General features: G+C 73.4%; 51 protein-coding genes (2 of these 51 cut by a window edge). 36 read left to right on the top strand and 15 right to left on the bottom strand.

All coding sequences use genetic code 11. The annotated features are described in order from the left end of the window. The 4 genes from WN71_RS10130 to WN71_RS10115 all read left to right on the top strand — a co-directional run. Positions 1-470, top strand: partial view of an amidase domain-containing protein gene (locus WN71_RS10130; protein ID WP_079177770.1) — the 3' end only. 844 nt of this gene lie to the left of the window's left edge; 470 of the gene's 1,314 nt are visible here — the last part of the coding sequence; its start codon lies beyond the left edge, outside the window; its stop codon occupies positions 468-470. Between the two features lie 153 nt (positions 471-623). Further along, entirely contained in the window at positions 624-1,694 is a 1,071-nt protein-coding gene (locus WN71_RS10125) for an FAD-dependent oxidoreductase (RefSeq protein WP_046586229.1), read from the top strand. 152 nt (positions 1,695-1,846) lie between these two features. Beyond that, positions 1,847-2,146: a hypothetical protein gene (locus WN71_RS10120; protein ID WP_046586227.1), complete on the top strand. Its 300-nt coding sequence runs from the start codon at positions 1,847-1,849 to the stop codon at positions 2,144-2,146. Between the two features lie 273 nt (positions 2,147-2,419). Continuing rightward, positions 2,420-3,211, top strand: a complete 792-nt coding sequence (locus WN71_RS10115; RefSeq protein WP_046586146.1) for an SAM-dependent methyltransferase — start codon at positions 2,420-2,422, stop codon at positions 3,209-3,211. A 32-nt stretch (positions 3,212-3,243) separates the two neighbouring features. Here WN71_RS10115 and WN71_RS10110 read toward each other — a convergent pair whose 3' ends face one another. Then, a complete protein-coding gene (locus WN71_RS10110; RefSeq protein ID WP_046586144.1) occupies positions 3,244-4,248 on the bottom strand; it encodes an endonuclease/exonuclease/phosphatase family protein in 1,005 nt (334 codons plus the stop codon). Between the two features lie 206 nt (positions 4,249-4,454). Here WN71_RS10110 and WN71_RS10105 point away from each other — a divergent pair, with 206 nt between their 5' ends. Then, on the top strand, positions 4,455-5,195 hold the full coding sequence (locus WN71_RS10105; protein ID WP_046586142.1) for a LamG domain-containing protein: 741 nt from the start codon (positions 4,455-4,457) through the stop codon (positions 5,193-5,195). A gap of 24 nt (positions 5,196-5,219) precedes the next feature. Here the strand turns inward: WN71_RS10105 and WN71_RS10100 are convergent, their stop codons facing one another. Then, complete coding sequence (locus WN71_RS10100) at positions 5,220-5,858, bottom strand: flavin reductase family protein (protein ID WP_046586139.1); 639 nt, start codon at positions 5,856-5,858, stop codon at positions 5,220-5,222. A 209-nt stretch (positions 5,859-6,067) separates the two neighbouring features. On the opposite strand from WN71_RS10100, the gene WN71_RS10095 reads away from it, so the two are divergent. From WN71_RS10095 to WN71_RS10075, 5 genes are all read left to right on the top strand, one after another. Further along, positions 6,068-7,873 (top strand): FAD-binding dehydrogenase, encoded by a 1,806-nt coding sequence (locus WN71_RS10095; RefSeq protein ID WP_046586137.1) that lies wholly within the window; start codon positions 6,068-6,070, stop codon positions 7,871-7,873. Positions 7,874-8,115: 242 nt separating this feature from the next. Further along, complete coding sequence (locus WN71_RS10090) at positions 8,116-8,835, top strand: FAD binding domain-containing protein (RefSeq protein WP_046586135.1); 720 nt, start codon at positions 8,116-8,118, stop codon at positions 8,833-8,835. Between the two features lie 470 nt (positions 8,836-9,305). Then, a complete protein-coding gene (locus WN71_RS10085) occupies positions 9,306-9,527 on the top strand; it encodes a CbtB domain-containing protein (protein ID WP_046586134.1) in 222 nt (73 codons plus the stop codon). Between the two features lie 22 nt (positions 9,528-9,549). After that, on the top strand, positions 9,550-10,302 hold the full coding sequence (locus WN71_RS10080) for a CbtA family protein (protein ID WP_046586132.1): 753 nt from the start codon (positions 9,550-9,552) through the stop codon (positions 10,300-10,302). Positions 10,303-10,500: 198 nt separating this feature from the next. Next, positions 10,501-12,042: an amidohydrolase gene (locus tag WN71_RS10075; protein ID WP_046586130.1), complete on the top strand. Its 1,542-nt coding sequence runs from the start codon at positions 10,501-10,503 to the stop codon at positions 12,040-12,042. 158 nt (positions 12,043-12,200) lie between these two features. On the opposite strand, the gene WN71_RS10070 is transcribed toward WN71_RS10075, so the two are convergent. The 6 genes from WN71_RS10070 to WN71_RS10045 form a co-directional block, all read right to left on the bottom strand. After that, complete coding sequence (locus WN71_RS10070) at positions 12,201-13,682, bottom strand: glutamate-cysteine ligase family protein (RefSeq protein ID WP_046586128.1); 1,482 nt, start codon at positions 13,680-13,682, stop codon at positions 12,201-12,203. A gap of 113 nt (positions 13,683-13,795) precedes the next feature. Then, on the bottom strand, positions 13,796-14,107 hold the full coding sequence (locus WN71_RS10065) for a hypothetical protein (protein WP_046586225.1): 312 nt from the start codon (positions 14,105-14,107) through the stop codon (positions 13,796-13,798). A 231-nt stretch (positions 14,108-14,338) separates the two neighbouring features. Beyond that, positions 14,339-15,337: a type I glyceraldehyde-3-phosphate dehydrogenase gene (gap, locus tag WN71_RS10060; protein WP_046586126.1), complete on the bottom strand. Its 999-nt coding sequence runs from the start codon at positions 15,335-15,337 to the stop codon at positions 14,339-14,341. Between the two features lie 162 nt (positions 15,338-15,499). After that, on the bottom strand, positions 15,500-16,456 hold the full coding sequence (locus WN71_RS10055) for a GlxA family transcriptional regulator (protein ID WP_046586124.1): 957 nt from the start codon (positions 16,454-16,456) through the stop codon (positions 15,500-15,502). Between the two features lie 248 nt (positions 16,457-16,704). Beyond that, on the bottom strand, positions 16,705-17,061 hold the full coding sequence (locus tag WN71_RS10050) for a carboxymuconolactone decarboxylase family protein (RefSeq protein ID WP_046586122.1): 357 nt from the start codon (positions 17,059-17,061) through the stop codon (positions 16,705-16,707). 589 nt (positions 17,062-17,650) lie between these two features. After that, complete coding sequence (locus WN71_RS10045; protein WP_046584617.1) at positions 17,651-19,834, bottom strand: ATP-binding protein; 2,184 nt, start codon at positions 19,832-19,834, stop codon at positions 17,651-17,653. Between the two features lie 231 nt (positions 19,835-20,065). Here WN71_RS10045 and WN71_RS10040 point away from each other — a divergent pair, with 231 nt between their 5' ends. Together WN71_RS10040 and WN71_RS10035 are read left to right on the top strand one after the other, a co-directional pair. Beyond that, positions 20,066-20,635, top strand: coding sequence for a CGNR zinc finger domain-containing protein (locus tag WN71_RS10040; protein ID WP_046584618.1), 570 nt, complete (start codon positions 20,066-20,068; stop codon positions 20,633-20,635). 63 nt (positions 20,636-20,698) lie between these two features. Next, positions 20,699-20,917: a hypothetical protein gene (locus tag WN71_RS10035; RefSeq protein WP_046584641.1), complete on the top strand. Its 219-nt coding sequence runs from the start codon at positions 20,699-20,701 to the stop codon at positions 20,915-20,917. 94 nt (positions 20,918-21,011) lie between these two features. Here WN71_RS10035 and WN71_RS10030 read toward each other — a convergent pair whose 3' ends face one another. Beyond that, positions 21,012-21,980: a LysR family transcriptional regulator gene (locus tag WN71_RS10030; RefSeq protein ID WP_079177782.1), complete on the bottom strand. Its 969-nt coding sequence runs from the start codon at positions 21,978-21,980 to the stop codon at positions 21,012-21,014. A 143-nt stretch (positions 21,981-22,123) separates the two neighbouring features. On the opposite strand from WN71_RS10030, the gene WN71_RS10025 reads away from it, so the two are divergent. Continuing rightward, entirely contained in the window at positions 22,124-22,639 is a 516-nt protein-coding gene (locus WN71_RS10025) for an SRPBCC family protein (RefSeq protein ID WP_046584619.1), read from the top strand. Between the two features lie 197 nt (positions 22,640-22,836). Here WN71_RS10025 and WN71_RS10020 read toward each other — a convergent pair whose 3' ends face one another. Together WN71_RS10020 and WN71_RS10015 are read right to left on the bottom strand one after the other, a co-directional pair. Then, complete coding sequence (locus WN71_RS10020) at positions 22,837-24,408, bottom strand: amidohydrolase (RefSeq protein WP_046584620.1); 1,572 nt, start codon at positions 24,406-24,408, stop codon at positions 22,837-22,839. Between the two features lie 242 nt (positions 24,409-24,650). Then, a complete protein-coding gene (locus WN71_RS10015) occupies positions 24,651-26,144 on the bottom strand; it encodes an APC family permease (protein WP_046584621.1) in 1,494 nt (497 codons plus the stop codon). 175 nt (positions 26,145-26,319) lie between these two features. On the opposite strand from WN71_RS10015, the gene WN71_RS10010 reads away from it, so the two are divergent. The 3 genes from WN71_RS10010 to WN71_RS10000 all read left to right on the top strand — a co-directional run bounded on the left by WN71_RS10010 (position 26,320) and on the right by WN71_RS10000 (position 30,122). Further along, positions 26,320-26,931 (top strand): TetR/AcrR family transcriptional regulator C-terminal domain-containing protein, encoded by a 612-nt coding sequence (locus tag WN71_RS10010; protein WP_046584622.1) that lies wholly within the window; start codon positions 26,320-26,322, stop codon positions 26,929-26,931. Positions 26,932-27,222: 291 nt separating this feature from the next. Continuing rightward, positions 27,223-29,403, top strand: coding sequence for an MMPL family transporter (locus tag WN71_RS10005; protein ID WP_046584623.1), 2,181 nt, complete (start codon positions 27,223-27,225; stop codon positions 29,401-29,403). Positions 29,404-29,606: 203 nt separating this feature from the next. Continuing rightward, positions 29,607-30,122, top strand: a complete 516-nt coding sequence (locus WN71_RS10000; protein ID WP_143074825.1) for a hypothetical protein — start codon at positions 29,607-29,609, stop codon at positions 30,120-30,122. On the opposite strand, the gene WN71_RS09995 is transcribed toward WN71_RS10000, so the two are convergent. Further along, on the bottom strand, positions 30,079-30,585 hold the full coding sequence (locus WN71_RS09995; protein ID WP_046584625.1) for a cupin domain-containing protein: 507 nt from the start codon (positions 30,583-30,585) through the stop codon (positions 30,079-30,081). The two genes, WN71_RS10000 and WN71_RS09995, sit on opposite strands and share 44 nt — an antisense overlap. A gap of 138 nt (positions 30,586-30,723) precedes the next feature. Here WN71_RS09995 and WN71_RS09990 point away from each other — a divergent pair, with 138 nt between their 5' ends. The 11 genes from WN71_RS09990 to ssuE all read left to right on the top strand — a co-directional run bounded on the left by WN71_RS09990 (position 30,724) and on the right by ssuE (position 42,010). Beyond that, positions 30,724-31,158 (top strand): RrF2 family transcriptional regulator, encoded by a 435-nt coding sequence (locus WN71_RS09990; protein ID WP_046584626.1) that lies wholly within the window; start codon positions 30,724-30,726, stop codon positions 31,156-31,158. A gap of 59 nt (positions 31,159-31,217) precedes the next feature. Then, a complete protein-coding gene (locus tag WN71_RS09985; protein ID WP_046584643.1) occupies positions 31,218-32,147 on the top strand; it encodes a DsbA family oxidoreductase in 930 nt (309 codons plus the stop codon). Positions 32,148-32,680: 533 nt separating this feature from the next. Further along, positions 32,681-34,252 (top strand): ABC transporter substrate-binding protein, encoded by a 1,572-nt coding sequence (locus tag WN71_RS09980; protein WP_046584627.1) that lies wholly within the window; start codon positions 32,681-32,683, stop codon positions 34,250-34,252. A gap of 102 nt (positions 34,253-34,354) precedes the next feature. Then, on the top strand, positions 34,355-35,383 hold the full coding sequence (locus WN71_RS09975) for an ABC transporter permease (RefSeq protein ID WP_046584628.1): 1,029 nt from the start codon (positions 34,355-34,357) through the stop codon (positions 35,381-35,383). 3 nt (positions 35,384-35,386) lie between these two features. Continuing rightward, complete coding sequence (locus WN71_RS09970) at positions 35,387-36,274, top strand: ABC transporter permease (RefSeq protein WP_046584629.1); 888 nt, start codon at positions 35,387-35,389, stop codon at positions 36,272-36,274. Next, complete coding sequence (locus tag WN71_RS09965; RefSeq protein WP_079177768.1) at positions 36,274-37,179, top strand: ABC transporter ATP-binding protein; 906 nt, start codon at positions 36,274-36,276, stop codon at positions 37,177-37,179. Before WN71_RS09970 ends, WN71_RS09965 begins: the two co-directional genes overlap by 1 nt. A 155-nt stretch (positions 37,180-37,334) precedes the next feature. Further along, positions 37,335-38,129 (top strand): ABC transporter ATP-binding protein, encoded by a 795-nt coding sequence (locus tag WN71_RS09960; RefSeq protein ID WP_046584645.1) that lies wholly within the window; start codon positions 37,335-37,337, stop codon positions 38,127-38,129. 25 nt (positions 38,130-38,154) lie between these two features. Continuing rightward, the gene (locus tag WN71_RS09955; protein ID WP_046584630.1) at positions 38,155-39,495 is read left to right on the top strand and encodes an NtaA/DmoA family FMN-dependent monooxygenase; all 1,341 of its coding nucleotides are present in this window, start codon (positions 38,155-38,157) and stop codon (positions 39,493-39,495) included. Positions 39,496-39,506: 11 nt separating this feature from the next. Beyond that, positions 39,507-40,550 carry an LLM class flavin-dependent oxidoreductase gene (locus WN71_RS09950; protein ID WP_046584631.1) on the top strand — a complete coding sequence of 348 codons (1,044 nt, stop codon included), beginning with the start codon at positions 39,507-39,509 and terminating at the stop codon, positions 40,548-40,550. 1 nt (position 40,551) lies between these two features. Continuing rightward, positions 40,552-41,367, top strand: a complete 816-nt coding sequence (locus tag WN71_RS09945) for an alpha/beta hydrolase (RefSeq protein ID WP_046584632.1) — start codon at positions 40,552-40,554, stop codon at positions 41,365-41,367. Positions 41,368-41,452: 85 nt separating this feature from the next. Continuing rightward, positions 41,453-42,010 carry an NADPH-dependent FMN reductase gene (gene ssuE / locus WN71_RS09940; RefSeq protein WP_046584633.1) on the top strand — a complete coding sequence of 186 codons (558 nt, stop codon included), beginning with the start codon at positions 41,453-41,455 and terminating at the stop codon, positions 42,008-42,010. Between the two features lie 78 nt (positions 42,011-42,088). On the opposite strand, the gene WN71_RS09935 is transcribed toward ssuE, so the two are convergent. Further along, complete coding sequence (locus WN71_RS09935; RefSeq protein WP_046584634.1) at positions 42,089-43,048, bottom strand: helix-turn-helix domain-containing protein; 960 nt, start codon at positions 43,046-43,048, stop codon at positions 42,089-42,091. Between the two features lie 99 nt (positions 43,049-43,147). Between WN71_RS09935 and WN71_RS09930 the strand changes: the two genes are divergently transcribed. From WN71_RS09930 to WN71_RS09905, 6 genes are all read left to right on the top strand, one after another. Further along, positions 43,148-44,227, top strand: coding sequence for a saccharopine dehydrogenase NADP-binding domain-containing protein (locus WN71_RS09930; protein ID WP_046584635.1), 1,080 nt, complete (start codon positions 43,148-43,150; stop codon positions 44,225-44,227). A 162-nt stretch (positions 44,228-44,389) separates the two neighbouring features. Beyond that, positions 44,390-48,580 (top strand): bifunctional nitrate reductase/sulfite reductase flavoprotein subunit alpha, encoded by a 4,191-nt coding sequence (locus tag WN71_RS09925; protein ID WP_420856482.1) that lies wholly within the window; start codon positions 44,390-44,392, stop codon positions 48,578-48,580. A gap of 149 nt (positions 48,581-48,729) precedes the next feature. Then, entirely contained in the window at positions 48,730-49,548 is an 819-nt protein-coding gene (locus tag WN71_RS09920) for an amidohydrolase family protein (RefSeq protein WP_240529617.1), read from the top strand. A gap of 216 nt (positions 49,549-49,764) precedes the next feature. Then, positions 49,765-51,435 carry a PP2C family protein-serine/threonine phosphatase gene (locus tag WN71_RS09915; protein WP_052742998.1) on the top strand — a complete coding sequence of 557 codons (1,671 nt, stop codon included), beginning with the start codon at positions 49,765-49,767 and terminating at the stop codon, positions 51,433-51,435. Further along, positions 51,432-52,520, top strand: a complete 1,089-nt coding sequence (locus tag WN71_RS09910) for a cobalamin B12-binding domain-containing protein (protein ID WP_046584638.1) — start codon at positions 51,432-51,434, stop codon at positions 52,518-52,520. The genes WN71_RS09915 and WN71_RS09910 overlap by 4 nt, the downstream gene beginning before the upstream one ends. Continuing rightward, positions 52,517-52,939 (top strand): STAS domain-containing protein, encoded by a 423-nt coding sequence (locus WN71_RS09905; RefSeq protein ID WP_046584639.1) that lies wholly within the window; start codon positions 52,517-52,519, stop codon positions 52,937-52,939. Before WN71_RS09910 ends, WN71_RS09905 begins: the two co-directional genes overlap by 4 nt. A 102-nt stretch (positions 52,940-53,041) precedes the next feature. Here the strand turns inward: WN71_RS09905 and WN71_RS09900 are convergent, their stop codons facing one another. Further along, a complete protein-coding gene (locus WN71_RS09900) occupies positions 53,042-53,395 on the bottom strand; it encodes an STAS domain-containing protein (protein WP_079177767.1) in 354 nt (117 codons plus the stop codon). A gap of 304 nt (positions 53,396-53,699) precedes the next feature. Here WN71_RS09900 and WN71_RS09895 point away from each other — a divergent pair, with 304 nt between their 5' ends. The 3 genes from WN71_RS09895 (at position 53,700) to WN71_RS09885 (ending at position 57,104) form a co-directional block, all read left to right on the top strand. Further along, complete coding sequence (locus WN71_RS09895) at positions 53,700-54,605, top strand: YihY/virulence factor BrkB family protein (RefSeq protein ID WP_071369816.1); 906 nt, start codon at positions 53,700-53,702, stop codon at positions 54,603-54,605. Between the two features lie 252 nt (positions 54,606-54,857). After that, complete coding sequence (locus WN71_RS09890) at positions 54,858-56,393, top strand: MFS transporter (RefSeq protein ID WP_046591399.1); 1,536 nt, start codon at positions 54,858-54,860, stop codon at positions 56,391-56,393. Between the two features lie 63 nt (positions 56,394-56,456). Continuing rightward, the gene (locus WN71_RS09885; protein ID WP_052743171.1) at positions 56,457-57,104 is read left to right on the top strand and encodes a DUF3887 domain-containing protein; all 648 of its coding nucleotides are present in this window, start codon (positions 56,457-56,459) and stop codon (positions 57,102-57,104) included. Between the two features lie 22 nt (positions 57,105-57,126). On the opposite strand, the gene WN71_RS09880 is transcribed toward WN71_RS09885, so the two are convergent. Beyond that, positions 57,127-57,671: the 3' portion of a transglutaminase domain-containing protein gene (locus WN71_RS09880; protein WP_046591398.1), read on the bottom strand. The gene runs 247 nt beyond the window's last position; the window shows 545 of its 792 coding nt (coding positions 248-792); its start codon lies off the right edge, out of view — the gene reads right to left on this strand; it ends in the stop codon at positions 57,127-57,129.

The raw sequence follows: 57,671 nt of genomic DNA, 5'->3' as shown, positions 1-57,671 counted from the left end.
ACTACAACGCCATGGTCGCGTACGCCGCGAAGTACTGGAACAACTACAACCCGGACTACCCGGACTACAGCGGCGAGGCGAACGGCGGCGACTGCACCGACTTCGTCAGCCAGGTCCTCAAGGCCGGTGGCTGGAAGCACGTTCCGGGTTACACGAACGACTTCCACAAGTGGTTCGGCACCGCGGACATCCAGTCCGACTCGTTCGTGGGTGTCAACGAGTTCTCGTGGTTCGCCCTCTCCTCGGGTCGCGTCACGAGCCTCGCGAACGTCTATCAGGCCGACGTCGGCGACGTCATCCAGATCGACTTCAACAAGGACGGGTCCAAGGACCACTCCATGATCGTCACTTCGCGCAGCTCGTCGGGCGTGCCGTACGTGACGTACCACTCCACCAACACCTACAACAGGTCGTTGGCGAGCATCATCGCGTCGTACCCGAACGCGGCGTACTACGCGTACCGCACCTGAGCGGACTCGCACCACGGGCAGGAGCCGGCGCATCCGCGCCGGCTCCTGTTCGTTTTGGGATCGTAAAATCGGGGGCGAGCGCCCGTGCGCACTTCACGGGCGGCGGACGGACACTGGAGGAACACCGTGATCGTGGTCATCGGAGCCGGACTCATGGGCGCTGCGACCGCCTGGCAGCTCACCCGCCGGGGCCACGAGGTCACGCTCGTCGAGTCGTACGACATCGGGCACAGACAGGGCAGCTCGCACGGCAGCTCCCGCATCGTCCGCCGCGTCTACGACGACCCGTTCTACATCCGGCTGACCGGTCTCGCCTTCGAACAGTGGCGGGAACTCGAACTCGACAGCGGCGCCGAACTGCTGCGCACCACGGGCGGTCTCGATCTGGGGGAGAAGCGGGACCCGGAGCGGCTCGCCGGGCTGCTGGCGGCGGCCGGGGTGGCGCACGAGCTGCTCGGCGCGGAGGCCGCCCGGGAGCGCTGGCCGTACGTGCGGATCACCGGCCCGGCGCTCTACCACCCGCAGGCGGGGGTGGCCGACGCCGACGCGACCGTCGCCGCCTGCGTGCAGCGGGCGGTCGAACTGGGCGCGGAGGTGCTGACGGGGACCCGGGTGGTCGCCGTGGAGGAGGTCGGCGGCGCGCAGGGGCCGGGCGGGGTGGTGGTCCGGACGGACAGCGGGCGGGAGATCGTCGCGGAGGCCGTCGTCGTGGCGGCCGGCGCCTGGCTGCCCGAGCTGGGCCTGCCCGTCGACCTGCCGCCGCTGCGGGTGACGCAGCAGCAGGTCTTCCACTTCCCGCAGCGGGACCGGTCCGCCGTCTGGCCGACGCTGATCTGGGACGACGGGAGCCGGGAGATCTACGCCCTGCCCTCCGGGACCGACGGCGGCCCGCTGCCCGCGGTGAAGGTCGCCGAGCACGCCCTGGGCACCCCCACCACCGCCCGCACCCGCAGCGGCGTCGTCGACCCGGCCTCGCGCAAGCGGGTGAGCGCGTTCGTCGCGGACCGCCTGATCGGCCTCGACCCGCAGCCGGTCGGCGAGGCCACGTGCCTCTACACCACCACCGCCGACGAGGACTTCGTGCTCGACCGGCACGGCTCGGTGGTCGTGGTCTCGCCCTGTTCCGGGCACGGTGCCAAGTTCGCCCCGCTGATCGGCGCGATGGCGGCCGACCTGGCGACCGGCCGCGCCACGGCGGAGCCTCGCTTCCGGTTGGGACGGTAGGGGCGGGTACCGCGGCGTCCCACTCCGGCGCGAAGGGGTTGATTCCATACAACCATCACCCCTTTGCGCTCTTCGCCCGGATCCGGTCATGAGGGACGATTCCGGTGCCCGTCGCGACCGCCGACCGGGCCCGATCGATCGAGGAGTGGGAAATGGCCGTAGTGCTGTCCATGGCCTGGGCGGGCGTCACGCCCGAGCAGTACGACGCCGTGCGCGACGCCGTCGGGTGGGAGGAACTCGCCCCGGCCGGTGCCCAGATGCACGTGGCGTGGTTCGGCGACGCCGGACTCCACGTCGTCGACGTGTGGGAGTCGGAGGAGGCGTTCGGCGCGTTCTTCGCGGAGCGGCTGGCCCCGGCCATCGAGAAGGCCGGGATCACGGGCGAGCCCGAGACCTCCTTCTCGCCGGTGCACCGGCGTTTCATCGCCCCCGGCATCACTGGCGCGGCCTGACCCGGACGGCGCCCGGCGTCACCGCCGTGGCCTGACCCGGACGGCGGCTGCCCGTGGGGTGAACCGTGGCTCCTCCGCCTGCCGTGCGCCCGGTCGTCCGGACCGTGGCCGCGGCGGGCGGTGGCGCGCCGGGGCGGCCGGGCGCCGCGGCCTGCGGAGGTGTCCGCCCAGCGGCGCGGAACTTCGTTGTGTCGCACACAAGTTGATGTGCGAAGCTGTCGTCGGCCGATCACGGGAACAGGCTGCCGTGGCGGCGGGCGAGAGGAGCGCAGCGTGAGCCGGGACGGCTTCCGTGCCGAGGAGATCGACACCAGCAGGCCACACCCTGCGCGGATCTACGACTACCTGCTCGGTGGCAAGGACAACTACGACATCGACCGGGAGGCGGGCGACGCCCTCGCCGCCGCCGCGCCCGAGGTGCGGGTCAGCGTGCGCGCCAACCGCGCCTTCCTGCGGCGTGCCGTCAAATACGTGGTGGGCGAGGGCGTCCGACAGATCCTCGACATAGGCACCGGCCTGCCCACCTCGCCCAACGTGCACGAGGCGGCGGCCGAGGTGGCACCCGACGTCCGCGTGGCGTACATCGACAACGACCCGATCGTCAGCGCGCACGGCAACGCGCTGCTCGGGGGCTCGGGCGCGAACACCGTCGTCCTCGCCGACCTGCGCGACCCGCAGTCGATCCTGTCCGACCCCAGTGTGCGCGAGGTCATCGACTTCGGCCGGCCGGTGGCGCTGCTGCTCGTGGCCGTCGTGCACTTCCTCGCCGAAGCGGACAAGCCCGAGCAGATCGTGGCGACTCTGCGCGACGCGCTGCCCGCGGGCAGCTTCCTCGTCCTGTCCCACGCCACAGGCGACTTGGCCGAACGCAGCGAGGCGCAGGCCGTCTACCGGCAGGCCACCGCGAGCATGAACCTGCGCTCGCGGGCCGAGGTCCTGCGGTTCTTCGACGGCTTCGAACTGGTCGAACCCGGCCTGACCCAGGTCCCGTTCTGGCGCCCCGACGGCACACCGCCCGAAGGCTCGCACGAGATCGGCTTCTACGGCGGCGTGGCCCGCACGTAGTCCGGCGGCTCGGAGGCCGAGGACGGGCGCGGTCAGGGTGTGACCGGCTCCCACTCGGCCACCAGCGCGCGATGGTCGGAGACGGCCGACACGGGAGTCCGCACACCGTGGACGGCGAGCGGCCGCCCGGCGGCCGCTTCCGCCTCTGACCTCGTGCCCGACCCTGCGCCCGACCCTCCGTCCGACCCTCCGTCCGACCTCGCGCCTGACCCGGTCCCCGCTCCGGCGATCAGGATGTGGTCGAACTGCACGAGCGGCCGGTGCGCCGGGAAGGTGGCGGGGCGGCCCGCGTCGCGCCACCGAAGCCGCCCCGACGGCCCGGTCGCGCCGTCGGAACGGCCCCGACGGGCCCTGAACTCGGCCGAGTTGAGCACGGCCGCGGGAACGGTGCCGACCAGATTGAAGTCGCCCAGCAGGACGTGCGGCCGCGGCAGTGCGGCCACCCAGCGCCGTACGGCGACCAACTGCCGTATGTTCCAGCCCGGTACGAACGACAGATGCAGGGCCACGGCGGTGAACGGCCCGTGCGGTCCCTCCAGTACGGCGGCCAGCGCGGCCCGTGGCTGATCGCGCACCCAGGACAGGCCCCGCTGCCCGGCCATCGCCAGCGGGAAGCCGACCGGTGCGGGCGGCAGTCGCAGCGCCCGCCACTCCCGGACCGCGAGCCGGGACAGCAACGCCACCCCGTGCGAGGGGACTTGAGTGGCGGCGTCCGCGTCGTCCCCGGGGCCGTAGACCCGCAGTCCGGGCACCGTGGAGTCGGGGACCCAGCCGAGCCCGGTGACCCCCCGGGCATGGAGCGCGGAGGCGTAGCGCCAGTCCTTGGCACCCATCGCCGCCGCCGCGACCGCGGCCTGGTCGGCACGACCGGACCGGGGCTGGAGGCGGTCGACCTCCTGGAGCGCCAGCACGTCGGCGTCGAGCGCGGCGACGGCTTCGGCGAGCGGGGTCCGCGGGTCGGTGCCGTCGTCCGGCACCGGCCGGCCCCGGGAGTCGAGGCGCCGCCCGTGCAGGATGTTGAAGGTCGCCCACCGCATCGAACCGGCCTCCTCGAGTGCCTGAAGTGACGCTTGGGACCGATGGTCTCAGGACGCCGTCCCCATCACCGGGGATTCCGCCACCTCGTTCGCCTCTCACCCGGGCGTTCGGCCCACCGCGACGCCCGCTTCACCTGGACGGGTTGCTCCGCCCGCGGCGCGCCTCGCCCGCGCATGACGGACTCCCGTCAGGAGAGACATCGCTCATGCACAACCCCACATCGGGTGGGCGGCAGCCCCAGCCGACGCCCCCCACGCCCCACCCCCAGGACCCGGACATCGTCTTCACGGCCGACTTCGCCTCGCCCACGCAGTGGGTCGCCGGCCGGTCCTGGGCCTATCCCGACGGCGGACCGACCAACCCCGACGACGACAAACTCGACCACCTGGTGCCGGACGCGTCGTACAGCCGTACCGGAGTGTTCCGTGCCACCCGCCGCCCCGACGGGTTCTGGAACACGGGCCTGTTGACCACGGAGGGCAGCCCGGAGGGGTTCGTCGTCCGTGCGGACGACGAACTGCGGGCACGCGTCAGACTGCCGACCGCGCAGGCGGCCTGGCCGGCCATCTGGACCTGGCGGGACGGCGGCCAGGAGGTGGACGTCTTCGAGTACCACCCCGACAACCCGGACCTGCTGGAACTCACCAACCATGTGCACGGCGCGGGCAGTTACTACAGCGACGAGTCGATCCGCCCCGGCGCCTGGATGGACCTGCGCATCACGTTCGGCGCCCGCTCGGTCACCTGGTGGGTCAACGACGTGCTCGCGTACGTCGACGGGGTGGGCGTGGGGCACCGCTGGCACGCCCATCTCATCGTCAACCTGTCGGTGTCCGCGGGCCGTTACCACCCCGCCCCGGCGGCGTCGACGTCGAAGATGTCGTACGAGGTGCGCGACCTGGTGGTCCGGCGCCCGGGAGCGGGAGGCGGCGGGTACGGACACTAGACCGGTCCCGTAGTGCGCTGCGGGTCAGCCCCGCCTGTCGCCGTCGTCCGGCCCCTGACCGGCGGGCAGGTCCCGGTAGCGGATCCGCGCCAGGTCGTGCACCTGGCCGATCGTGCCCCATTCGTTGCCGCCGAGCCGCGACAAGGGGCGCAGCAGCCGGATGTCGGGTCGGCCGTCGGCCAGCACGTCCGCGGAGACCACAGCGTGCACGACACGCCCGAACACCACCGTGGAGTCGCCCAGTCCCAGCGTCGCGTGGAGGGTGCACTCCAGGGCCACCGGCGAGGCGGCGACCCGTGGCGGCGCGACCCGCGAGGACGGCTCCCGCTCGACGCCCACCGCGTCGAACTCGCCCTCGCTGCGCGGGAAGTCGGTCGCGGTCGCGTTGATCTGTTCCAGCAGCGGCTCGGGCGCGAAGTTCACCACGAACTCGCGCGTGGCCTCCACGTTGCGCAGCGAGTCCTTGCGCCCGACGGAGGTGAACTGCACGATCGGCGGATCGGTGCTGGCGACGGTGAAGAACGAGTGGGGGGCCAGGTTCGCCGTTCGGCCGTCCGCGCTCAGGGTGGACACCCAGGCGATCGGCCGGGGCACGATCACGGATGTGAGCAGACGGTAGAACGATCCCGGGTCCATGGACTCGGGTGAATGATCGACGCGCATGTCGATCAGTATCCCGCAGCGACCCGGCCGACATCGCGCAGCCGACTACTCGTGCCGTTCCCGCGGTCTGGTCAGCGCGGGCCGGTTGGGCTACCGTCGGTAACACCCTGCCGCCTCGGTAGTTGCCGTCATCAACGGCAGCCGCAGCCGTGTTCGGCGGTCACTGTCATGTCTCCCGCACCGCCCGCATCCGTTCGGAAGGCATCCCCATGGAGATTCCCAGACCGGTCGTCCCCGCTTCGGTTGACGCGGACTCGTCATTATCGCGCCGTCAGGTGCTGACCGTGGCCGGTGGCGCGCTGGCCGGTGTGGCGCTCGGGCAGGCCGGGGCGTTCGCCGCCGAGTCGCAGGACGCGGACGCCATCGTCGTCGGGCACGGCCTCGCGGGCCTCGTCGCGACCGCCGAACTCGCCGCCGCGGGGCGCAAGGTGCTGCTGCTCGACCAGGAACCGGAGGCGAGCCTGGGCGGCCAGGCCTACTGGTCCTTCGGCGGGCTGTTCTTCGTCGACTCCGACGAGCAGCGCCTGATGGGCGTCAAGGACTCCCACGACCTCGCCTGGCAGGACTGGATCGGCGCGGCCGGCTTCGACCGCGGTGTGGACGACCCGGCGGGACAGGACTACTGGGCGTACAAGTGGGCCCAGGCGTATGTGGACTTCGCCGCGGGCGAGAAGCGCAGCTGGCTGTCCGGGCTCGGCGTGCAGTGGTTCCCCGTGGTGGGCTGGGCCGAGCGCGGCGGCGGCCTCGCGACCGGCCACGGCAACTCCGTGCCCCGCTTCCATGTCACCTGGGGCACCGGCCCGGCCGTCGTCGAGCCCTTCGAGAAGAAGGTCCGTGCGGCGGTGTCGGCCGGCAAGGTGACCTTCAAGTTCCGCCATCGCGTCGATGAGTTGGTCACCACCGCGGGTGTGGTGACGGGTGTGCGCGGCGCGGTCCTTGAGCCGTCCGGCGCCGCGCGCGGCACCGCCAGCTCCCGCACGGTCGTCGGCGACTTCGAACTGCGGGCCCCGGTCGTGGTGGTGACCTCGGGCGGCATCGGCGCCAACCACGATCTCGTACGGCAGAACTGGCCCGCCCGACTGGGCGCCGCGCCGAAGTTCATGGTCACCGGCGTCCCGGCCCATGTGGACGGGCGGATGCTCGCCATCACCGAGCAGGCGGGCGGCCGTATCGTCAATCCCGACCGGATGTGGCACTACACCGAGGGGTTGCGCAACTACGCCCCGATCTGGCCGAACCACGGCATCCGCATCCTGCCCGGTCCGTCCTCGATGTGGTTCGACGCCACCGGCCGTCGCTTCGACAGCCCCGACATCCCGGGCTACGACACCCTGCACACCCTCGGTTCCATCACCGCGTCGGGCCACGACTACTCCTGGTTCGTCACCACGCAGAAGATCCTGGCCAAGGAGTTCGCGCTCTCCGGCTCGGAGCAGAACCCGGACCTGACCAACAAGGACGTCCTGCAACTGCTGTCGCGCATCTGGCAGACCCCGGAGCCCATCGAGAAGTTCAAGGAGAAGGGCGCCGACTTCGTCGTCGCGACCACCCTCGACGACCTTGTGGCCGGCATGAACAAGCTCACCGGCGACAACCTGATCGGCCTCGCCGACCTGAGGCGGCAGATCGAGGCCAGGGACCGGGAGATCGACAACCCGTACACCAAGGACGTCCAGGTGATGGGCATCCGCAACGCGCTCGGCTACATCGGCGACTCGCTCAGCCGCACGGCGTCCCTCCACAAGATCCTCGACTCGAGTGCCGGGCCGCTGATCGCCGTGCGCCTGAACATCCTGACCCGCAAGACCCTCGGCGGCCTCCAGACCGACCTGTCCGGACGTGTCCTCGACCGGAGCGGCTCCCCGGTGCCGGGCCTCTACGCGGCCGGCGAGGTGGCGGGCTTCGGCGGCGGCGGGGTGCACGGCTACCGCTCGCTGGAAGGCACCTTCCTCGGCGGCTGCCTCTACTCCGGACGCCAGGCCGGCCGCGCCGCCGCGGCGGCCACCGCAACCTGAAATGCCTGCTGTAGAACCCACTTGATGTGCTGTCAGGCAAGGTCGGACAGCGCTCACAGACGTCCGCGGCGCAGGCGACCTGACGCGCCCGCGCCGCGGCGGCCTCTTCGACGGGGGCGTACCGGCGTGCTCGGATGAGCCCTGTGTGCGCCCCCGTCCGGCTGGGGAAACTGCCTTGTCGGCGGCGGCCTGAGCATCACCCACCGTCGCCGCCCGAGCTCGAGAAAGGCAGGTAAGTCGCTGTGCTGTTGCGTCTGCCCACGTCCGTGCAGGAAGCGCAGGAGTGTCTCGCGGAGGGGGCCGTGCCGATCGGCGGCGCCACCCTCGTCTGGGCCACCTGGCAACGGGACGGGTTCCCCGAACTGGCCATGTCACTGAGCAAGTTGCCGGAGGCCAACCTCCTGGAGCCGGAGAGGGTCGGCGGCGCCGTGGTGCTCCACCGGATCGACGGCCGGGTCCCGGACGTGCTGCGGCTGGCGGCCGGCGGCGTCGGCACCGGGGCCGTACGACGGGCCGCGACGGTCGGCGGCAACATCGTCGGCAGCACCCTGCGCTGCCTGCTGCCCGCGGCGCTCGTCCTCGACGCGCGGGCCACGGTGCTGGAACCCGAGGGCGTCCGGGAGACGGACCTGGCCGAGATCGTCGCCAAGCGGCCCGTCCTGCTCGCCCTGAGCTGGCGCACGCCGGTCGCCTGCGCCTACCGCAAACTCCCCGCCGAGGCGGGCGGACCACCGCCCCTGGTGGTCGCCGCGGCCGTACACGCGGAGCACGGCGGCGACACCTTGCGGATCGCCGTCCGCGACGGCTACGACGTCCTCAGCGGTGTCGTGCCGTACGGCGACGGTGCCGAGGACGCCCTGGGGGCGCTGCGCGCCACGGACCTCGGGGATGCGCCGCCCGAGGCCTGGCACACCGTACGCGCACAGCTCGACGAGCTGAACGCGAGCCGGTCGGCGAGTTGACCGTGCCGAGGTCGGCCGGACCGGCCGGCGGCAGGTCGGCGATACCGGCCGCGAGCAGGCGGGCGAGACCGGCTGCAAGCAGGCCGACGGCCTGACCGCGAGCACGCCGACGACCTGACCGCGCGGGGTGGCCGGTAGGCCGTCGGTGTCCAACGAGCCGATGAGTGGGGCGAGTCGGCGCGACCGACCCGCCCGGGGTCAGCGCTGCGGACCCGCCCGCCCGGACGGCCCCGCCCGGGGTGATCGCCACCGAGAGGAAGATCACCCCGGGCGGACGCGGTCTTGGCCAGGGCACTCGGCACGCGGTACGGTCTGTCCGATATCGACGACGGCGAGACGGAAGCCGGTGAGAACCCGGCACGGTCGCGCCACTGTGTGCGAGGGCCCTGGAAGCGCTCGCAAGTCAGACCCGTGGCCGTCGTCCACTGCACCACCGAGATGGGACGCGAATTCCCCAAGGAGGTTCTGCCATGGCGCAGACCGTCGCCCAGCCGACAGCCACCACCCCTGCCCTGCCCGCCAAGCTGCCGCTGAAGGCGATCGCGCCCTGGGCGGTCTTCTTCGGCATCCTGATGCTCGTCCTGCTGTACTTCGTCGGCGCCGAACAGGGCGCCACCTCCGTGTTCAACGGCACGGGCGTCCACGAATGGGTGCACGACGCGCGTCACCTGCTCGGTTTCCCCTGCCACTGACGCGAGGGGACTCCGCACACCCATGAACTCCGCAACCGTACGGAACCTTCTCGTACGGGGGATGCTCGCCGGCCTCGCGGCCGGCGCGCTCGCCCTCGTCGTCGCCTATCTTCTCGGCGAACCCAATGTCGACCAAGCGATCAGCTTCGAGGAGGCGCACTCCCACGAGCACGAGATGGAGGTCGTCTCGCGCTCGCTCCAGTCCACCGCGGGACTCGCCACCGGCGTCCTCGTCTACGGCGTCGCGTTCGGCGGCATCGCCGCCCTCGCCTACGCCTTCGCGCTCGGCCGCGTGGGCCGCTTCACCCCGCGCGCCACGGCGCTGCTCCTGTCCGGGTGCGCCCTGGTCGCCGTCTACCTCGTGCCGTTCCTGAAGTACCCGGCCAATCCGCCGTCGGTCGGCAACCCCGACACCATCGGCAAGCGGACCACCCTGTACTTCCTGATGATGCTCCTCAGCGTCCTCCTCGCGATCGCCGCCACGCTGCTCGGCAAGCGGCTCGCACCGAACCTGGGCACCTGGTGGGCGACCGTGATCGCCCTCGCCGCCTTCGGGGTCGCGGTCGGCCTGGCCTACGCGTTCCTGCCCGCGATCAACGAGGTGCCGAAGACGTTCCCGGCGACCCTGCTGTGGCGGTTCCGGCTCTCCGCGCTCGCCATCCAGGCGTCGCTGTGGGGCGGATTCGGCCTGCTCTTCGGTGAGTTGGCGGAACGGCTGCTCAACCCCAAGCCGGTCACGGCCGGCGGCGCGCGGGCGGTTCCGGCCGCGCACTGACAGGCGCGCGCCGACGGAGACCGGCGCCCGCGCGACGACCCCGGGAGGCCGGGGAGGGTCCGCCCTCCCCGGCCTCCCGTCCGTCCGCCACCGCGGCGACCAGGCGAAGTAAGGTAAGACTGACTTCCCGAGATGGTGGCGCGCGTGCCGTGCCCCGAGAAGCCGGCCCGACCCGGCTCGGCCGGAGACGGAGGCTTCATGACGGAGTGCGCATCCCCCGCGAGCGTGACCGCGGTGCGCGACGACGACCGGCCGGCCCCGCTGACCCTCACCGGGGTACGGTTCGGCGCCGGCGGACCGCTCGCCGCGGTGCGGGTCGCGGACGGCACGATCACCCACGTGCTCCCGGCGCGCGACGGCGACGCCCGAGACCTCGGGGCCAGGGGTGAGCGGGTCCTCGATCTCGACGGACGGGTGCTGCTCCCGGGTCTCTGGGACGCCCATGTGCACCTCGCCGACTGGGCGAACGCCCGGCACCGGCTCGACCTGGCCGGCCTCGCCTCCGCCCGCCGGACAGCCGACCTCGTACAGCGGCACGGCCGCCAAGTCCCCGGCGACAGCGTGCTGTTCGGCTACGGCTTCCGGGACGGGCTGTGGCCCGACGCGCCCCACAAGGGCCTGCTCGACGCGATCCTGCCGGACCGGCCGGTGGCCCTCGTCAGCGGCGATCTGCACGCCGTGTGGTTCAACTCCGCCTGCCTGGCGCTCGTCGGACGCGGTGACCACCCCACCGGCCTGCTGCGGGAGCACGAGGCCCACGCCGCGCTCGCCGCCCTGCCCGCCCCGCCGGACGACGTGGTGGACGCCAGGGTGGCGGACGCCTGCCGGGCCGCCGCGGCGCGCGGCGTGACCGGCGTGATCGACTTCCAGTTCGGCGACACGGTGGGGGACTGGGAGCGGCGCGCCGTCCGGTCCCGGCCGGCCGTGCGGGTCGCGGCCGCCGTCTACCCGAGCCACCTCGACGCCGCCCTGGCGCGCGGGCTGCGCACGGGCAGCGACATCGGCGGGAGCGGGGGAGCGGTCCGGGTCGGCCCGTTGAAGCTGTTCACCGACGGCTCCCTCAACACCCGGACCGCCCTGTGCCAAGACCCCTACCCGGGCCTGGAGGGCACGGACCACTCCCACGGCATCGGAGAGACGTCACCAGGAGATCTGGTGCGCCTGATGCGGCGCGCCGCCGCGCACGGCATCGAACCCGCGGTGCACGCCATCGGCGACCGCGCCAACACCCTTGCCCTGGACGCCTTCGAGGCCGTGCGCTGCCGCGGCCGGATCGAGCACGCCCAGCTGCTGAGCCCCGAAGACCTGCCCCGTTTCGCCGAGTTGGGCGTCATCGCGGGGGTGCAGCCGCGCCACGCCACCGACGACCGTGACGTGGCGGACCGGCACTGGGCCGGCCGCACCGGGCGGGCCTTCGCCTACGCCGACCTGCTGGCGGCGGGCGCGCGCCTGGAGTTCGGCTCGGACGCGCCCGTGGCACCGCTCGACCCGTGGCGCGCCATCGCGTCCGCGGTGAGCCGTACCGACGACGAACGCCCCGCCTGGCACCCCGAACAGCGCCTGTCCGTACGGGACGCGCTGGTCGCCGCGGCCCGGGGGCGGCGGCTCGTCCGGGTGGGCGACCCGGCCGACCTGGTGCTCGTCGACGCCGACCCGCTGGCGGCGGACGCGTCCGGCCTGCGCGCGATGCCGGTGCACGCGACGATGACGGACGGACGGTGGACGCACGGGCCGTACTGAGGACGGGGCTGCACGAGCAGTACTGACGACGGGGCTGCAAGGGCCGTACTGAGGACGGGGCGGCACGGGTCGTGCCGAGGACGGCCGCACGGGGCCCTGTCGAGGACGGTCCGACGGGTGTGCGGCGCGGGTGCCTTCGGGCCGCGACACGCGGCCGGTCACTCGACGGGCCAGGTGTGCGCGGGCGCGTTGAGATGCATGTAGTCCATGTACTGCCGGGTCATGCGGCGCAGCGCCTCGTGCCGGCCGCCCGACGACGACGCCTCGATGTGCTCGGCCATCTCCCGTTGCCAGACAGCCCCGTTGCGCGCGGTGACGCAGCGCTGCTCGATGACGCCGAGCAGCGGCTCCCGCCAGGCGTCGTCCATCCCGGAGCGCCGCAGCCCCTCGTGGGCGAGCGGCAGCAGCCGGCGCAGCACGAGTTCGGGCACCGGCACCTCGCCCATGCCGGGCCAGTACAGCCGCGCGTCGATGCCGTGCCGGGCCGCGCTGTGCAGGTTGTCCTCCGCGACGGAGAACGACATGCGCGACCACACCGGCCGGTCCTCCTCGACGAGGGCGCGGGTGAGGCCGTAGTAGAAGGCGCCGTTGGCGAGGGTGTCGGCGACGGTCGGACCGGCGGGCAGCACCCGGTTCTCCACCCGGAGGTGCGGCTTGTCGTGCGCGACGGCGTAGACCGGGCGGTTCCAGCGGTAGACCGTGCCGTTGTGCAGGGTCAGTTCGGCGAGTTCGGGGATGTCTCCGCGGTCCAGCGTCTCCGCGGGGTCCTGGTCGTCGCAGAGCGGGAGCAGCGCGGGGAAGTAGCGCAGGTTCTCCTCGAACAGGTCGAAGACGCTGTTGATCCAGCGCTCGCCGAACCACACCCGGGGCCGTACGCCCTGCTCCTTGATCTCCTTCGGGCGGGTGTCGGTCGCCTGCTCGAACAGCGGGATGCGCGTCTCGTGCCAGAGCTCCTTGCCGAAGAGGAAGGGCGAGTTGGCGGCCAGCGCCACCTGGACACCGGCGATCGCCTGGGCCGCGTTCCAGTAGTCGGCGAACTCCTCGGGCGAGACCTGGAGATGGAACTGGGTGCTGGTGCAGGCCGCCTCCGGCGTGATCGTGTCCGCGTACGTCCGCAGCCGGTCCGCGCCGTCGACCTCGATGTACAGGTCCTCGCCGCGCGCCGCGAAGATCTGGTCGTTCAGCAGCTGATAGCGGGGGTTCTCCGACAGCGCGGCCTCGCCGACGTCGGACTGGCGCAGCGTGGGCAGGATCCCGATCATGATCAGATGGGCGCCGACGGTCCGCGCGCGTTCCTCGGCGTGGTTCAGCGCGTCACGGATCTCGTTCTCCCAGGCGTCCGGTCCCCCCGTGGTCAGCCGTCCGCGCGGCGGGATGTTGATCTCCAGATTGAACCGGCCGAGCTCGGTCGACCACGCGGGGTCCGCGATCGCCGCCAGCACGTCGCAGTTGCGCATCGCGGGTTCGGCGGCGTCGTCGACCAGGTTCAGCTCGATCTCGAGTCCGACCTTCGGCTGCTCCGCCTCGAACCGTTCCTCGCGCAGCATCTCCGCCAGCGTGTCGAGACATTCGTGGATCTTGACCCGGTACCGGCGGCGGTCCTCACGGGTGAAGACCGTGGCCGGGACGTCCCGTCCCATGGGCCCTCCCGGGGTTCCTGCTGGGTCACCTGCCCTCTCAGCGTCGCACCATCGCGGGGAGACGACCACGCGAGAGGCAGGGGGCCCGGGGGAGGGTGTGCGTGGTGCCGCGCTCAGCGGCCGTCCAGCAGGCGCAGCAGCACGGCCGCCTCCGCGCGCAGCCCGGCGGCCCGATCGGCGTGCGCGGGCGCGGTCAACCGGTCCGCGACCGCGATCCGTTCGGCGGCCTCGGCCCGTACGATCTCCGTCATCTCGGCCTCGCTCAGCTCGCGCCGCGGCGCCTCGGTGGCACCGGCGCCCACCGGCGACTGCTCCAGGGCGAGGCCGCGCGCGGCGGTCCCGGCGACGGGGACCGCCTCCGCGTTGTCGAGGGCTGCGAGGGTCGCGCGCAACACGCTCACCGTGGCCCGGTCGCGGGCACGCATGGCGGGGGTCAGGGCCAGCCGCAGCTGATCACGCAGAGACATGTGGGGACCCTACGGGGCTGCTCAGGACCCTCACAACGGGATAGTTCCCCGCGCCCCTGAGGGGCCCGGGTGGACGTGCCCCGAAAGGGGCGCGGGGAAGCGCGAGAAGGCCCCCTCGGGCCGCGGACGACCATACGACGGTGCCGCCGCCCCGAGAGGCGGCGGCACCGTCGTGCGCGACAGGGCCGGTCAGCCTGCGGCGAGCAGCTGAAGCGTGTCGATGACGCGGTTGGAGAAGCCCCACTCGTTGTCGTACCAGGCGACGACCTTGACGTGGCGGCCGTCGACGCGGGTCAGCTCGGAGTCGAAGATCGAGGAGGCCGGGTTGCCCGTGATGTCGGACGACACCAGGGCGTCCTCGGAGTACTCCAGGATTCCGGCGAGCGGGCCCTCGGCGGCGGCCCGGTAGGCGGCGAGGATCTCGTCGCGGGTCACCTCGCGGGCGACGGTCGTGTTCAGCTCCACGATCGAGCCGACCGGCACGGGCACGCGGATGGAGTCGCCGGAGAGCTTGCCGTCGAGGCGGGGCAGCACCAGGCCGATCGCCTTCGCGGCGCCGGTCGTGGTCGGCACGATGTTGACACCGGCGGCGCGGGCGCGGCGCGGGTCGCGGTGCGGGCCGTCCTGGAGGTTCTGCTCCTGGGTGTACGCGTGCACGGTGGTCATGAACCCGTGCTCGATCTCGGCGAGTTCGTCGAGGACGGCGGCCAGCGGCGCGAGGGCGTTCGTCGTGCAGGACGCGTTCGAGACGATCGTGTGGAGTTCGGCGTCGTAGGCGTCGGTGTTGACGCCGTACGCCAGAGTGACGTCGGCACCGTCCGACGGCGCGCCGACCAGGACCTTCTTCGCGCCCGCGTCGAGGTGGGCGCGGGCGGCCTTGGCCGAGGTGAAGCGGCCGGTCGCCTCCAGCACGATCTCCACGCCGAGCTCCGCCCACGGCAGCTGCGCCGGCTCGCGCTCGGCGAGCACCTTGATCCGTCGGCCGTCGACCACGAGGGTGTCGCCGTCCACGCTCACCGGGCGGCCGAGCCGTCCGGCGGTCGTGTCGAAGGCGAGCAGCCGCGCCAGCGCGGCGGGCTCCGTGAGGTCGTTGACGGCGACGATCTCGAGGTCGGTGTCGCGCTCCAGCAGAGCACGCAGCACGTTGCGTCCGATGCGGCCGAATCCGTTGATGGCGATGCGAGTCATGTGAGGCAGTCCCTTCGGTGTGCCTCCAGCCTCGCGCGCCGCGCCAGGGTGTGGCACAGGCGCGAGCGCCATGGTTCGAAAGGATCCCGCCAGGGTGCCGGGAGGGCCCTTGGTGTGTGTCCGTGGGCGTCACTCGCCGGTGGTCGGGGGTCTCCGTGGGCGTCACTCGCCCTTCGCGAAGGTCCGCCGGTACTCGCTCGGTGTGGTCCCGAGGATGCGCTGGAAGTGCAGGCGCAGGTTGGCGCCGGTGCCGAGGCCGACGTCGTTCGCGATCTGCTCGATGCCGCGCTCCGACCGTTCTAGCAGCTCCCGGGCGAGGTCGATCCGGGCCCGCATCACCCACTGCATGGGCGTGTAGCCGGTGTCCTCGACGAAGCGCCGCGACAGCGTGCGCGGGGAGACGGCGGCGTGGTGGGCGAGCGCGTCGAGGGTGAGCGGCTCGTCGAGCCGGTGCAGCGCCCACTCCCGGGTCGCGGCGAACCGCTCGCCGAGCGCCTCGGGCACGCTGCGGGGCACGTACTGCGCCTGGCCGCCGCTGCGGTACGGCGCGGCGACCAGGCGCCGGGCCGCGTGGTTGGAGGCGGCCACGCCGAGGTCGCCGCGCAGGATGTGCAGGCACAGGTCGATGCCGGAGGCGGCGCCCGCGGAGGTGAGCACGCTGCCCTCGTCGACGAACAGCACGTTCTCGTCGACCTTGACCAGCGGATGCTTCGCCGCGAGGGCGCGCGTGTAGTGCCAGTGCGTGGTGGCGCGCCGGCCGTCGAGGAGACCGGTGGCGGCCAGCGCGAAGGCACCGGTGGAGATGGCGGCGAGACGTGCCCCGCGCTCATGGGCGGCGAGCAGTGCCTCGACGACGGCCGGCGGCGGGTCCTCGCGGTCCGGGAACCGGTAACCCGGGATGAACACGATCTCGGCCCAGGCGAGCGTGTCCAGCCCGTGGGCGACGTGGTACGACAGCCCGTCGCCGCCGGTCACCAGGCCGGGGGCCGCACCGCACACCCGGACCTCGTACGGCATGCTCGCGCGGGTCGTGAAGACCTGCGCGGGGATGCCGACGTCGAGCGGCTTGGCGCCTTCGAGCACGAGGACGGCGACAGGGTGCAGGTGGGGCGCGGGCACGGGGACAGGGTACGGGGCGGGAGCGGGGTCGAGGGGGTAGGGCGCCCGCGCCGAAGCACGAGGTCAGGGTGTACGGCGCCCGAGCCGAGGGGCTGAGTGAAGGTGTACGGCGCCTGCGCCGAAGCACGAGGTCAGGGTGTATGGCGCCCGAGCCGAAGCACGGGCTCGGGGTGAACGGCGCCCACGCCGAAGGGGCGGGGTTCGTGCACCCGCGTGTGCGCGCACGGACCCCGCCCCTGGGCGTCGGCTCAGCTCTTGCCGCGGCTCTCGGCCTCGGCCTTGGCGAGGGCCTCCGCCTCGCTCTCGGCCAGGGCGATCGCCAGGCCGAACGCCTTCGCGATGTGCCCGGCCGCCGACATCACGCGGGCCGTCCCGACGACCGGGGCGATCGCCACGAGGACGTCCTGCAACTGCTCCACGTCGAGCTCCGCCTTGATCGCGGGGTCCACGTGCGCGAGGTAGGAGATGGGCGGGGCGTCCATCGCCACGAGCGCGGCGATGCGCGTGAGGATGAGCGTCTTGGGGTCCATGCCGCACCGCTCGACGGAGTCGAGGGTCATCGCGGCGATGGTGTCGAGCACGGGGGTGTCGGAAACAGTGGACATGGCGCGGCCTCCTTGGAAGCGGCAGATGCAGCCGGAGTCGGACGCGAGGCTCGGCGGTGCAGACGCGACCCTGCTCCGTGCGTGCCGACGCTGTGCACGCACAAGCGTAGGGTCGGCGCCCCGAGGCCGCTCGGCGAGACCGGGCGGGGCGAAGCGGCGCCGCACGGGGCGCTGATGACGGATCAGGCGTCCGGGTGGCGTCACCGGGGCCGAGCCGAACCGGCGGTGGAGACGGCAGGGACAGAGGGTCCGGGACGGGGCTGCCGGGACCGCCCACCCACCCGGTCCCTCACGGCCCGAGCCCGTCCGGCCCATTGGCTCCCCGCCTCGGCCCGTCCGGCCGGGTGGCTCACCGTCCCAGCCCGTCCGGCGGGGTGCCTCACCGCCCGAGCCCGTCGGGCCCACTGGCTCCCCGTCTCGGCCGGTCCGGCCGGGTGGCTCCCCGTCTCGGCCGGTCCGGCCGGGTGGCTCCCCGTCTCGGCCGGTCCGGCCGGGTGGCTCCCCGCTCCGGCCCGTCCGGCCCGGTGGCTCACCGTCCCAGCCCGTCCCGCCGGGTGCCTCACCGCCCGTGCCGGTCGTGCCCGGTGCCTCACTGCCCCGGTGGCACCGGGCCCAGCAGTTCCGCCAGGACCGCCTCGGGCCCGCGGAACCGTGCCCGTACGGAGAGCTCGTCGTAGTGGTCGGCGCCGACGAGCGCGCGGGCCTCGTTCTGGTAGCGGTCGCGCAGCGGGGCGAGTTCCGGTGTCCCGCGCTGCGGATGGCCGACCGCGCCCCAGTACGACTCTCCGGCGGCGAAGGCCGCGACCCCGCGCTCGCCCACCCCGTCCGCGACCAGCGAGAAGGCGAGGACGTCGAGGCCGAGGGCCAGCCCGAAGGTGTCGCCGATCCGGCGCTTGCCCTCCAGCATGGACAGCGCGTGGGCCGTCGCCCGGTCGGCGCGGTCCTCCAGCAGCGCGATCAGCGCGAGCTGGTAGTCGGTGTACGACCGTGTCCACCACTCCCCGCGCGCCGCGCAGTTCTCGCGGAGCGCCTCGGCCTCCTGCCGCGCAGGCCCCCACTCGCCCCGCGCGGTGAGGGCGAAGATCCGTACCAGTCGGCACAGCACCGGCGCGGCACTGAACGCGAGCAGACCCCCGGCGTTCTTGAGGGCCAGGTCGACGGCGTCGGTGGCCGCGACGGGCTTCCCGTCGAGCAGATGGGCGAGGCCGGTGAGATAGGCGGCGCGCAGCAGGCCGTCGGTGTCCTCGCGCAGTTCGGCGTCGCGCCGGCAGGCGTCCGCGAGCACCTTGGCCTGTACGGCCTCACCGCGCAGGACGCGTACGACGCCCAGCGCCCACATCGCCCTGCCGCGGGCCGGTCCCGGTTCGCCGGAGAGGGCGAGGGACTCCTCCAAGTAGTGGGCGGCTTCCTGGAGATGGCCGCAGCAGCTCCAGAAGAAGGCGAGCCGCCCGCTGAGTTCGACGGCTTCGTGGGGCCGGGTGTCCAGCAGATGGTCCAGGGCCGCGCACAGGTCCGCGTGCACCGTGCCCAGCCACCGGTACCAGCGGATCTGGTCGGGGCCGAGCCAGCCGGTGTCGGCGCGCCGGGCCATGTCGAGGTAGTAGGCGGCGTGCCGGTCGGCGCACGGCCCCTCCTCGCCGAGTTCGCGCAGCCACATCCGGCCGTAGTCGCGGACGGTGTCCAACATGCGGTACAGGCCGGTGCGTTGGGTGATGACCGACTGGCGTTCGAGGCGATGGAGGGCGGAGGGGACGTCGTCGGGCCGCAGCGGTCCGCTCGGGCACACCGCGTGCAGGGTGTACGTGTCGACGGGGCCGCGGAACACCGACATCCGCGCCCAGAGCAGCCGTTCGGCCGGACCGCACAGCTCGTGGCTCCAGCCGATGGTGGTCCGCAGCGCCTGGTGGCGCGGGGGTCCCGGGCGCGGGCCGGCCGCCGCGAGGTCCAGCCGGGAGGCGAGCTGGCGGTCCATCTCGTCGATGGTGTGCTCGTGCAGATGGCCCGCGATCAACTCGACGGCCAGCGGGATGCCTTCGAGCCGGTGGCACAGCCGGGAGGCGACGATCATGTCCGGGGTGCCGGTCAGCGGCCGCCCCGCCTCGGCGGCCAGCCGTCCGAGCAGCTGCACGGCCTCGCCCCCCGTGGACAGCGGCTCCACGGCGACGCGGTGCTCGTCGGACAGGCCCAGCGGTTCGCGGCTGGTCGCCAGGACCGTCACGCCGGGGCAGGCGTCCAGCAGCCGGTCGACGAGCACCCGGCACGCGGGGACCAGGTGTTCGCACGAGTCCAGGACGATCAGCACGTCCTTGTCCGCGAGCCAGACGGCGAGGGCGTCCAGCGGGTCGGCGGCGGTGTGGTCCGCGAAGTCGAGCGCGTCGGCGACGGTGGCGATCAGCAGCCGGTCGTCGGGCAACGGCCACAGATCGACCCAGGTCACGACCACGTCCCGCCGCCGACCCGGGCCGTCCGCCGCACCGAGCGATTCCGCGCCGTCCGCCGCGCCGGTCGAATCCGCACCGCCCGGCTCCCGGCCGTGGCCCGCGCCGTCCCGCTCCCGGCCGTGGTCCGCGCCGCCCGCCGCAGGCGTCCCGCCCCCGCCCCCGCCCCTGGCCCGCAGCTCGCCCGCCGCCTGCAGCGCGAGGCGGCTCTTGCCGACGCCGCCCGGTCCCGTCAGGGTCACCAGCCGGTGCAGCCGTAGCGCGTCGGCGAGATGACCGAGCTCCGTCGGCCGGCCGACGAACCCGGCCGGGACTTCTGGCAGGTTGCTTCGCACGGAAGCAGTCTTGCGCGGTCCCCCCGGTCATGTGCTCCGATTTGACAGCCCGCGTCCGATGTGGACGTGACACATTGTCACATTCGTTGCGTGCGAGCGGAGTTCCGGTCTGCGCGAGGCAGGCGTGGCCGCCGGAGTCCCATGGCTGTCGCGGCCGGGGCGGGCCGACGCCGTCAGGGCCGCGGCGCCGGTCGTCTTGTTGCGGGAAACGTCACCCGTCAGAATGGTGACGTGAATCTGGACCATGTCTTTCTGTGCGGCAACCCGGCCCTCGACCTCGCCGCCACCCTCCGGGCCCGCCGCACCCTGCGGTTCGAGATGTTCGTGTCGCCGGACCGGCTCGACGCCTGGTATCTCGGCTCGGGGGTCGTCGACGCGGTCACGCCGTGCGGCGCCTCCGACGTGACGGAGGCGAAGGCGCTCCGGGAAGCCGTGTACGCCTTGGTGTCCGAGCGGCTCGCGGCCGAGCCGTACGACCGCGGCGCCCTGGCGACCGTGAACGCGGCGGCCCGCAGGCCGTCCGCGGCACCCCAGCTCACCGCCGCCGGGCGGTGGACCGACGCGACCCCGCGGGAGGCGCTCGCGGCGGTGGCCCGCCAGGCGGTCGAGCTGCTCAGCGGCCCCGACGTGCCTCTGATGAAGGAGTGCGCCAACCCCGAGTGCACCCGCGTCTTCATCGACCGCTCGCGCGGGACGCGGCGCCAGTGGTGCGGCATGGAGTCGTGCGGCAACCGGCTCAAGGCGGCCGCCTATCGGGCCCGGAAGCGAGATGGTGACCCGTCCCCCGCGTCACCGTCTTGACCGGTGACGCGGATGCTGCCAGGATCGTCACCGGTCGAAGTGGTGACGTCGTGGGAGGGCCGGATGGCACACGAAGAGACGCAGCCGAAGACGAAGACGCAGTCCGAGACGCCGACGAAGGCACGAGAGACGGACTTCGACGCCCGGCGTCGCGCCCGCTTCTCCCGGCTGCCCGAGCCGGTCCGCCTCGCGGACACCGTCGAGGAACGGCCGGCCACGGCACCCGACCCGGCCCGTGACACCTACAACCCGGACGAGTGGCTCGTGCGGTACGCGCTCTGAGGACGGCGGAGCCCCGAGCCTCCGACCGCGACCGAACCGGCCCACCGGTCCCGCGCGAGCGAACCGGCCCCCGGTCCCGTGCGACCGAACCGGCTCACCAGTCCCGCGCGACCGCCCTGAGCCGGTCGCGGACCCGGACCACGTCGGGGTTGCTGTCGGCGCCCGGCCGCTGCACGAGGAACAGCGTGTTCAGGGGGGCCTCCGGCGGTTCGTGCAGCAGGGCCAGCCGCCCGGAGGCCAGATGTTCCTGGCACAGGGACCGGGGCAGCACGCTGTAACCGGCGCCCGAGTTGACCGCCGACAGCACGGCGTACAGGTTCGGCACGGTCACCGCGGCGCGCGCCGTGAGCGGCCGTCCGAAGACGCTTCGCCAGTAGCGCCGCACGATCGGCAGATCCTCCGCGTACGTCACCAGCGGCACGCCCCGCAGCGCCGCGCACAGGTCCGCCGCCGCACCGTCCGCGTCACCGTCCGAGGCGCCCGCGCCGACCTGCCCGGCCCAGCCCGGGCTCGCGACGAGGACGTACTCCTCGTCGGCCAGGGGCGCCGACGCGAGGGCCCGGCCCCGCGGACGCCTGGTGGCGATCACCAGGTCGTGGCGGCCCGCGCGCATCTCCTCCAGCAGCGGTTCCGGCAGCCCCTGTGCCACCCGCAGCTCGACCCCGTCGGCGACGAGCGGCACCAGCGCGGGCAGCACCCGTACGCACAACAGCTCCGACGGCCCGGCCAGATGCACCGGTGCGGTCGCCGTACCCGCGTCCTCCAGCGCGGCCAGCGCGTCGAGCGGCCCCGACAGCCGCGCGGCGAGCTCGTGCGCGTGCGGCGTGGGCTCCACCCCGCGGGGCAGCCGGACGAACAGCTCACGCCCGGTCTGCTGCTCCAGGGCGCGGATCTGCGCGGTCACCGTCGGTTGGGAGAGCCCCAGGCGCGGCGCCGCGGCGGTGAACGAACCCGCGCGGTGCACCGCCAGGAACGTGCGCAGCAGGTTCAGATCGGCGTGCTGCGGCAGCGGGCCGCCGCCGAGCGACCGCGCCGCGGCCACGGCGGGAGTCTGCTCCTTCATGACCACCACGGTAGCCGCCCGGCACATCGGGATCCCGATGGGAGGGATCGGATCGCCTATTGGCCGGCGGATGGGAGCGCGGCCTAGCTTCGAAGCTGTCCGAGCCCGCCCCGCGAGCCCCCCACGCTGAAAGGCGCCCCCTCATGACCCAGCAGAACGCGATCGACTGGCCCCAGGAGTACCTGCCCGGCACCGGCGACAACTTCGTGTCCAACGAGGTCGTCGTCCAGGGGGTCGCCGCCGACCGCGTCTGGCGGTACCTCACGGACACCTCCACCTGGGAGTCGTACTACGACAACGTCGCCGACATCTCGTTCCCCGGCGGCGACGGACCCGTGCTGCGGGACGGCGTGCACTTCCGCTTCGGCACTTTCGGGTTCCCGCCGCTGGACGCGCGGGTCGTCGCGTTCCAGGCCCCGGCCGACGGCGTGCCCGGCCGGCTGTCCTGGACCGCGCGGCAGGACGGCGGGCCCGAGGAGCGGCTCGACGTGCTGCACGCCTGGCTGGTCGAGGACCTGTCCGGCGGCCGGGTGCGGGTCCTGACGCAGGAGACGCAGATCGGCCGCCCCGCGGCGGAACTCGCGGCGCAGCGGCCGAACCCCATGCTCAACGGCCACCAGGCGTGGCTCGACGGCCTGATCCGGGCCGCGTCGGCCTGACCGGCGCCGGCGGCGTCGATCGGCGTCATCCGCCCGGACGACGCGGGCAACGACGAGACCGCGGCACAGTGCCTGCTCCCGGTCCGCCGGGACCCCGCCTGACCCGCCGGGGGCGGCTGAAACCGCCGGTATGACTGAAACCGCCGGTACGGCTGAACCGCCGGGGCGGCGCGTGAGGCCACCCCGGCGGCCGCGTCTCACGCACCCCGGTGCGCCACCCGGCCCCCCGTCACCGTCAGCCGCACGGGCGCCTCGGCCAGCTCGTCGGCGGGTGCCGTCACCGGATCGACGCCGAGGGCGGTCAGGTCCGCGCGGAAGCCCGGGGCGATGCGGCCGGCGACGTCCTGTTCGCCGGCGGCCCGCGCCGCGTGGGTAGTGCAGCCCTCCAGCGCCTCCAGGCCGGTCAGGCCGGCCCGCGCCGAGGCCGCGCCCCGCGGGCCCTGCGCCGTCGCCAGGACCTGGCGTACGTCGTGGTGGGCGATCGGCCAGTCCGAGCCGAGGGCGACGGTGGCCCCCGCGTCACGCAGGTCCCGCAGCCGCCAGGCGCGGCCCGCGCGGTCGGCGCCCAGCCGACGCGACCACTCGTCGGTGCCGTCGGCGCGGGTGTAGGCCGTGTGCGGCGGCTGCATGGAGGCCGCCACACCGAGCTGCGCGAACCGCGGCAGCAGCTCGTCCGGCGCCGTCTCGATGTGCTCGACGCGGTGCGCGCCGTGGCCGGTCGGCCCGAGGCCCGCCACCACGTCCAGGACGTGCCGTACCGCCGCGTCGCCGATGGCGTGCGTCGCGGTGCGCACCCCGGCCGCGTGCAGCTGCCGTACGGCGGCGGCGTACGCCCGCGGGTCCGGCCAGAACGCCTCGGTGCCCTGCCCGTGGCAGTCGGCGTGGTCGAGCCACGCGGTGCCGCCCTCGACGGTGCCGTCCATGAAGAACTTCACCCCGCCGACCCGCCAGTGGAGACCCGAGCGGCTCTGGAGGGCGACGAGCGCGTCCAGGTCGTCCCGGTCGGCGCCGGGCATGCACCAGGGCGCGAACCGCAGGCGCAGCGGCAGCACCGTCTCGCGCGCCACCGCCTCCACCAGGTCGAGGTCGCCGCCGTCCATGACGTGCGCGCCGGTCAGGCCGGTCGCGGCCATCTCCGTGAGCAGCTCCAGCAGCCGGGCCCGCCGGACCTCGTACGACGGCCGGGGCAGCACCGCGGCGACCAGTTCCATCGCCGCGTGCTCCACCAGATGGCCGGTGGGCCGCCCGGTCGCGTCGCAGACCACCTCGGAGCGCTGGGTGAAGCTCCGCGGCCCGCTCACCCCGGCCGCCGCGAGCGCGGCACCGGTGGCCAGCGCCGAGTGCCCGTCGTACAGGCGCAGGAAGGCGGGGGCGTCGCCGAGCACGTCCTCGATCAGGCCGCGCTCGACGGGGCGCCCCTCGAAGGCGTTGTGGTCGAGGCCGTAGCCGATGACCCACTCCTCGACGCGGGCCGCGGACGTCAGCGCGGCCCGCAGCCCCGCCAGGTCGGTCACGGCCGACAGGTCGGCGCCGGTCGCCATCTCCAGGCCCCACACGGGGTGGCTGTGCGCGTCCACCAGACCGGGCACGAGATGCGCCCCGTCCAGTCCTACGACCTCGGTGGCCGCGCCGCGCCAGTCGCGCACGTCGCTCTCGTCGCCGACCGCGACGACCAGACCGTCGCGCACGGCCACGGCGGTGGCGTACGGCCGTTCCGGGTCGAGGGTGCGGACCGTGGCACCGGTGAGGACGAGGTCGGCGCTGGGCATGAGGTGAACTCCTTTGTTCGGTGACGCGGTCGCGGGCGGGCGGCTGGTCCCGGCGGGTGCGGAGCTGGCCGCCCGGACGCGACGGGGGGTGCGGGCGGTGCGTGTGGTGCGGGTGGTGACGATCCGTGGACGATGGCGGTCCGGGTCTGGGGTCCGGGGTGCGGGTGCGGGCGCTTCGGCGGGCGCCCGCACCCGGACGGACGCCCGCGTTCGGGCGCGATCGCGCCCTCGCGCGGCCGCGCTCAGGCGGGCGCCGCGACGTCCGCGCGGTCCGCCGGCTCGGCGGGCTCCGCCGCGAACTCGGCGTACACCCGCGGCCGTTTCCGCCGCAGCCACCCGGCGAGCGGGAAGCCCGCGGCGAAGACGGCCGGTGCCGTCGCGATCAGGATCCAGTTCACCGTCGTGGAGGCGCCGGTGAACAGGTCGATGTGGGTGATGACCAGGACGATCGCCGTGGCGAGCAGCACCGCCGCCACGATGGGCGCGACGACCGTGCGCAGCGCACCTTCCTGGTGGCGCACCCGGCGGAAGTAGCAGGGCACGGCGAGCGCGGCGAGCAGCTGGAGCAGCAACAGACCGATCATTCCCGGTGTGTTGACCCACAGCAGCAGCTGACTGTACGGGTCGGCGCCGGCCGCCCAGAAGGCGAGGACGACGGCCGCGCCGAGCACGGTCTGGGCCACACCGGCGACGTAGGGGGAGCGGTGGCGCGGGTGGATGCGGCCCCAACGGGCGGGCAGCAGCCCCTCTTCGGAGAGCGCGAGGGCGTACCGGTTGATGGCGTTGTGGAAGGCGAGCAGCGAGGCGATCACGCTGGTGACGATGAAGACGTGCATCAGGTCGGCCGCCCAGCCGCCCACGTAGGTGCTGATCGCGGTGAAGAAGAGGCCACCGGGGTCCTTCGCCGCGGCCGCCACCACCTCCGCGTCGCCGAACGCCTGGATGGCGACCCACACGATGAACGCGTAGAACAGGCCGAGGAATCCGACGGCGAGATAGGTCGCCCGCGGGACGGTCCGCTCGGGGTCGCGGGCCTCGCGGCGGTAGATGACGGTGGACTCGAAGCCGGTGAAGGCGGCGAAGGCGAACGCGAGGACAGCGGCCGTGCCGGGCACGAGGATGTGGTCCGGGTGGAAGGTGGCGGCGGACAGCCCGTGCGCGCCGCCCTTGAGGAGGACGCCGCCCGCGAGGAGGACGAGTATCCCCGTCTCCGCGAGGAGCAGCACGCCGAGGACCTTCGCGCCGAAGTCGATCGAGCGGTAGCCGCCGTAGCCGATGAGCAGCAGGCCGGCCAGGGCGATCGGCAGCCAGGGGACGTCCGTGCCGGCGAGGGCGCGCAGGGTGTCCTTGAAGGTGCTGCCCAGCAGGCCGTAGACGCCGATCTCCATGCCGTTGTAGCCGATGAGGGCGAGCAGGGCGGCGCCGATGCCGACCCGGCGGCCGAGGCCCCGCGTGATGTAGGCGTAGAAGGCCCCGCCGCTCTTGATGTGCCGGCTCATGGTGGTGAAGCCGACGGCGAAGACGGCGAGGGTGATGCCGGCCAGCAGGTAGCCGACGGGCGCGCCGATGCCGCCGAGCAGGATCGCCAGCGGGGCGACCCCGGCCATCACGGTCAGCGGGGCTGCGGCGGAGACGACGAAGAAGGCGATGTCGGCGGTGCCGAGGGAGCCGGAGCGCAGGGCGGCCGCCGGGGACGGCGTCGCCTCCTGCGGGGGCTCGTTCGTGGTCACGGACAAGGGGAACCCTTCGAGCGGCGGAACGGAGGGGGTTTCCGGACGTGCGGGATGGTGCCGCCGGATGCGGCGCACCCCGGTCGACGTGCGCCGGAAGCCATAAACCTAAAGGCTTTCGGTTTCGGCAATGTAACCTTCCGTTGGGCATCCGGGAAGACCCCGAAGGAGAAGACTGACGATGGGCCGGCCGCGCACACCGCTCCTCGACCGCGAGCGCATCACCACCACGGCGCTGGAACTGATCGACGAGCAGGGCGACTTCAGCGTGCCGCAGATTGCCCGGCGGCTCGGCGCGCAGACCGGCTCGGTGTACCACCATGTGGACGGCCGGGACGGCATCGTCGAGCTGCTGCGCGAGCGCGTCGCCTCGGCCATGGACGTGGCCGCCCTGGACGTACGGCCGTGGGACGCCGCCCTGGAGGGCTGGGCGCGCTCCTACCGCGCCGCGTTCGCCGCCCACCCGCGGACCATCCCCCTGCTGATGACGTCACCCGTACGAGCGCCCCGCGTCCTTGAGCAGTACGAACGCGCGGTGACCGTGCTGCGGGAGGCGGGCTTCGCGGCCGCGGAGGTCATGCCGCTGCTGATCGCCCTGGAGAACCTCGTGCTGGGCTCCGCGCTCGACCTCGCCGCGCCCGAGGCGATGTGGGAGCTGGCGGAGGGCACCCCGACACCCCGGCTCGCCGAGGCGCTGGCCGCGGTGGGCGAGGGCCGCGCGGACCGCGCCTTCGAGGTGGGGCTGACGGCGTTCCTCGCCCACGCGCGGGCGCTGCGGGCGGCCGGGGACTGACGGGGCGGCAGCGGCGGCGGGCCGCAGGGGGCGTGGGGGAGTGGCGCTGCGGCCGCCGTGGGAGGGGAGAGGCGCTACGCGGGCCGTGGGGGAAGGGGCCGTGCGGGCCGTGGCGGGAGGCCCCGGCCGCAGAAAATGGGGTGCCACCTGAGAGTGAACTGTGAGGTTATTACGATGACAGCCTCAGACAACCATTCGGCCGACGCGTCCCTGCGCGCCGGTCGGGGTCGCCGATGCCAGGGACCGCTCCCCGGGCTGCGGTGATCTTCCTGCTCAGGAGGACCCTCCCGCATGTTCCGACGCATTGGGAACACTGTCGTCAGACATCCCGTCTGGACGATCGTGGCATGGCTGATCGCCGCCGTGGCGATCGTCGCCACTGCCCCGAGCCTGCCCTCGAACAGTGACGAGAGCAGCTTTCTGCCGAAGAGTTACGAGTCCATCAAAGCGGCGGACCTTCAGGCGAAGGCGTTCCCCAGCGCCTTCACTCCGTCCGCGATCGCGCTCTACCAGCGCACCGACGGCGGCAAGCTGACCGCCGCCGACCAAAAGGACGTCGCCCGGATCACCACCGAGCTGGGCGACAAGCACATCGACCAGGTGCAGAAGGTGGTCCCCGGCCCGCCGTCCAAGGACGGCAGGTACACCATGACCCTGGTGCAGATGGACAGCAGGAACGCCGGTCAGCCGAAACAGGCCGACGCGGCCAAGGTCCTGCGTGACGACGTCAAGGCGCTGGCCAGAGGCACGCATCTCCAGGTCAAGCTCGGCGGCTCCGCGGCCCAGGCGCTCGACCAGCAGGACTCGTCCAAGCGCGGCGAGGCCCTGATCGGCATCGGCACCTTTCTGATCATTCTGGTCACCCTGCTGATCATCTTCAGGGCGCCGATCCTGGCCATCCTGCCGCTGATCCTGATCGGCGTGGTCTCCGCCATCGCCAACGGCCTGATCGCGTACGCCACCAAGCTGTTCGACCTCCAGGCCAACAGTTCGGTGTCGTCGATCCTCATCGTGGTGCTGTTCGGCGTCGGGACGGACTACTTCCTGTTCCTGATGTTCCGTTACCGCGAACGGCTGCGCGCGGGTGACGAGCCGAAGCAGGCCATGATCAACGCGGTCGACCGGGTCGGCGAGGCCATCGCCTCCGCCGCCGGCGCGGTGATCATCGCCTTCCTGGCCCTGGTCCTGTCCACGCTGGGCTTCCTCAAGCAGATGGGTCCGGCGCTCGCGATCGCCGTGGGCGTCACTCTGGTCGCGGGCCTGACGCTGATCCCGGCCGTCGTCTCGCTCATCGGCCCGAAGGTCTTCTGGCCCTCGAAGTCCTGGCAGCGCGAGCCGGAGAACGCCCGGTTCGCCGCCATCGGCCGCGGGATGCGCAACCGCCCGCACATCGCCGCCCTGGCCTCCGGCCTGGTGCTCGTCGCGCTGTCGCTGGGCACCCTCGGCTACAAGGCGACCTTCGACCTGGCGTCCGGCTCCATGCCCAAGACCAAGGAGTCGATGGTCGTCCAGGACCAGATGCAGAAGGCGTACTCGGCCGGTGCCGCCGCGCCCACGGACGTGTACCTCTCCAGCGTCGACGGCAAGCCGCTCGACAGGTCCGGCTTCGACGCGTACGCGGCCAGGCTCGGCGCGGTCGACGGTGTCGCGAGCGCCAAGCTGAGCCAGGTGAACAAGGCCGGTGACACGGCCGACTTCACCGTCACGCTCAAGTACGAGGCGTCCACGGACAAGGCGATCGACACCGTGGGCGGGGTCCGCGACGTCGCCCACTCCGACGCACCCGAGGGCACCACGGCGCTGGTCGGCGGCATGTCGTCGATCTACAAGGACATCAACGCCGCCGTGAACCACGACTACCGCACGGTGTTCCCGGTCGCTGCCCTGCTCATCATGGTGATCCTCGGCCTGCTGCTGCGCAGCGTGGTCGCGCCCTGGTACCTGATGGCCTCGGTGGGTCTCGGCTTCGGTGCCACCCTCGGTGCCACCGTGTGGATCTTCCAGGACGGCCAGGGCCACTCGGGCCTGATGTTCATGCTGCCGGTGATCATGTATCTCTTCGTGGTCGCCATCGGCACGGACTACAACATCCTGATGATCGCCCGTCTGCGCGAGGAGGCCCGCGAGGGCCGCAGCCCCCGCGAGGCGGCCGGCGAGGCGGTCCGGCACGCCGGACCGACCGTGGCGGCCGCGGGCTTCATCCTGGCGGCCACCTTCGCCACGATGATGCTCGCGGGCAACGCGCTGCTGACGGAGATGGGCTTCGCGGTCTCCTTCGGCATCGCGGTGGCCGCCTTCGTCATGGCGATGTTCTTCACGCCCAGCCTCACCGCGCTGATCGGCCACGCGGCCTGGTGGCCAGGCCACGCGGACCGCGCGACCGGCAAGGCGGCGGTCCCCGCGACCGCCGGGTCCGACGAGGAGCGCGAGCACGACGTGGTCGAGGCCGATCCGTCGGGCCGCCGCGCCTGACACCCCCGGCGCGCCGCCGCGGCCGAAACCGCGCGGCGCGCCGTGGCAGCCTCGGTGAACGGGCCTCTCGCCGTCCCTGCCCGGGACGGCGAGAGGCCCACCGTTCTTGCGGCGGTCCACGCCGGCCGTGCGTCCGCAGACCCGAATTCAAGCGTCCCCGCACCAGGGGGTCCCGCCGGGACGGCACGTGTGACACTGACCCGGTGCGAGGGGACGGATCAAGACTGCGCAGAGCGGTACCGCCGGTCATAGCGGCGATCGGCGTGCTGGTGGCGCTGGCGGCGGGCCGGTCGCTGGCCGGGGAGGTGTCCGGCGCCCGGCGGATCGACGCCTCGCCGGTGCGGGTGCAGGGTGCCGTCGACCGGATCGTCCCGGTCAAGGGCGGTCGGACGTACCGCGTTTCGTACGAGGTCGACGGGAAGCACTACACCACCGGCGGGCTGCCGGTGGGATCGCACGGCACCGCCGCCGAGCCGTCGGTCGGCACCACGCTGTGCCTCGAGGCCGCCGCACGGCACCCGTCGACGGCGCGGCTGTGCGGACAGCGCTATCCGGGCGGCGACGACATGATCGCCACCGAGGGACTGATCGTCCTGGCGGGAACGGTGGTCGCGCTGATGGCCCTGACGTGGCATGTCGTGTACGGCCGCCCGGCCCGGCCCGCCCCCGCGGCCGTCACGCGTCGTCGGTCGGCAGGGCGTACAGACGCGGCAGGTTGACCACGATCGCCTCCTGCGTGCTGCGGGCGATGACCACCACGGCCTCCTCGGCCGGATCGGGGTTCTCCTCGCGGTGCGGCACGAACGGCGGGACGAAGATGTAGTCCCCGGGCGACGTGCGCAGCCGCACCTCCTGGGACTGCTCCCCGCTGTCGTCCAGGAACACGAACTCGGGGTGCCCGCTGACCACGTAGATGGCGGTCTCGGACTCGCCGTGGTGGTGGTCCGAGGACGCGGTCGAGGGGGCGACATGGGTCTGGCCCATCCACAGCTTCTCGGAACCCACCGTCTTGCCGCTGACGGCGGCGAACCGGCGCATCCCGCCGGTCTGCGCCGTGTCGCCGTCGAGGCCGTCGGCCCGGACATGGTGCAGCCGGGCGCTCAGCGGCACCGTGACGGGCGCGGCGGGCAGGTCGAGATGGGGGTGGAAGCCTTCACCGGGGGTCGTGCGGGGCGTGCTCATGCAAGCGACGCTAGGGCGGTCCCGAAAAAGATGTCAAGAGGTGGCTAATACGCTTCACCTGCGGCAATGTTGCCGCAACAACCACTGTGACGCATCCTCGACGCCTACCGCCGACGGCCTCTCATGCATGATGTGCGTATGCATATTTCCGCGAAGGCGGATTACGCCGCACGGGCTCTGCTGGAGCTCGCGGGCGAGCCGTCCCGCCCCCTGACCTGCGAGGCCATCGCCTCCGCGCAGGACATCCCGTTCCGGTTCCTGAAGTCCGTCGTGAGCGAGCTGCGCAAGGCGGGCCTGGTGCGCAGCCAGCGCGGGTGCGAGGGGGGCTACTGGCTCGGCCGGCCCGCCGGGGAGATCACCCTGCTCGACGTCGTACGGGCCGTCGACGGCGAGCTGATCACCCTGCGCGGCACGCCGCTGACGGGGCTCGACTACCCGGGCCCCGCCGCCGGACTGCCCGGCGTCTGGCGGCGGATCGAGGCGGACGCCGCGTCGCTGCTGGGCGGCACGACGGTCGCGCAACTCGTCCTGGCCGGGCGGGGCGAGAGACCGGCCCGCAAGGGTGCGGCGTGAGCGCCGCCGAGGACCCCTCCGGGCCCGGCGCCGACGGCGACTCCAGGGCCCTAGACGGCGTGGGCGACCCCTCCGCGCTCGAAGTCGTCGAGTACACCGACCCGTTGTGTCCGTGGTCCTGGGGCGCCGAACCGGTGCTGCGCCTGCTGCGGGCGTCGCTGGACCCGCGGGTCCGCGTCCGCCGGGTGATGTGCGTCCTGTTCGACGAGGACGACGACCCGGCCCCCGACCCCGTGGCGGAGACGGCCTGGTACGCCCGGTACGTCGCCGACATCTCCGCGCACACCGGCGCCCCGCACGCCGTGCGCCTGAGCCGGGTCGCCGCCGGCTCCTGGCCCTCCTCGCTGGTGGCCAAGGCCGCCGAACTGCAGGGCGACCGGGTCGCGGACCGGGTGCTGCGGCGGCTGCGCGAGACGGTGTTCGTGCTGGGCGAGCCCGCCGACACCCTCCCCCTCGCGCTGGCCGCCGCGCGGGGCGTGACCGGCCTCGACGAGGCCCGCCTCGCCGCCGACGCCGCCTCGGACGCCGTCCGCGAACGGGTGCGTGCCGACCGGGCCGAGGCGCGCCGCCCGCCGCCCGAACTGCTCACCGTGGCCGACGACTCGCCTCACCCCGGCGCCGCCAAGGAGACCGCGGACGGCGGACACCGCTACGCGCTGCCCACCCTGGTCCTGCGCGTGCCGGGCCGCCGTCGCGCGGTGCCCGGCTGGCGTTCCTACCACGCCTACGCCGCCGCCCTCGCCGAGCTGTGCCCCGCGGCCCTGCGGACGCCGGAGCCCCTTCCCGCGGCCGAGGCTCTGGAGTACCACCGGACCCTGACCGAGCCCGAACGGCGGGCGCTGACACGGGGGACGTGGCCGCCCGCGGGCGCCGTCCGGCTGGAGACCGGCAACGGCCCGCTGTGGCTGCACCCGGAGGAGGCCGCGGCCCGTCCGGCGGCCGCCCCGGGCGCCCCTGCGGGGGTCCCCGCCGCACCGCCCGTTCCCTGACACCTCTCTGACCTGCGGTCAGGCATCCGTCCACCGAATGAGACACCACAAGGTGTCCATTGACAGCCGCTCGCGGCTGCCCCCAGGATGTTCACCATGCTCCTCACGACGCACCCCGGCGTGGTGTGCCGCTACGTGGACCTGCGGCGCACCTCCAGCGCTCTCTGTCGCTGACCGACCGCCGCCTTCAGGCCGACGGCACCGTCCGCTTCCCGCGGCCGCGTCTCCAGCCCGTTCCCCGGCTGGGCCCCGCCCGTCGCCCGGCACCCCTCATCCCGCGTCCGGCTCCCCGGGCCCCGGCGTGCGACCGGACTCCCGCAGTCCCGCGCCGCCGACCGTCCTGAGGCCGACGCCGCCCGCTTCCCGCCCCGAAGCACTCCTTCGGCCTGCCCTGCTCCGGGAGACCCGGCCGCCGCCCGCGCGGCGCACCGGGCACCTCGTCCTTTGCCGCCCGGAGCGCGGGGCCGGCCTCCTTCGCGCCCCGATCGCTCCGTGCTGCCACGGGCCGGGGCCGTCAGAGAAAGAACGCCGCCATGTACGGACACCTCACGCCCCGCCGCTCCAGAGCGGATGCCCCGACGAACCGCCGGGCCGGCCGGCTGCGCACCGCCGCCCTCACCGCCGCCCTCGCCACGGTGCTGGTGCCCGCCCTCAGCGCCTGCGGCGGCGAGTCCTCCGCCGCGTCCGGCTCCGCGACCCTGAAGTGGGCGTCCTCCTACTTTCCCACCCACTGGGACCCGGTGGTCGGCGGCAGCGGCGCCCAGTTCCGCGAACTCTCCCTCGTCTACGCGTCGTTGACCCGCACGGACGAGAGCGGCAAGGCGGTCCCCGACCTCGCCAAGAGCTGGGACTACAACGCCAAGGGCGACGAGATCACCTTCCATCTGCGGCCGAACCTGAAGTTCAGCGACGGCACCCCGGTGGACGCGAGCGCCGTGAAGGCCGCCATCGAACGGGCCAAGAAGCAGAAGAACTCCGCCCTCTTCGGTGACCTCACCTCCATCAAGTCGGTGGACGCCAAGGGCCTCGACGCGGTCGTCCACCTCACCCAGGTCGACTACCAGATACCGCAGTTGCTCGGCGAGCGGGTGCTCCAGATCGCCAGCCCCAAGGCGGCGAAGTCCCCGGACAAGCTCGACCAGTCACCCGTCGGCGCGGGCCCGTTCATCGTCACGCAGCTGATCCCCGGCACCAAGGCCGTACTGAAGAAGAACCCGGACTACTGGGACGCGAAGAACATCCACATCGACAACGTCGAACTCACCTCGGCCCCCGACGCCTCCACGGTGGTGTCCGGACTGCAGACCGGGGTGTACAACTTCGCCGACATCCAGCCCAGTCAGGCGGCCGCCGCCAAGAAGGCCGGCCTCGACGTCTTCGTGCAACCGGGGTTCAACGCCGAGAACATCAGCCTCAACGTGAACAAGGCGCCGTTCGACAACGACAAGGTGGTCGACGCCGTCCGCTACGCCGTCAACCGCCAGGAGTTCGTCGACAAGCTCACCTTCGGCTACGGCTCGGTGACCAACCAGCCCTTCCCCAAGGGCTATGTGGCCTACGACCCGCAGTCCGCGGACGACTACCCCTACGACCCGGCCAAGGCCAAGAAGCTGCTGGCACAGGCCGGTTACCAGGCGGGCGACATCAAGCTGAACCTGGTGATCCCGGCCGAGGACCCGCAGGCCGAGATCGTGCAGTCCCAGCTCGGCAAGGTCGGCATCAAGGTCACCATCAAGATCGACAAGAACTGGGCCACGCCGTTCTTCGCCAAGGACCTCACCTTCTCGCTCTACGGCACCACCGGGCGCGACTCCGCGGTGCAGACCCTCACCGCCCACTTCGGTCCCAACGGCCCGCTCAACCTGAGCTCCCCGTACGAGCCCTCGGGCTTCGAGGCGGCCGTCGCCAAGGTCCGGCAGACCCCGCTGGACTCCCCGGACTACACCAAGGTGCTCCAGGCGGCCACCCGCGCCGGCCTCAAGAGCAAGGCGCTGGTGTTCACCTACTCCGCGCCGAACCTCATCGCCAAGAGCAAGTCGATCTCCGACCTGCCGAAGAACCCGGCCCACATCGACTGGACCGGCGTCACCATCTCCGGCAGCTGACACCGGATCAGGTGCGGTGAACGGGCCGGTCGCGCAACGCCGTTCACCGCACCACCACCCACAGAACCGAAGCGCCGACCCTCACAGACAAGGGGCACACCCATGACGACGACCGCGGCACAGGCCCCGCCCGACCGCCGTCGCGGGGGCGCCGTGGCCCGGACCCGGCACACGCTCGGCCGCGTCCTGGCCACCCTCGCCCGATCCGCCGCCATCTTCGCACCGGTCTTCCTGGTCGCGACGTTCGTGACCTTCGCACTGCGCTCCCTGAGCGGGCTCAGCCCGGCACGCATCCAGCTGGGCGAGGACGCGACCCCCGAGGCCATCGCCCGCGTCGAGGCCGCCTGGGGCCTGAACCGGCCCTTCCTCGTGCAGTACGGGGACTGGTTCCGCGGCGTCCTGCACGGGCAGCTCGGCACCAGCTGGACCAACGGCGCCGACATCTCCACCCTCATCGGGCTCGGCCTGGGCGTCAGCCTGTCCGTCGCCGGACTGGCCCTCGTCATCGGGGTGCTCGCCGGGTTCGCCCTGGGCACCCTGGCCGCCCTGAAGCGCACCACCTGGATCGACCGGGCCGTCACCGGCTTCGTCACCGTCGTCTCGGTGATGCCCGCGTTCGTCGTCGGCATCGTGCTGGTCGCCGTACTCGCCGTGGGACTGCACCTGTTCCCGGCCGCGGGATACGTGCCGGCCGCGGACGGGATCGGGCCGTGGCTCGCGCACATCACCCTCCCGGCCCTCGCCCTCAGCTTCGACGTCATCGCCGACGTGGCCCGCCAGCTCCGCGCGGGACTCGTCGCCGCCTACCGGGAGAACTACGTGACCGGCGCGGTCGTCCGCGGACTGAGCCCCCGCAGGGTCTTCCTCGTCCACGTGCTGCGCAACGGGCTCGGTCCCGCCCTCGCCACCCTCGGCCTCAAATTCCCCGCCCTGGTCGGTGCCTCCGTGGTCACCGAGTGGATCTTCGGGCTCCAGGGGTTCGGCCGGTTCGCCAACGACTCCGCCCAGGCCGGAGACGTACCCGCCGTGCAAGGAGTCCTCGTCGTGTCGATCGTCCTGGTCGTCGCCTTCAACCTCGTCGTCAACCTGGTGCTGGCCCGCGTGACGCCGGCCGCGCGGCGGGGGGTGTGACCCGTGGTCTCCCGCGTCCTCTCCCTCACCTCCGGCCGGGTCGCCGCCGCCGTCCTCGCCCTCATCGCCCTGCTGGCGCTCCTCGGCCCGTGGCTGGCCCCGCACGATCCCCTCGCGCAGAGCACCGCCACCCTGGCCGGGCCCTCCGGCAGCCACTGGCTCGGCACCGACCACCTCGGCCGCGACGTGCTCAGCCGTCTGCTCGCCGGCTCGCGCGTCAGCGTCCTCGGCTCCCTCGAAGTGGCCCTGGTGGCCCTGGCCGTGGGCGTGATCCCCGGCATCCTGTCCGTGCATCTCGGCCGGGTCTTCGAATGGCTCACGCTGCGCATCGCGGACACGCTGGTCGCCCTGCCCTTCCTGCTGTTCGCGGTCGCCGTCATCGCGCTGCTCGGCAACGGCATCACCCAGGCGATGCTGGTGACCGGGGCGCTGATCTCCCCGCTCTTCTACCGGGTGGCGCGCGCCGCGACGCTGACCGTCGCGCGGTCCCCGTACGTGGAGGCGGCGATCGTCTCCGGGGCCTCGGTCGGCTGGATCGTCCGCCGCCATGTGTGGGCCAAGGTGCTGCCGCCCATCGCGGTCGCCCTCGCCCAGACCATCGGCGTCGGCTTCGTGATCGTCTCCAGCCTCACCTTCCTCGGCATCGGCGTGCAGCCGCCTGCCCCCACCTGGGGCGGGCTGCTCGCCTCCGACCTCGGCTACCTCACCTACCAGCCGTGGGCGCCGCTCGCCCCCGCCCTGCTGATCATGGCCACCGTCTGGGCGGCCAACCTGCTCGCGGACGCCATCCGGGACGTGACCGGCGAGGCCGGCCGCGCCCTGATCGACGACCGCAAGGCCCGCGCCGCCGGCACCGGCCCGGCCGCCACCGCAACCGCCGGAGGTGCGTGATGACCATCCTGTCCCCGAAGACCGCCGTGCCGCCGGCCGCCGCCCCGGCGGACCTGCCCCGGGCCGCGGACCCCGCGCCCGCTCCCACGGGCCCCCCGCTCCTCGTCCTGGACGACGTGCACATCCGCGACCGGGCGGGCGGCCGGGACATCGTCCGCGGGGTCGGCTTCGAACTGACCCCCGGCAAGACCGTCGGCATCGTCGGCGAGTCCGGCAGCGGCAAGACCCTCACCTGCCGGGCCGCCCTCGGCATCCTGCCCCCGCACTTCGAGGTCGACCGCGGGTCGATCGCGATCGACGGCACCGACATCGCGACGCTGACCCCGCGGCAGTGGACGGACCTGCGCGGCGCCACCATCAGCGCCGTCTTCCAGGACCCCGCCTCCTACCTCAACCCCTCGATCAAGGTGGGCGCGCAGATCGCCGAGGTGGTCCGGGTCAAGCAGGGGCTGGGGCGCCGCGCGGCACGGCACCGCGCGCTCGACCTCATGGCCGCCGTCCAGCTGCGCGACCCCGAACTGGTCCACGGCCAGTACCCGTTCGAGCTCTCCGGCGGAATGCTCCAGCGCGTCCTGATCGCCGCCGCGATCGCCGCGGGCCCGCGCATCCTCATCGCGGACGAGGCGACCACGGCACTCGACGTGACCGTGCAGGCCGAGATCCTCGACCTGCTGGCCGACCTGCGCGAGCGGACCGGACTCGCGCTCGTCGTGGTCTCCCACGACCTCGCCGTCGTCGCCCAGCTGTGCGACGAGGTCCTCGTGATGCGGGACGGGAAAGTGGTCGAGCAGGGCCCCACCGAGACGGTGCTCCACACCCCCCGGCACGCCTACACGCGCCTGCTCATCGACGAGCACGAGAGCTACGGACTGGACCGGTTCCTCGCTCCCCGGGAGGCGGCGTGAGCACCATCCGACAGGACTCCGCCGCAACGGACGGCATCCGGCAGGAACCCGGCGCTCCGGACGGCCTCCACCAGGACCCCACCGCTGCGGACCGCGTCCGACAGGCCCCCGCCGCGGCGGACACCCCCCGCCGCCCGGTCCTCGCCGTCAGCGGCCTGGAGGTCCACCACGGGCTGCGGCGCAGGCGGCGGCGGGTCCTCGCCGACGTCACCCTCGACATCGCCGCCGGGGAGACCCTCGGCCTCATCGGGGAGACCGGCTCCGGCAAGTCCACCTTCGCCCGCGCCGTCCTCGGCCTGGTGCACGTCTCCGCCGGCTCGATCAGCGTCGACGGCGAGGACGTCACCGGGTACAACGCCCGGCAGTGGCGGGCACTGCGCCGCCGCGGTGTCGTCCAGTACGTCTTCCAGGACCCGTTGCGCAGCCTGGACCCCGACCTCACCGTCGAGGACTCGCTCACCGAGCCGCTGCTGCTGGCCGGCACGGACCGCCGCACCGCCGCCGGGCGCGCCCGGGACCTGCTCACCCGCGTCCGGCTGCCGCACGAGCTGCTGACCCGGCTGCCCGGGGAGCTCTCCGGCGGCCAGCGCCAACGGGTCGCCGTGGCACGGGCGCTGGCCACCGAGCCGCGGCTGCTCCTGCTCGACGAGCCGGTCAGCGCGCTGGACTCGGCCAACCGCGTGCACATCCTGGAGATCCTCAAGGAGCTGCGCGCCGCCGGTGTCGCCCTCGTGTTCATCTCGCACGACCTCGGCTCCGTCGCGGGCGTCGCCGACCGGGTCGCGGTACTGCACCGCGGTGAACTCGTCGAGACCGGGCCGGTCGCGGACGTCATCCGGGCACCCCGCCACCCCTACACCCGCCTGCTCGTCGGCTCCGCGCCGACCCTGCACACCCCGGCCGCGAGCCGCTCCGAACGGGCCGCCCTGCGCGCCCAGCTGGCCCTCTGACCCCCTTTCACAGACAGGAACCCCCATGCCCCGCACGATCCACCTCGCCCTGCACCCCTACGGCGTCGGCGGCCCCGGCCAGCACGGCCTGTGGAAGGACCCGCGCGTCGCCAAGAACGCCAGCATCGACATCAACTACTACATCCGGCAGGCGCAGGCGGCCGAACACGCCCTGTTCGACGCGCTGTTCATCGTCGACAGCCAGTTCATCAACGCCACCTACCCGGCCCACTACCTCAACCGCCTCGAACCGCTCACCCTGCTGTCCGCGGTCGCCACCCACACCCGGCACATCGGCCTGGTCGGCACGGCCAGTTCGACCTACAACTCGCCCTTCAACCTGGCCCGCAGGTTCGCCTCGCTCGACCACATCAGCGGCGGCCGCGCCGGCTGGAACGTGGTCACCAGTTTCGACACCGGCACCTCGAAGAACTTCGGGCTCGACGAACACCTCGACTACGCCACCCGCTACGGCCGCGCCCTGGAGTTCGTCCAGGTCGCCCGCGGCCTGTGGGACTCCTACGAGGACGGCGCCTTCCCGGCCGACGTCGAGCGCAACCTCTTCCTCGACCCGGCCCGGCTGCACGCGCTCGACCACGAGGGCGAGCACTTCAAGATCGCCGGACCGCTCAACCTGTCCCGCTCCCCGCAGGGCCAGCCGGTCATCTTCCAGGCCGGCGTCTCCGAGGAGGGCCGCGACCTGGCCGCGCGGGTCGCCGAGGGCATCTACGCGCCGGGCGGCTCCCTCCAGCAGGCCCAGGACTACTACGCCGACATCAAGCGGCGCACCGCCGCCCACGGCCGCGACCCGGAGCACATCAAGATCTTCATCCACGGCGGCCCGGTCGTCGCCGCCACCGACGAGGACGCCCGGCGCCGCGAACGGGAGATCTTCGAGGAGGACAACGACTTCGAGCGCAACCTCGCGCTGCTCGGCCGGTCCTTCGGCGCCTACGACTTCAGCGTCCACGACCTGGACGCACCCTTCCCCGACGTCGCCCACCTCGCCGAGAAGGGCGGCCGCACCGGCGCCGCGGGCATCATCGAGCGGGCCCGGGAACAGAACCTCACCCTGCGTCAGGTCGCCGAGTCCGTCACCGAGTTCCGCCGCTCGCCGTTCGTCGGCTCCCCGCACACCGTGGCCGACACCATCGAGCAGTGGTTCGAGGCCGGCACGTTCGACGGGATCAACCTCGCCTTCCGTACCGACGACGACCTCTCCCTGTTCGTCGACGGCGTGGTGCCGCTGCTCCAGAAGCGCGGCCTGTTCCGCACCGCGTACGAGGCCGACACCCTGCGCGGCAACCTCGGGCTGCCGGTCCCGGCCAACCGCCACACGCGCGAGCCCCAGCTCGCCGCCGACTGAGGGAGACCGGCATGACCGACACGACACCGGCCACCGGCACGCCCCGCTTCCGGCTGGGCTTCCTCACCCACGTCCAGGGCCGCGGCGACGACCTCGCCCGCACCTACCGCAACGCCCAGGACCTCTTCGTCGCCGCCGACGAACTCGGCTTCGACGTCGGCTGGGTGGCCCAGCACCACGTCCCCCTCGGCGGCGGTGGACTGTCCTCCCCGTGGACGTTCCTCGCCCACGCCGCCGCCCGGACCACCCGCATCCGGCTCGGCACCGCCATCACCGTGCTGCCGCTGGAGGACCCGGTCCGGCTCGCCGAGGACGTCGCGACCGTCGACACCCTCAGCGGCGGCCGCGTCGAGATCGGCGTCGGCAGCGGCTCCGACCCCACCGAGTACGCCGCGTTCGGCCAGGACGCGGCCCGCAAGCGGGAGTTGACCACCGAACACCTTCGGCTGCTGCGCCAGGCGCTGTCCGGCGACGAGGTGCGCACCCCCGGCTTCCGCATCCAGCCGACGCCGGGCGACTTCGAGAGCCGCATATGGCAGGGCGTGTTCAGCCGTGAGGGAGCCGCCCACGCGGCGGCCGCCGGCTCCCACCTCCTGCTGAACCGGGCCGCCTACGGCTACGACGAGCCCACCGACGCGGTGCAGCGCCCCTGGGCGGACGCGTTCCGCGCCGGCTGGGACCGGCCGCGCGCACCCCGCATCGGCCTGTCCCGGTTCGTGTTCCCCGCCAAGGACCGGCGCACCGCCCTGAGCCACATCGGCGACGACGTCCACCGCGCGGCCCTGCGCATGGCCGCGCACGGCGCCTTCCCCGCGGGCCTGGACGCCGACGAGGCGTTGCGCCGCTTCCACAGCTTCTACGGGCACCCCGACGAGATCGTCACCGCCCTGCGCGAGGAGAAGGTGCTGCCCGTCGCGACCGACCTCATCACGCAGTTCAACCCCGCCGTCCCCGACCACGACGCCGCTCTGCGCGCCCTCGAACTGATCGCGACCGAGGTCGCCCCCGCCCTGGGCTGGAAGCCCCGGGCCCGCACCGAACCCGCTGGAGTGTGACATGCCCGAACACCCCGAGTACGCCGACCACTTCGGCCCCGAGGGACTGCGCGTGCGCGGCACGGTCGTCGTGGTGCCCGGGCGCGGGGAGACCCCGGCCGCCTACCGCCGCCTGGGCGCGCGCCTGGCCGCCGACGCCTACCGGGTCCGTGTCGTGGCCGCACCCGATCTGGACGCCGACGACCTGACCGGCTCACTCACCCGCTTCGCCGCCCGGCTCACCGAGGCCGTCGACTCCGTCGCGGCGGTCGACGGCGGCGAGCGGTCCGACACCGGCGGGGCCGCGGGCGGCATCGTACGGCCCCTGGTCCTGCTGGGCAGCGACACCGGCGCCGCCGCGCTCGCCGCCCTGCTCGGCCCCGGGCGGTCCGACGGCACCGTCCCGGCGGCGGACGCGGTCGTCCTGGCCGGGCTGCCCGGCCGGGCCACGGCCGCCGCCGGCACCTGGGAGGACGAACTCGACGCGCGGACCTCCTGCCCCGCCCACCGCCGTACCCTCACCGACGACACCGGCGTGCGCAGAGGCGCGCTCAACGACACCGTGCCCGAGGCGCTGCTCACCGCCGTGCACGACGGCGGCCCGGCGGTCCCCACCCTGATCCTGGCCGGGGACGCCGACCCGCTCGCGGACCACGACGCGCTGCATCGCACGGTCAAGTCGCTGCCCCGCGCCCGCCTCTCCGTCGTCCGCGGCGCCCACCACGACGTCCTCAACGACCTCCAGCACCGGTCCGTGGCCGCCGAGATCGTCACCTTCCTGGAGACGCTGCGCGAGGACCTGGTACCGGTGGTCTCGGTGGCCGCCAGCGCCTGGTGACACCCGGGCCCGCCGGCACCCGGGCCCCCGCCCCGCCCGCGCGGCCACCCGGCCGCGCCCCATCCCACCCCGGAAGGTCCCTCCCATGGCCACCGTCCTGTCCGTCTCCGGCAGCCCCTCCGCCACCTCCCGCACCGCCCGCCTGCTGCGGCACCTCGACGACCGGCTGCGCGGCCACGGCCACCACGTGATCCCGCTGGACGTGCGCACCCTGCCCGCCGAGGCCCTGCTGGGGGCCGACTTCCGCCACCCCGCGATCGCCGAGGCCACCGCGCTCGTCGAGGCCGCCGACGGCCTGGTGATCGGCACCCCGGTCTACAAGGCCGCGTACTCGGGGTTGTTGAAGTCGCTGCTCGACCTGCTGCCCCAGTACGCGCTGACCGGCAAGACCGTGCTGCCGCTGGCCACCGGCGGGAGCACGGCGCACGTCCTGGCCATCGACTACGCGCTGCGCCCGGTGCTGAGTTCGATGGGCGCCGCGCACATCGTGCCGGGCTGGTTCACCCTCGACAAGGACGTCACCGTCGCCGAGGACGGCACGGTCACCGTCGCCCCGGGCACCGCGAGCGCGCTCGCTCAGGTCACCGACCAGTTCTCGGCGAGCCTGACCGCCCGCACGGGCGTCCTCGCGCAGGCGAGCTGAGACCGGCGTACCCCCGTCTCGACCGGTGTACCGCCGTCTCAAGCGGTGTACCGCCGTCTCGACCGGCGTACCCCCCTCTCAACCGGTCCGGTCCGTGCGGCTCTTGAGCCGGAAGGTGCGCCGGTAGGCGTCCGGGGGTACGCCGACCGCGCGGTGGAAGTGCCGGCGCAGGGTCGCGGCGGTCCCCATGCCGGTGGCGGCGGCGACCGTGTCGATGCCGTCGTCGCTGCTCTCCAGCAACTCCTGCGCGTGGCGGATGCGTTGGGTCAGCAGCCACTGCAACGGCGTGGTGCCGGTGACCGCGTGGAAGTGGCGGGTGAGGTGGCGCGAGCTCATCCCCGCGCGGCGCGCCAGATCCTCGACGGTCAGCGGCCGGTCCAGGCGCTCCAGCACCCAGGGGAACAGGTCGGCGAGCGGATGCCGGTCCGGGGCGGGCACGGGCGTGACCACGAACTGGGCCTGCCCGCCGTCCCGGTGCGGCGGTACGACGAGACGGCGGGCGACGGCGTTGGCGACCGCCGAGCCGTGGTCGAGGCGCACGAGGTGCAGGCACAGGTCCATCGCGGCGGCCTTGCCCGCCGAGGTGAGCACGCGCCCGTTGTCGACGTAGAGCACGTCGGGGTCCACGCTCACCCGTGGGTGGCGGGCGGCCAGGACGTCCGTGTGCGCCCAGTGCGTCGTGGCCCGCTGCCCGTCCAGCAGCCCGGCCGCGGCCAGCACGAACGCGCCCGTGCACAGGGACGCCACGCGCGCGCCCGCCGCGTGCGCGGCCCGCACCGCCTCGACCAGTTCCGCGGGGGGATCGACGTCGATGTCCGCCCAGCCCGGGACGATCACGGTGTCGGCGCGGGCGAGCCCGTCGAGACCCCGGTCGGGCTCCAGGCGGAACCGGCCGACCCGCACCGGTCCCGGTCCGCACACCGCGAGGTCGTACCAGGTGACGGGCGTGCCGTCCGGCGGAGAGCCGAACACCTCGTGGGCCAGGGAGAGTTCGAAGTGCAGCATCCCGTCGGTGACGGCCAGCGCGACAGTTCCCATGTCGGGAATTGTACGGGGCATGTCGTTCCCGACACTCGTGCGCGGGGTCGGCCGCCGCCAGGATGGACGCATCGGATCGGCGAGGAACGGGAGTGCACCATGGGGTCCAACGGCACGGTCGCGGTGTTCGGCGCGTACGGTCACACCGGCCGCTTCGTCGTGGCGGAGCTGGCGCGCCGCGGATACCGGCCGGTCCTGGCCGGGCGGGACGCGGGCCGTCTCGAAGCGCTCGCGAAGGAGTTTCCCGGGGCGGACGCGCGCCCGGCGTCGGTGGACGACCCGGCCGCGCTCGACCGCGCCCTCGCCGGGGCCGCGGCCGTCGTCAACTGCGCCGGCCCCTTCGCCGCCACGGTCGCCCCGGTGCTGGAGGCGGCGCTGCGCGCGGGCATCCCGTACGTGGACGTCGCGGCCGAACTGGAGGCCATCGCCGACACCTTCGCGGGCTACCGGGACCGGGCCCGCGCCGCGGGCGTGCCGGTCGTGCCCGCGATGGCCTTCTTCGGCGGCCTCGGCGACCTGCTGGCCACCGCCGCGGCGGGCGACTGGGCGGCGCCCGACGAGACGCACATCGCCTACGGACTCAGCGGCTGGCACCCCACCACCGGGACGCGGGAGGCGGGCGCGGTCTCCCGGCGGCGGCGCGGCGGGCGGCGCGCCGTGCACACCGGCGGGCGCCTCCAGTACCGCGAGGACGCCTCCCCTACGCTCACCTGGCCCTTCCCCGAACCGATGGGCCCGCGGGCCGTCGTCGGGGAGTTCAGCATGGCCGACATCGTCACGGTGCCCACCCACCTTCCCGCACCCGAGGTCCGCACCTACATGACGGTCGAGGCCGCCCGGGACGTGGCCGCGCCGGACACCCCCGCCCCGGCCGCGGTGGACGGCGAGGGACGGTCCGCGCAGACCTTCCTCGTCGACGTCGTCGTGCGCTCCGGCGACCGGGAGCGGCGCGCGGCCGCCTCCGGCCGGGACATCTACGCCGTGACCGCCCCGCTCGCCGTGGAGGCGGTGGACCGCGTCCTCACCGGCCGGACCCGCGTGGTGGGCCTGGCCTCGGCGGGCGCCATGTTCGACGCCGAGGACTTCCTGCGCGCTCTGTCCCCTCATGTCACCCTGCTGGACCTCCCGCGGCTCACACAGGGCGCCCCCGGCGTGTGCGGCGGCCTTAACCCCCGATGATCCGGCGCGGAGACACCGGCGTAATGAGCGGTTCGTACGGTCACGGGGAGTGAGATCGAGCCGAGCACAGTAGGGGAGGCGCCCGTGGCCGCGCCGGACTCGCAGACCGAGGGCACGACACAGGTGCGCACGGTCTGCTCGTACTGCGGGGTCGGCTGCGGCATGGTCCTCGACATCGGTCCCGGACCGGACGGGCGCCGCACGGTCCTCAAGGCGGCCGGGGACAAGCGGCACCCCGCCAACCACGGCCGGCTGTGCACCAAGGGAGCCACCACCGCCGACATGCTCGCCGCGCCGGGCCGGCTCACCACCGCACTGGTCCGTGCGGACCGCACCGAGGAACCCCGCCCCGCCCCGGTCGCGGACGCCGTCGCCGAGACCGCGCGCCGGCTGCGCGCCGTCGTCGACGAGCACGGGCCCGACGCGGTCGCCCTCTACGTGTCGGGCCAGATGGGCCTGGAGGCCCAGTACCTCGCCAACAAGCTGGTCAAGGGCTACATCCGGACCAACCAGATCGAGTCCAACTCCCGGCTGTGCATGGCGAGCGCGGGCACCGGCTACAAACTGTCGCTGGGCGCGGACGGGCCGCCCGGCTCGTACCAGGACTTCGAGAAGGCCGACGTCTTCCTCGTCATCGGCTCCAACATGGCCGACTGCCATCCCATTCTCTTCCTGCGGATGATGGACCGGGTGAAGTCGGCGGGCGCCAAGCTGATCGTCGTGGACCCGCGGCGCACCGCCACCGCCGACAAGGCGGACCTGTTCCTCCAGATCGCGCCGGGCACCGATCTCGCCCTGCTCAACGGCCTGTTGCACCTGCTGCACGCCGACGGCCACATCGACGAGGAGTTCATCGCCGCGCACACCGAGGGCTGGGAGGACATGCCGGCCCTCCTCGCCGACTACCCGCCCGCCGCCGTCGCCGCGCTGACCGGCCTTTCCGAGGACGACGTCCGCGAGGCCGCGCGGCTGATCGGCACGGCGGGGGAGTGGATGAGCTGCTGGACGATGGGCCTGAACCAGTCCACGCACGGCACCTGGAACACCAACGCCCTGGTCAACCTGCATCTCGCGACCGGCGCGATCTGCCGTCCCGGCAGCGGCCCGTTCTCGCTGACCGGCCAGCCCAACGCCATGGGCGGCCGGGAGATGGGCTACATGGGTCCGGGACTGCCCGGCCAGCGCTCGGTCCTCGCCGACGCCGACCGGGCCTTCGTCGAGGAGCTGTGGGAGCTGTCCCCCGGCACCCTGCGCGCCGACGGGGTCGGCAGGGGCACGGTCGAGATGTTCGACAAGATGGCCGACGGGGAGATCAAGGCCTGCTGGATCATCTGCACCAACCCGGTCGCCTCCGTCGCCAACCGCAAGACCGTCATCGAGGGCCTGGAAGCCGCCGAATTCGTCGTCACCCAGGACGTGTTCGCCGAGACCGAGACCAACGCCTACGCCGACGTCGTCCTGCCCGGCGCGCTGTGGACCGAGACCGAGGGCGTGCTCGTCAACAGCGAGCGCAACCTCACCCTCGCCCGGCCCGCCGTCGACCCGCCCGGCGAGGCCACGGCGGACTGGCGGCTGATCGCCGCCGTGGCACGGGGCATGGGCTACGAGGAGGCGTTCACGTACGACAGCGCCGAAGAGGTCTTCGAGGAGATCAAGCGGGCCTACAACCCGGTCACCGGCTGGGACCTGCGCGGAGTGACGTACGACCGGCTGCGCGCCACCCCGGTGCAGTGGCCGGCCGCGACCGCCGAGGGGCCCGACCGCAACCCGATCCGCTACCTCCAGGAGGACGGCACCCCGCGCTTCCCCACCGGCAGCGGCCGCGCGGTCTTCCACGCCCGCCCGCACATGCCGGCGGCGGAACTGCCCGACGACGACTACCCCTTCGTCCTCAACACGGGCCGCCTGCAACACCAGTGGCACACGCTGACCAAGACGGCCAAGGTGGCCAAGCTCAACCGGCTCAACCCCGGCCCCTTCGTGGAGGTGCATCCGCGGGACGCGGCCGAACTCGGCCTGGTGGACGGCGACTCGGTCGAGGTCGCCTCGCGCCGCGGCCGGGCCGTGCTGCCCGCCGTCGTCACCGACCGGGTGCGGCAGGGCTGTTGCTTCGCGCCGTTCCACTGGAACGACCTGTTCGGCGAGTATCTGAGCGTCAATGCGGTGACCAGCGACGCGGTCGATCCGCTGTCGTTCCAGCCCGAGTTCAAGGTCTGCGCGGTGTCGCTGACGAAGGTGGCCACACCGGTGTCGCTGCAGACCCCGACGGCGACGGGTGCGGGGGCCACGGTGCCCGGCTCGCCGATCACCGCCCCGGGACCGGCGTCCGTCGCGACCGCCGTGTCCGTCGCGTCTGCCGCACCAGCCGCGCCCGCCGTGTCTTTCGCGCCGGCCGGGAGCGGGGCGCTGCCGGCCGTTGCGCCCGTCCTGCCCGCCGGTCTGGAACCCGCCCCGGTGCCCGTCCTCGCCGAGCACGAGCGCCGCTATCTGACCGGGTTCCTCGCGGGCATCCCCTCCGGCGCGCCGGGCGTTCCGGTGCTGCCCCCGGACGCGCCGTTCAGCCCCGAACACGCCCTGTGGGTCAACGGGTTGCTGGCCGGGATGTACTCCCGGTCCGCCGCGGCCCCGACGTCCACGCGGTCCGCGGCCGACGGCGCCGGGCGGCCGCTCGCCGCTCCCGGGGCCGCACCGCACCGCCAGGTGGTCGTGCTCTGGGCCTCCCAGACCGGCAACGCCGAGGAGTTCGCCGCCTCGGCCGCGCGCCGGCTGACCGACGACGGGCATACGGCGGCACTGCTGCCGATGGCGGAGACCGACCCCACCGCCCTGCCCTCGGACGCCGACCTGCTGCTGATCACCAGCACCTTCGGCGACGGCGACGCACCGGACAACGGCGCCGGGTTCTGGGACGCCCTCAACTCGCCCGCCGCCCCACGCCTGGAGGGCAGGCGCTACGCCGTCCTGGCCTTCGGCGACTCCGCCTACGACGACTTCTGCGGCCACGGGCGACGACTCGACCGGCGGCTGGAGGAGCTGGCGGCCGTGCGGCTGGCCCCGCGCACCGACTGCGAACCGGACTACGAACCCGACGCCGCCGCCTGGCTCGACCAGGTGGTGACCGCGCTGCGCACCGACGAGCGGCCGCCACCGCCCGCTGCCGAGCACGCTCCCGCGCCGGCTTCCGCTCCGGCACGTACCCCCGCGGCGCCCCCGCCTCCGCCCCCGAGCCGCCCCGCCACGGTGACCGCCCGGCTCACCGGCAACCGCCTGCTCAGCCTGCCCGGCGCGGGCAAGGAAGTCAGGCGCTTCACCTTCGACACCCGCGACAGCGGCACACCCCTGCTCTACGAGGCCGGGGACGCCCTCGCCGTGCAGCCGGTCAACCGGCCGGACCTGGTGACCGAGTGGCTCGCCGTCACCGGACTCGACGCGGACGCGCCCGTGCGGATCGGCGCCACGGGCCTGGAGGCCGCCTTCTCCGAGGCGCTGTCGCGGCACCTGGACATCACCCGCGTCACGCCCGCTCTGCTGCGCTTCGCCACCGAGCGCATCCGCGACCCGCGCGAACTGCGCAAGCTGCTGCGGCCGGACAACAAGGGCGAACTGGCCCGCTGGACCTGGGGCCGCCAAGCCGTCGACGTCGTGGCCGAGTTGGGCGTCCGGGCCGCCGAGCAGGAGTGGGCCGAGGTGCTGGGCCGGCTCCAGCCGCGCCTGTACTCCATCTCCTCCAGCCCGCTGACCGACCCGCACCAGGTCTCCCTGACCGTCTCCGTCGTGCGCTACGAGAACCTGCGCGGCCGCCCCCGCCAGGGCGTGTGCTCCCCGTTCCTCGCGGACGCCGAGCCCGGTACCGAGGTGCCGGTCCGCGTCCAGCGGGCGCCGCACTTCCGCCCGCCCGCGCACGCCGCGGCACCGGCGGTGATGATCGGTCCCGGCACCGGGGTGGCGCCGTTCGTCGGCTTCCTGGAGGAGCGCCGGGCCCGCGGCCACCACGGCCCGAACTGGCTCTTCTTCGGCGAACAGCACCGGGCCACCGACTTCTACTACGAGGACGAGCTGACCGCCTTCCTCGCCGACGGCACGCTGACCCGCCTGGACACCGCGTTCTCCCGCGACCAGCGCGCCAAGGTCTACGTGCAGGACCGGATGCGCGAGCACGGGCCCCTGCTGTGGTCGTGGCTGCTCGACGGCGCCCACTTCTACGTCTGCGGCGACGCCTCCCGGATGGCCAAGGACGTCGACCTGGCGCTGCGTGAGATCGCCACCGTCCACGGCGGACTCGACGACGCCGAGGCGGCGGCCTACGTCAAACAGCTCACCGCGGACAAGCGGTACGTGCGCGACGTGTACTGACCACAAGCCGCCAGGGCCTGTCGTCACACTCCCGTCTGCCACGCGACGACAGGCCCTATGCTGGCGATGAGCGATCGCTCAGCCGCCCTTCGCCGGGTGCGCGGCTTCCCGGCGCGCGCAGCAGCGGACGGCGGCACGGAGGAGAGGCGGTGCCCGTGCCGGTCGTCGACGCCTGGATGCAGCACCCCACCCCGCGCCATCTGAACCACGAGATGTTCGCCTCCCTGCGCCGCTGGACCGGGCTCACCACGCTCGACGCGCCGCTGCCGGTCGAGGTCACGCTCGAAGCACTGGCCGAGGCGGATGTCGAGACCGGCCTGTCGGCCGCCTGGTACGGCCCGCAGGGGCCGCTGATCAGCAACGACGAGGTGGCCGCGTTCGTGGCCCGGTCCGGCGGGCGGCTGCGCGGCGTCGCCGGGGCCGACCTGGCCCGCCCGATGGAGGCCGTGCGGGAACTGCGCCGAGCCGTGGGAGAACTCGGCTTCGTCGCCCTGCGGATCGTGCCGTGGCTGTGGCAACTTCCGCCCACCGACCGGCTGTACTACCCGCTGTACGCCGCCTGCGTCGATCTCGGCGTGCCGTTCTGCACCCAGGTCGGCCACACGGGCCCGCTGCGCCCGTCCGAGACCGGCCGCCCGATCCCGTACATCGACCAGATCGCGCTGGACTTCCCGGAACTGACCGTCGTCTGCGGGCACATCGGCTACCCGTGGACCACGGAGATGATCGCCGTGGCGGACAAGCACCCCAACGTGTACATCGACACCAGCGCCTACACCACGCGCCGCTACCCCGCCGAACTCGTGGAGTACCTGCGCGGCCGGGGCCGCCGCAAGGTGCTGTTCGGCAGCAACTACCCCATGATCACCCCGGCCCGGGCGCTGGAGCACCTCGCCGACCTCGGCCTCGACGACGAGACCACCGAGCTGTTCCTGTCCGGCAACGCCCGCCGGATCTTCCGCCTCTGACGCCGACCGGTGCCGTACGTCCGTTCCAGAATCTCCACGAATGAGTGAAAGCCGCTGGTCAGGGGCGCTGGGAACCGGGTGTGCGGACCGTGCGGAGCGGCGGGCCGCCGGGGGGCTGCTTGCAACCGCGGGGGTGAGTGCGCGACGGTGGCCGCAGAACACCGGTTCACTCGCAGCAGGAAGGTGGTGAGGTGCGCACGGCGCGTGCCTCCATTTGTGTCTGCCTCACGCGGTTCCTCCGCCCGTCCGTCCTACGCCGACCTCAGGGTCGGAGCGACCTGGGCCGACGCCCCCTGTCCCGTGCTGGTCGTCGACCGGCACGGCGGTCTTGTCCGGATCAACGAGGCCGCCCGCGGGCTGCTCCCCGGCGCCGCCAGCGGTGACTGGCTGCACGAGCGGGTACCCACCTGGCTCGCCGGCGCTCACCAGCGCATCAGCGACGGACTGAGGAGCACCGCCTCAGGACCACTCGTGGGCACCATCGACAACCGTCTCTTCGAGGCATACCCGACCGCGGGCGACGACGGCGACGTCGTGTGGTGGCTGGTCGACGACAGCGGACGGCGCCGGGCCGAGGCCGCGCTGGCCGACGCGCAGTCGCGCAGCGAGGTCCTCGCGGAGGTCTCCAACGCGCTGCTGTCCACCCTGAACGTGCCGCGCTGCATGGAGGTGGCAGCCTCGATGGCCGCCGAGCATCTCGCCGAAGCGGCCGTACTCGTGGCCCCGCCGCAGGGCAGGCGCCACCCGCTGACCTTCGCGCTCCCCGGCGGGCCCGTCACCCAGGTCGCCCGCCAGATCGACGTCTCGAGCGTGCCGGGACTCGCCGAGGCCCTCCAGGGCTTCCCGCCCGTGCCCGCCCGCTGGATCAACCCCGACGACATCCCCGACTGGATCGTCCCCGACGGCTTCGCCGGCCCGGTCGGCTCGGTCATCGTCACCCCGCTGCCCGGCCACGGTGTGCCGGCCGGCGCGCTGATCCTGCTGCGCTCCAGCACCGAGCAGGCGTTCACCGAGAACGAGGAGATCTTCGCAAGGCTGCTCGCCTCCCGGGCCGGCGCCGCCCTCTCCGCGGCCCGCCTCTACAGCGAACAGGCCGCCATCACCGCCACGTTGATGCGCGAGCTGCTGCCGCCCACGCTGCGCAGCGTGCACGGCGTGGAGTACGCGGGCGGCTACCGCGCGGCGCGCGAGCAGGTGCGCGTCGGCGGCGACTTCTACGACGTGCACCCCGGCGCCGACCCGTCCCAGGAGACGTTCGTGGCGCTCGGCGACGTCGCGGGCAAGGGACTCGACGCGGCCGTACTGACCGGGAAGATCCGCAACACCCTGCACGCGCTGCTGCCGCTGGCCGAGGACCACCAGCAGGTCCTGAACCTGCTCAACGCGGCTCTGTTCACCTCCCACCACACCCGCTTCGCGACCCTGGTGCTCGCCTCCGTGCGGCGCCGCGGCGGCCGCGCGCACGTCCGGCTGACCAGCGCGGGGCATCTGCCACCCCTGATCGTCCGCAACGACGGCACGGTGGAGGAGGTCCCCACCCACGGCACCCTGGTCGGCGCCGTGCCGACGGTGACGGCGCGCACCGTCGACGCCGTGCTGGAGCCCGGTGAGACCTGCCTGCTGTACACCGACGGCATCACCGAGGCCCGCGGCGGACCGCTCGGCGACGAGTTCTTCGGCGAACGGCGGCTGCGCCGCGCCCTGTCCGAGTGCGTCGGGATGCCGGCCGAAGCGATCGTCGAACGGGTGCAGATGCTCGCCGCCCAGTGGGTAGGCGCGGGACGTCAGGACGACGCCGCCGCGCTCGCCATCCGGGCGCCGAAGGCCGGCCCGCTCGCGCTCGTCAACGGGCACGCGGGCGGCCGGAACAGCAGGAGGGACACGTGAACCACCCCACCACGACAGCCGGTCTGCAGGGCCGGCTGTGGGAAGCCGTGGCCGAAGGCGACGAGTACGCCGCCGTGGGGGTCGTACAGCAGGCGCTGGACGCCGGTGTGGACGACGAGGCGCTGCTCCTCGACGTGATCGCGCCCGTGCAGGAGCGCGTCGGCACCGAATGGGCCGCCAACCGCATCACCGTCGCCCAGGAGCACGCCGCCACCGCCATCAACGAGCGGGTCGTCGCCTCCCTCGCGCACCGGCGCCCGGCCCCGGGCCGCCGTACCCCCGACAAGGGCCGGGTCACGGTCGGCTGCATCGACGGCGAGTGGCACGCCTTCCCCGCCCGGCTGGTGGCCGAGGTGCTGTCCCTGCGGGGCTGGCGGGTCGACTACCTCGGTGCGCAGACCCCCACACCGCACCTGGTCGCCCATCTCCACCACACCAGCACCGACGCCGTGCTGCTGTCGGGCTCCCTGCCCACGCATCTGCCGACCGCGCACGGCGCGATCACCGCCTGCCAGGCCATAGGCGTGCCCGTGCTGACCGGTGGCCGCGCTTTCGGCCCCGACGGCCGTCACGCGCGGGCGCTGGGCGCCGACCGCTGGGCGGCCGACGCCCGGGGCGCCGCCGCCGTACTCGAAGCGGGCATCCCGCGGCCCCGCCTCGCGGGCATCCGGCAGGCGGCGGAGGATCTGCCGCACCTGGCCGACCAGGAGTACACGATGGTCGTCCGCAGCCGCGGGCAGCTGGTCAAGCAGACCCTCGTCGACCTCGAGAACCGCTATCCGGCCATGCGGGGTTACGACGACAGCCAGCGCGAGCGCACCGCGGAGGACCTCGCCCACATCGTCGACTTCCTGGCCACCGCGCTCTACCTCGACGACGCCGAGCTGTTCACCACGTTCCTCACCTGGACGGCCGACATCCTCCAGGCGCGCAACGTACCGGCCCACTCGATGGTGACCGGCCTCGACATCCTGGCCGGCCAACTCCGCGACTTCCCGCGGACCGTGGGCCTGCTGCACGCGGGCGTCGACGCCCTCCGCGCCCAGCCGAACCGTCCCGTCCCCGGCCCCGAGACCCGCGCATGACCAAGCTGCCACCCTCCGAGTTCACCCTCCGCGTCCTGGCCGGACCCACCGAGCTGACCGTGCGGCTGGCCGGGGAACTCGACTACGACACGAGCGACGACCTGATCGAGACCGTGCTGGAGCAGCTCGCCGCGCACTCCGAACTGCTCGACGTGCGCCTGGACTTCACCGACCTGACGTGGATCGACTCCACGGGCCTGTCCGTGCTGCTGATGATCCACCGGCGCACGAGCGCCGCGGGTGTACGGCTGCACCTGGACCACCGGCCGGACGTCCTGGAGCGGATGCTCCGGATCACGAACGTGCTCGACCACCTCACCGCACCGGTCGCCTGCTGCGCGGCTCCGGCCTTCGAGAGCGACGACGGGGACGGGAGCGAGGCCGAGGTCGACGGCGCCACCGGCGCGGGAGCGACCTGACACGCGCCCCCGGAGAGACCGGACACGCGACCCCGGCGCGACCCGACACGCGACCCGGGAGAGACCTGACCCCCGACCCCGGCGCCACCGCGCTCCGTCGGGTCAGGAAGCCCCCTGGTCGCCGCCGGGAGAGACGGCGCCCGTGCCCGTGCCCGCGACCGCGACCGTGAAGTAGGCCAGGGTGCCGCTGACCTCCAGCAGCCGGCTCACCGCGGGCCGCAGCGGACCGAGCAGGACCAGCTCGCGGCCGTCGGCCGCATGACGACGCCGGGCCTCCAGCAGCCCGTTGAGGAGCATGCTGTCGGCGAAGGTCACCTGGGACAGATCCACGGCCGTGGTGGGCAGCGCCGCCCGCTCCGCCTGCTCCCACGCCGCGTCGATGTCCTCGGCGTCGTCGAAGTCCAGCTCGCCCCGCACCGTGATCACGAAGATGTCCTGGTGGCGTGTGACGTGCACTTTCAATTCCGGAGCCGCGTGCATGGCGCCATCTTCACATCACCGCGCGAAGAGAGGCCAGCCCGCCCGGGAGTGAGTGTCCGTCATGGGCTCGACGGCCACGGACAGGGCGCGCCTCGCGCCGGGGGCCGCGCCCGCGGGTCACGATCGGTGACATGCCTGTCTGGTACGCCGGGACCGGGGAAGGCGACGATGGAGAGAACCGCCGATCAGGACCACGGCCGGGGCGCGGCCCGCTAAGGAGCACAGGTGACGCAACACACGAGGACCGGCCCGTCCGGGCCGCGTCCGGGCGGGCCGGCGTATGACCGTTGAGCCCGCCTCTCCCGACCGGGCTGCGCCGGTCACCGTCGCGCGGCCGGCCCGCGTCGTCCGCGCGTCCCGGGGCTGGTCGGCGGCCCTGCGCCGCACCCCGGTGTCGATGTGGCGCGACGACATCTCCGACTACGCCGCCGCCCTCACCTACTACTCCATCCTCGCCGTGCTGCCCGCGCTGCTCGTCACGGTCATCGCGTTCAGCCTGATCAGCCGTGACACGGCCGAGGACTTCATCGCCCATGTCACCGCCTACGCGCCGGGCCAGTCGGGCGGTCAGCTGCACGAGCTGCTGTCCCGGACCCTCAAGGACGGCTCGGCGGCCTGGACGCTGCTGTGCGCCGGGGCGGTGAGCGCCCTGTGGTCCGCCTCCAGCTACCTCGCCGTGTTCCGGCGTGCCCTGCACCGGATGCACCACGAGCCCGACCGGCGCTCCCCGTGGCGCAGGGCCCACCGCATCGTGCTCACCGCCCTCGCCCTGCTCGGGCTGCTGCTGACCTGCTCGCTGGTGCTGCTGCTGTCCGGCCCCGTCGCCGAGGGCCTCGGGCGGCTGCTCGGAGTGGGGCTCGTGGTCGCCCGCGCGTGGAACGTGCTGCGCTGGCCGCTCCTCCTGGGCCTGGTGGCGCTGCTGGTCACCATCGTCTTCCACACCGGTCCGGTGCCCGCCCGCCGACTGCGCTACAGCCTGCCCGGCGGCGCCCTCGCGGCGGCGCTGTGGCTGGGCGCCTCCGGCTGCTTCGCCCTGTACGCGTCGGCGCTGAGCACCTACAGCAGGCTCTACGGCTCCCTCGCGGGCGTGGTGGTGTTCCTCATCTGGCTGTGGCTGTCCAACCTCGCGCTGCTGGCCGGCGCCCAGTTCACGGCCGAGCTGCGCAGGCGGGCGGACTGGGGGTGACGGGCGGGGCGGGTGGACCGGGGGTGAAGGGCACGGGGGCGGACTGGCGGTGACGGGCACGGGGCGGACTGGTGGTGACGGGCACGGAGGCGGGTGACCTCCATGTCCGGCGCGATCCGGTGGGTGCGTTCTTCGGATGCGTGGTCCTGCCGGTCGTCGCAGACTGGTTGCGTGAGCAATTCGCGCAGCAAGCCGAGCGAACCCGCACGTGGCGCCGGACACGCGCCCTCCCAGTCGCTGGCACTCGCGGCCATGATGTTCGCGGTGGCGATGACCTTCATCGATCAGACGATCGTGTCGATCGCGGCGCCCGACATCGTCTCCGAGCTCGACCTGACGTCGTCGGGTATGCAGTGGGTCGTCAACGCCTATCTGCTCTCCCTCGCCGCGTTCTTCGCGCTCGGCGGACGCCTGGCCGACCTGCTGGGGCCGCGCCGTGTGGTCGTCGTCGGCACGCTCGTCTTCGTGATCTCCTCGGCGCTGTGCGGCGCCGTGCCCACGGGGGACTACGCGTTGACATGGCTCGTCGTCTTCCGGGCGACCCAGGGCTTCGGCGCCGCGCTGCTCTTCCCGGCCGCGCTCGCCGTGGTCGTGGCGGTGTTCCCGATCGAGCGCCGCGGGCGTGCCCTGGCGCTGTTCTTCGGTCTCACCGGCGCGCTCACCGCGCTCGGCCCGCTGCTGGGCGGCTGGTTGACCGCGTGGACGTGGCGGGCGATCTTCTGGATCAACGTGCCCGTGGCGGTCGTGGCGCTGATCCTGACCGCCCTCGCGCACATCTCCGACCGCCGCAGGGACGAGAAACTCGACGGGGTGGGCGCGGCGTTGGTCGCGGTGGGCATGGGCCTGAGCGTGCTCGGGTTCCAACAGGCGTCCGCCTGGGGCTGGGACAGCGCGGCGACGTGGGCCTGCATCGTGGGCGGCCTGGCGGTGCTCTACGTCTTCGTCCGCTACGAGCGGCGGGTCCGGCATCCCCTCATCAAGCTCCAGGTCTTCCGCGACCGCGCGTTCACGGCCGACTCGCTGGTGCTGTTCTTCGCGATGCTGGCGTTCGTCCCGGTCTTCTTCTTCGCCTCGGTCTACGCCCAGATCTCGCTCAGCGCCTCGCCCAACCAGGCGGCGCTGTACCTGCTCTACTTCTTCGCGGGGTTCGCCCTCGCCTCCCAGTGGGGCGGCCGCATCCTCGACAAGCAGGGGGCCCGGCCGGCCATGAAGCTCGGCTGTGTCGTCGGCGCCGTCGGATTCGCCCTGTGGGCGGGCAATCTGACCGACCTGTCGATGTCCGACCAGTGGCCCTACGTCGCCCTCGCCGGCGCGGGCATCGGCTTCCTCCTCGCCCCCGCCTCGACCGACGCCGTCAACCGCTCGATCGACGCCTCCTACGGCGAGGTCACCGGCATCACCCAGACGGTCCGCAACTACGCCGCGAGCGTGGGCCTCGCCGTCTTCAGCACGGTCCTCACGCACACCATGACCGACCGCGTCCAGGACACCCTGGAGTCGCGCGGCGTGCCGTCCGCCACGGCGCGCTCGGCGGGCCGGCAGATCTCCGAGGCGGTCACCGGCAACGCCGACGGCCGTACGCCCACCGGCAACGGCCCCGTCGCCACCGCCATGCGCGACGCGATGTCCGCGATCCGCATGGACTTCGCGGAGGCCAACAAGTGGGTGTTCTACGGCATGGCCATCGCCCTCGGCATCGGGTACTTCTGCGCCCTGCGCCACCCCGGCGGCCGCGCCGAGGAGCCCGCCGAGGAGAAGAGCGAGCAAGAGTCGCCCGTGCACCACTGAGGGGCCGCCCGTCGTTGTAAAGGATGTCTTGACGCCTTCCGGCTGTAAAGGCATTCTTTACATGTGACCGACGAGCCCACGAGTCCTCCCCGCCCGACGAGCCTCGCCGAGCTGAGCGCCCTGCTGTCCGAGCAGTCCGCCTCGCTGTCCGAGTCCCTGGGCAGCCCGCTCACCCCGCCCTCCTATCTGGATCTGGTACGGCGCTCCCAGGGCGTCGCCGAGGGGGCGCAGCAGCTGCTCAGGCTCTGCGTGCAGCAGTGCCGGGACGCCGGTCACACCTGGCAGGAGATCGGGGACCTGCTCGGAGTGACGCGCCAGGCCGCGTTCCAGCGGTTCGGCAGACCCATCGACCCCCGGACGGGAGAACCCATGGACAAGACCGTGCGCATGACGGACGCGGCGGAACGCGCCCGCGAGATCGTCGCCGACGTGCTCGAAGGACGGATGGAGCAGGCGCGGAGGTCCTTCAACGCCCAGGTCCTGGAGGCGTTCACCGACGAGGTGCGCGGCGACGGCCTGGCCACGGTCACGGGTCTGGTGGGCGCGTACGAGGGCTTCGGCGACGGCGAGCCGTTCGTGCGGCGCATCGGGGACCACACGGTCGTCGACCTTCCGCTGCGCTACGAGGCCGGCGACATGAAGGCCCGCGTCACGTTCGACACCGAGGAGAAGGTCGGCGGCCTGTTCATCCTGGTCCCCGAGGCGCCGTAGGTCTCCGGCGGTCGCGGGGCGGTCAGGCGCCCGCGGCGTGGCGGCCGAGGACGGGCTCGGCCAGCAGTCGCGCCGTGGCGCAGAGGGTCTGGCCGTGCCGGGCGAAGAGGTCGTCGCGCGAGGCGAAGTGGCCCAGATCCGCCAGGACATGGGCGGAGAGATCGCAGGAGACGGCCCCGGCGGAGCAGGCCGTCGCGCCGTCCCAGTCGACCGCCGTCCGGGCCACCGCGTCGAACAGGGTCTCTGCACCGGAGTTGGTGAAGCCGCCGCCGTCGCCCGGCGTGCCCGCCCGGCCGAAGAGATCCGAGACCGACAGCCAGGGCGCGGTGGGATGCTCGGTGGGGGACAGCCCCTCGATGCGGAACTCCGGCCACGGCAGCACCACTTGGTGCGGCACCAGGAAGTGCAGCCGGGGAAAGCGCGGATACCAGAAGCGCCCGTCCAGCAGCAGCCCGCGCACCCGCGTGGGTGTTCCGGCGGCTCGCGCGACGGCCTCCAGGACCGCCAGCCGCTGGCTGCACGAGCCGCGCCCGCGCCGCAGCACTTGGGACACCGGCCGCTCGTCCT

It is taken from the genome of Streptomyces mangrovisoli, assembly GCF_000974985.2.
GTDB lineage: Bacteria > Actinomycetota > Actinomycetes > Streptomycetales > Streptomycetaceae > Streptomyces > Streptomyces mangrovisoli.
Note: the sequence above shows the minus strand (reverse complement) of the source record. Positions and strands in the feature narration are given on the sequence as shown.

Bases quoted from the DNA above. Each gene is read 5' to 3' on its own strand.
- WN71_RS10125 (WP_046586229.1), top strand. From the start codon at position 624: ATGGGCGCTGCGACCGCCTGGCAGCTCACCCGCCGGGGCCACGAGGTC.
- WN71_RS10120 (WP_046586227.1), top strand. From the start codon at position 1,847: ATGGCCGTAGTGCTGTCCATGGCCTGGGCGGGCGTCACGCCCGAGCAG.
- WN71_RS10110 (WP_046586144.1), bottom strand. From the start codon at position 4,248: ATGCGGTGGGCGACCTTCAACATCCTGCACGGGCGGCGCCTCGACTCC.
- WN71_RS10105 (WP_046586142.1), top strand. From the start codon at position 4,455: ATGCACAACCCCACATCGGGTGGGCGGCAGCCCCAGCCGACGCCCCCC.
- WN71_RS10100 (WP_046586139.1), bottom strand. From the start codon at position 5,858: ATGCGCGTCGATCATTCACCCGAGTCCATGGACCCGGGATCGTTCTAC.
- WN71_RS10095 (WP_046586137.1), top strand. From the start codon at position 6,068: ATGGAGATTCCCAGACCGGTCGTCCCCGCTTCGGTTGACGCGGACTCG.
- WN71_RS10085 (WP_046586134.1), top strand. From the start codon at position 9,306: ATGGCGCAGACCGTCGCCCAGCCGACAGCCACCACCCCTGCCCTGCCC.
- WN71_RS10080 (WP_046586132.1), top strand. From the start codon at position 9,550: ATGAACTCCGCAACCGTACGGAACCTTCTCGTACGGGGGATGCTCGCC.
- WN71_RS10075 (WP_046586130.1), top strand. From the start codon at position 10,501: ATGACGGAGTGCGCATCCCCCGCGAGCGTGACCGCGGTGCGCGACGAC.
- WN71_RS10070 (WP_046586128.1), bottom strand. From the start codon at position 13,682: ATGGGACGGGACGTCCCGGCCACGGTCTTCACCCGTGAGGACCGCCGC.
- WN71_RS10065 (WP_046586225.1), bottom strand. From the start codon at position 14,107: ATGCGTGCCCGCGACCGGGCCACGGTGAGCGTGTTGCGCGCGACCCTC.
- gap (WP_046586126.1), bottom strand. From the start codon at position 15,337: ATGACTCGCATCGCCATCAACGGATTCGGCCGCATCGGACGCAACGTG.
- WN71_RS10050 (WP_046586122.1), bottom strand. From the start codon at position 17,061: ATGTCCACTGTTTCCGACACCCCCGTGCTCGACACCATCGCCGCGATG.
- WN71_RS10035 (WP_046584641.1), top strand. From the start codon at position 20,699: ATGGCACACGAAGAGACGCAGCCGAAGACGAAGACGCAGTCCGAGACG.
- WN71_RS10030 (WP_079177782.1), bottom strand. From the start codon at position 21,980: ATGAAGGAGCAGACTCCCGCCGTGGCCGCGGCGCGGTCGCTCGGCGGC.
- WN71_RS10025 (WP_046584619.1), top strand. From the start codon at position 22,124: ATGACCCAGCAGAACGCGATCGACTGGCCCCAGGAGTACCTGCCCGGC.
- WN71_RS10020 (WP_046584620.1), bottom strand. From the start codon at position 24,408: ATGCCCAGCGCCGACCTCGTCCTCACCGGTGCCACGGTCCGCACCCTC.
- WN71_RS10010 (WP_046584622.1), top strand. From the start codon at position 26,320: ATGGGCCGGCCGCGCACACCGCTCCTCGACCGCGAGCGCATCACCACC.
- WN71_RS10005 (WP_046584623.1), top strand. From the start codon at position 27,223: ATGTTCCGACGCATTGGGAACACTGTCGTCAGACATCCCGTCTGGACG.
- WN71_RS09995 (WP_046584625.1), bottom strand. From the start codon at position 30,585: ATGAGCACGCCCCGCACGACCCCCGGTGAAGGCTTCCACCCCCATCTC.
- WN71_RS09990 (WP_046584626.1), top strand. From the start codon at position 30,724: ATGCATATTTCCGCGAAGGCGGATTACGCCGCACGGGCTCTGCTGGAG.
- WN71_RS09980 (WP_046584627.1), top strand. From the start codon at position 32,681: ATGTACGGACACCTCACGCCCCGCCGCTCCAGAGCGGATGCCCCGACG.
- WN71_RS09975 (WP_046584628.1), top strand. From the start codon at position 34,355: ATGACGACGACCGCGGCACAGGCCCCGCCCGACCGCCGTCGCGGGGGC.
- WN71_RS09965 (WP_079177768.1), top strand. From the start codon at position 36,274: ATGACCATCCTGTCCCCGAAGACCGCCGTGCCGCCGGCCGCCGCCCCG.
- WN71_RS09955 (WP_046584630.1), top strand. From the start codon at position 38,155: ATGCCCCGCACGATCCACCTCGCCCTGCACCCCTACGGCGTCGGCGGC.
- WN71_RS09950 (WP_046584631.1), top strand. From the start codon at position 39,507: ATGACCGACACGACACCGGCCACCGGCACGCCCCGCTTCCGGCTGGGC.
- WN71_RS09945 (WP_046584632.1), top strand. From the start codon at position 40,552: ATGCCCGAACACCCCGAGTACGCCGACCACTTCGGCCCCGAGGGACTG.
- ssuE (WP_046584633.1), top strand. From the start codon at position 41,453: ATGGCCACCGTCCTGTCCGTCTCCGGCAGCCCCTCCGCCACCTCCCGC.
- WN71_RS09935 (WP_046584634.1), bottom strand. From the start codon at position 43,048: ATGGGAACTGTCGCGCTGGCCGTCACCGACGGGATGCTGCACTTCGAA.
- WN71_RS09930 (WP_046584635.1), top strand. From the start codon at position 43,148: ATGGGGTCCAACGGCACGGTCGCGGTGTTCGGCGCGTACGGTCACACC.
- WN71_RS09925 (WP_420856482.1), top strand. From the start codon at position 44,390: ATGGTCCTCGACATCGGTCCCGGACCGGACGGGCGCCGCACGGTCCTC.
- WN71_RS09905 (WP_046584639.1), top strand. From the start codon at position 52,517: ATGACCAAGCTGCCACCCTCCGAGTTCACCCTCCGCGTCCTGGCCGGA.
- WN71_RS09895 (WP_071369816.1), top strand. From the start codon at position 53,700: ATGACCGTTGAGCCCGCCTCTCCCGACCGGGCTGCGCCGGTCACCGTC.
- WN71_RS09890 (WP_046591399.1), top strand. From the start codon at position 54,858: ATGATGTTCGCGGTGGCGATGACCTTCATCGATCAGACGATCGTGTCG.